Origin of the sequence: Mycobacterium colombiense CECT 3035, from assembly GCF_002105755.1 — a bacterium.
Taxonomy (GTDB): domain Bacteria; phylum Actinomycetota; class Actinomycetes; order Mycobacteriales; family Mycobacteriaceae; genus Mycobacterium; species Mycobacterium colombiense.
Window position 1 is genome coordinate 567,097 of record NZ_CP020821.1, and the last position, 56,722, is coordinate 623,818.

Annotated in this window: 52 protein-coding genes and 4 pseudogenes (2 of these 56 running past the window's edge); 35 read left to right on the forward strand and 21 right to left on the reverse strand. The window is 68.6% G+C overall.

The window, feature by feature from the left end:
* Positions 1–510: the 3' portion of a ribulose-phosphate 3-epimerase gene (gene rpe / locus B9D87_RS02935; RefSeq protein WP_007774360.1), read on the forward strand. It extends 189 nt beyond the left edge of the window; 510 of the gene's 699 nt are visible here — the last part of the coding sequence; the start codon falls outside the window, past its left edge; the stop codon is at positions 508–510.
* A complete protein-coding gene (ribD, locus tag B9D87_RS02940) occupies positions 507–1,532 on the forward strand; it encodes a bifunctional diaminohydroxyphosphoribosylaminopyrimidine deaminase/5-amino-6-(5-phosphoribosylamino)uracil reductase RibD (RefSeq protein WP_007774359.1) in 1,026 nt (341 codons plus the stop codon). Before rpe ends, ribD begins: the two co-directional genes overlap by 4 nt.
* Here the strand turns inward: ribD and B9D87_RS02945 are convergent.
* Together B9D87_RS02945 and B9D87_RS02950 are read right to left on the reverse strand one after the other, a co-directional pair.
* Entirely contained in the window at positions 1,529–3,109 is a 1,581-nt protein-coding gene (locus B9D87_RS02945; protein WP_007774358.1) for an MFS transporter, read from the reverse strand. The genes ribD and B9D87_RS02945 overlap by 4 nt on opposite strands.
* Positions 3,106–3,813 carry an LppX_LprAFG lipoprotein gene (locus B9D87_RS02950; RefSeq protein WP_007774356.1) on the reverse strand — a complete coding sequence of 236 codons (708 nt, stop codon included), beginning with the start codon at positions 3,811–3,813 and terminating at the stop codon, positions 3,106–3,108. The genes B9D87_RS02945 and B9D87_RS02950 overlap by 4 nt, the downstream gene beginning before the upstream one ends.
* Positions 3,814–3,931: 118 nt before the next feature.
* Between B9D87_RS02950 and B9D87_RS02955 the strand changes: the two genes are divergently transcribed.
* The 3 genes from B9D87_RS02955 to B9D87_RS02965 all read left to right on the forward strand — a co-directional run bounded on the left by B9D87_RS02955 (position 3,932) and on the right by B9D87_RS02965 (position 6,100).
* The gene (locus tag B9D87_RS02955; RefSeq protein WP_007774354.1) at positions 3,932–4,558 is read left to right on the forward strand and encodes a riboflavin synthase; all 627 of its coding nucleotides are present in this window, start codon (positions 3,932–3,934) and stop codon (positions 4,556–4,558) included.
* 40 nt (positions 4,559–4,598) lie between these two features.
* The gene (locus B9D87_RS02960; protein WP_007774352.1) at positions 4,599–5,507 is read left to right on the forward strand and encodes a tyrosine-type recombinase/integrase; all 909 of its coding nucleotides are present in this window, start codon (positions 4,599–4,601) and stop codon (positions 5,505–5,507) included.
* Between the two features lie 242 nt (positions 5,508–5,749).
* Entirely contained in the window at positions 5,750–6,100 is a 351-nt protein-coding gene (locus B9D87_RS02965) for a hypothetical protein (protein WP_085382793.1), read from the forward strand.
* A 94-nt stretch (positions 6,101–6,194) separates the two neighbouring features.
* On the opposite strand, the gene B9D87_RS02970 is transcribed toward B9D87_RS02965, so the two are convergent.
* On the reverse strand, positions 6,195–6,854 hold the full coding sequence (locus B9D87_RS02970; RefSeq protein WP_148664679.1) for a hypothetical protein: 660 nt from the start codon (positions 6,852–6,854) through the stop codon (positions 6,195–6,197).
* 301 nt (positions 6,855–7,155) lie between these two features.
* On the opposite strand from B9D87_RS02970, the gene B9D87_RS02975 reads away from it, so the two are divergent.
* The 8 genes and pseudogenes from B9D87_RS02975 to B9D87_RS03025 all read left to right on the forward strand — a co-directional run bounded on the left by B9D87_RS02975 (position 7,156) and on the right by B9D87_RS03025 (position 13,350).
* A complete protein-coding gene (locus B9D87_RS02975; protein WP_040631349.1) occupies positions 7,156–7,491 on the forward strand; it encodes a hypothetical protein in 336 nt (111 codons plus the stop codon).
* A 478-nt stretch (positions 7,492–7,969) separates the two neighbouring features.
* Complete coding sequence (locus B9D87_RS02985) at positions 7,970–8,308, forward strand: hypothetical protein (protein WP_007774348.1); 339 nt, start codon at positions 7,970–7,972, stop codon at positions 8,306–8,308.
* A gap of 272 nt (positions 8,309–8,580) precedes the next feature.
* Complete coding sequence (locus B9D87_RS02990) at positions 8,581–9,789, forward strand: phage major capsid protein (RefSeq protein ID WP_007774347.1); 1,209 nt, start codon at positions 8,581–8,583, stop codon at positions 9,787–9,789.
* A 1,103-nt stretch (positions 9,790–10,892) separates the two neighbouring features.
* Positions 10,893–11,342 (forward strand): hypothetical protein, encoded by a 450-nt coding sequence (locus tag B9D87_RS03000; RefSeq protein WP_007774346.1) that lies wholly within the window; start codon positions 10,893–10,895, stop codon positions 11,340–11,342.
* Between the two features lie 31 nt (positions 11,343–11,373).
* A pseudogene (locus B9D87_RS03005) lies at positions 11,374–11,733 on the forward strand (hypothetical protein); the annotation flags it as partial.
* Positions 11,734–12,305: 572 nt separating this feature from the next.
* Positions 12,306–12,731: a hypothetical protein gene (locus B9D87_RS26950; protein WP_007774343.1), complete on the forward strand. Its 426-nt coding sequence runs from the start codon at positions 12,306–12,308 to the stop codon at positions 12,729–12,731.
* On the forward strand, positions 12,728–13,027 hold the full coding sequence (locus B9D87_RS03020; RefSeq protein ID WP_007774342.1) for a hypothetical protein: 300 nt from the start codon (positions 12,728–12,730) through the stop codon (positions 13,025–13,027). Before B9D87_RS26950 ends, B9D87_RS03020 begins: the two co-directional genes overlap by 4 nt.
* Positions 13,024–13,350, forward strand: a complete 327-nt coding sequence (locus B9D87_RS03025; RefSeq protein ID WP_040631340.1) for a DUF732 domain-containing protein — start codon at positions 13,024–13,026, stop codon at positions 13,348–13,350. The genes B9D87_RS03020 and B9D87_RS03025 overlap by 4 nt, the downstream gene beginning before the upstream one ends.
* Before the next feature lie 697 nt (positions 13,351–14,047).
* Here B9D87_RS03025 and B9D87_RS03030 read toward each other — a convergent pair.
* On the reverse strand, positions 14,048–14,947 hold the full coding sequence (locus tag B9D87_RS03030) for a TIGR03619 family F420-dependent LLM class oxidoreductase (RefSeq protein WP_007774340.1): 900 nt from the start codon (positions 14,945–14,947) through the stop codon (positions 14,048–14,050).
* Between the two features lie 86 nt (positions 14,948–15,033).
* Positions 15,034–15,651 (reverse strand): NADPH-dependent F420 reductase, encoded by a 618-nt coding sequence (locus tag B9D87_RS03035; protein ID WP_007774339.1) that lies wholly within the window; start codon positions 15,649–15,651, stop codon positions 15,034–15,036.
* A 96-nt stretch (positions 15,652–15,747) separates the two neighbouring features.
* Here B9D87_RS03035 and B9D87_RS03040 point away from each other — a divergent pair, with 96 nt between their 5' ends.
* Positions 15,748–16,230, forward strand: a complete 483-nt coding sequence (locus B9D87_RS03040) for a MarR family winged helix-turn-helix transcriptional regulator (protein WP_007774335.1) — start codon at positions 15,748–15,750, stop codon at positions 16,228–16,230.
* Positions 16,231–16,354: 124 nt separating this feature from the next.
* Here B9D87_RS03040 and B9D87_RS03045 read toward each other — a convergent pair whose 3' ends face one another.
* Positions 16,355–16,732, reverse strand: coding sequence for an Mtp family mycobacterial-type pilin (locus tag B9D87_RS03045; RefSeq protein WP_007774334.1), 378 nt, complete (start codon positions 16,730–16,732; stop codon positions 16,355–16,357).
* Between the two features lie 589 nt (positions 16,733–17,321).
* On the opposite strand from B9D87_RS03045, the gene B9D87_RS03050 reads away from it, so the two are divergent.
* From B9D87_RS03050 to B9D87_RS03065, 4 genes and pseudogenes are all read left to right on the forward strand, one after another.
* Positions 17,322–18,599, forward strand: coding sequence for a bifunctional 3,4-dihydroxy-2-butanone-4-phosphate synthase/GTP cyclohydrolase II (locus B9D87_RS03050; protein WP_007774333.1), 1,278 nt, complete (start codon positions 17,322–17,324; stop codon positions 18,597–18,599).
* Between the two features lie 49 nt (positions 18,600–18,648).
* Complete coding sequence (gene ribH, locus B9D87_RS03055) at positions 18,649–19,131, forward strand: 6,7-dimethyl-8-ribityllumazine synthase (protein WP_007774332.1); 483 nt, start codon at positions 18,649–18,651, stop codon at positions 19,129–19,131.
* Complete coding sequence (locus B9D87_RS03060; protein WP_007774331.1) at positions 19,128–19,598, forward strand: PH domain-containing protein; 471 nt, start codon at positions 19,128–19,130, stop codon at positions 19,596–19,598. Before ribH ends, B9D87_RS03060 begins: the two co-directional genes overlap by 4 nt.
* An 18-nt stretch (positions 19,599–19,616) precedes the next feature.
* A pseudogene (locus B9D87_RS03065) lies at positions 19,617–20,294 on the forward strand (hypothetical protein).
* 61 nt (positions 20,295–20,355) lie between these two features.
* Here the strand turns inward: B9D87_RS03065 and B9D87_RS03070 are convergent.
* The 3 genes and pseudogenes from B9D87_RS03070 to B9D87_RS03080 all read right to left on the reverse strand — a co-directional run bounded on the left by B9D87_RS03070 (position 20,356) and on the right by B9D87_RS03080 (position 23,553).
* On the reverse strand, positions 20,356–20,694 hold the full coding sequence (locus B9D87_RS03070; RefSeq protein WP_007774328.1) for a hemophore-related protein: 339 nt from the start codon (positions 20,692–20,694) through the stop codon (positions 20,356–20,358).
* 104 nt (positions 20,695–20,798) lie between these two features.
* Positions 20,799–22,261 (reverse strand): annotated as a pseudogene (locus tag B9D87_RS03075) (PPE family protein).
* Positions 22,262–22,557: 296 nt separating this feature from the next.
* Positions 22,558–23,553, reverse strand: coding sequence for a cupin domain-containing protein (locus B9D87_RS03080; RefSeq protein ID WP_415623694.1), 996 nt, complete (start codon positions 23,551–23,553; stop codon positions 22,558–22,560).
* A 21-nt stretch (positions 23,554–23,574) separates the two neighbouring features.
* Here B9D87_RS03080 and B9D87_RS27890 point away from each other — a divergent pair, with 21 nt between their 5' ends.
* The 6 genes from B9D87_RS27890 to B9D87_RS03105 all read left to right on the forward strand — a co-directional run bounded on the left by B9D87_RS27890 (position 23,575) and on the right by B9D87_RS03105 (position 30,208).
* On the forward strand, positions 23,575–23,712 hold the full coding sequence (locus B9D87_RS27890) for a hypothetical protein (protein WP_415623695.1): 138 nt from the start codon (positions 23,575–23,577) through the stop codon (positions 23,710–23,712).
* Between the two features lie 129 nt (positions 23,713–23,841).
* Positions 23,842–25,785: an excinuclease ABC subunit UvrC gene (gene uvrC, locus B9D87_RS03085; RefSeq protein WP_007774325.1), complete on the forward strand. Its 1,944-nt coding sequence runs from the start codon at positions 23,842–23,844 to the stop codon at positions 25,783–25,785.
* A complete protein-coding gene (rapZ, locus tag B9D87_RS03090; protein WP_007774324.1) occupies positions 25,782–26,702 on the forward strand; it encodes an RNase adapter RapZ in 921 nt (306 codons plus the stop codon). Before uvrC ends, rapZ begins: the two co-directional genes overlap by 4 nt.
* Positions 26,703–26,710: 8 nt before the next feature.
* A complete protein-coding gene (gene yvcK, locus B9D87_RS03095) occupies positions 26,711–27,775 on the forward strand; it encodes a uridine diphosphate-N-acetylglucosamine-binding protein YvcK (RefSeq protein WP_007774322.1) in 1,065 nt (354 codons plus the stop codon).
* Positions 27,772–28,749 (forward strand): DNA-binding protein WhiA, encoded by a 978-nt coding sequence (gene whiA / locus B9D87_RS03100; protein ID WP_085382831.1) that lies wholly within the window; start codon positions 27,772–27,774, stop codon positions 28,747–28,749. Before yvcK ends, whiA begins: the two co-directional genes overlap by 4 nt.
* A gap of 64 nt (positions 28,750–28,813) precedes the next feature.
* Positions 28,814–30,208 (forward strand): WS/DGAT/MGAT family O-acyltransferase, encoded by a 1,395-nt coding sequence (locus tag B9D87_RS03105; protein ID WP_040631335.1) that lies wholly within the window; start codon positions 28,814–28,816, stop codon positions 30,206–30,208.
* Between the two features lie 60 nt (positions 30,209–30,268).
* On the opposite strand, the gene B9D87_RS03110 is transcribed toward B9D87_RS03105, so the two are convergent.
* The 4 genes from B9D87_RS03110 to B9D87_RS03125 all read right to left on the reverse strand — a co-directional run bounded on the left by B9D87_RS03110 (position 30,269) and on the right by B9D87_RS03125 (position 34,884).
* Positions 30,269–31,114, reverse strand: a complete 846-nt coding sequence (locus B9D87_RS03110) for a DUF559 domain-containing protein (protein WP_040631333.1) — start codon at positions 31,112–31,114, stop codon at positions 30,269–30,271.
* A gap of 123 nt (positions 31,115–31,237) precedes the next feature.
* Positions 31,238–32,509, reverse strand: coding sequence for an alpha/beta hydrolase (locus tag B9D87_RS03115; RefSeq protein ID WP_007774318.1), 1,272 nt, complete (start codon positions 32,507–32,509; stop codon positions 31,238–31,240).
* Positions 32,509–34,140: an acyl-CoA ligase FadD12 gene (gene fadD12 / locus B9D87_RS03120; RefSeq protein ID WP_007774317.1), complete on the reverse strand. Its 1,632-nt coding sequence runs from the start codon at positions 34,138–34,140 to the stop codon at positions 32,509–32,511. Before fadD12 ends, B9D87_RS03115 begins: the two co-directional genes overlap by 1 nt.
* 3 nt (positions 34,141–34,143) lie before the next feature.
* The gene (locus B9D87_RS03125; protein ID WP_238553491.1) at positions 34,144–34,884 is read right to left on the reverse strand and encodes a lysophospholipid acyltransferase family protein; all 741 of its coding nucleotides are present in this window, start codon (positions 34,882–34,884) and stop codon (positions 34,144–34,146) included.
* 249 nt (positions 34,885–35,133) lie between these two features.
* Between B9D87_RS03125 and B9D87_RS03130 the strand changes: the two genes are divergently transcribed.
* The 7 genes from B9D87_RS03130 (at position 35,134) to secG (ending at position 42,355) form a co-directional block, all read left to right on the forward strand.
* Complete coding sequence (locus tag B9D87_RS03130) at positions 35,134–35,598, forward strand: hypothetical protein (RefSeq protein ID WP_007774314.1); 465 nt, start codon at positions 35,134–35,136, stop codon at positions 35,596–35,598.
* Positions 35,599–35,717: 119 nt separating this feature from the next.
* Entirely contained in the window at positions 35,718–37,478 is a 1,761-nt protein-coding gene (locus tag B9D87_RS03135) for a DUF3556 domain-containing protein (protein WP_007774312.1), read from the forward strand.
* Positions 37,475–38,899 carry a phytoene desaturase family protein gene (locus B9D87_RS03140; RefSeq protein ID WP_007774310.1) on the forward strand — a complete coding sequence of 475 codons (1,425 nt, stop codon included), beginning with the start codon at positions 37,475–37,477 and terminating at the stop codon, positions 38,897–38,899. The genes B9D87_RS03135 and B9D87_RS03140 overlap by 4 nt, the downstream gene beginning before the upstream one ends.
* 125 nt (positions 38,900–39,024) lie before the next feature.
* Positions 39,025–40,044 (forward strand): type I glyceraldehyde-3-phosphate dehydrogenase, encoded by a 1,020-nt coding sequence (gap, locus tag B9D87_RS03145; protein WP_007774309.1) that lies wholly within the window; start codon positions 39,025–39,027, stop codon positions 40,042–40,044.
* A gap of 3 nt (positions 40,045–40,047) precedes the next feature.
* Positions 40,048–41,277, forward strand: coding sequence for a phosphoglycerate kinase (locus B9D87_RS03150; protein ID WP_007774308.1), 1,230 nt, complete (start codon positions 40,048–40,050; stop codon positions 41,275–41,277).
* 14 nt (positions 41,278–41,291) lie between these two features.
* Positions 41,292–42,077: a triose-phosphate isomerase gene (gene tpiA / locus B9D87_RS03155; RefSeq protein ID WP_007774307.1), complete on the forward strand. Its 786-nt coding sequence runs from the start codon at positions 41,292–41,294 to the stop codon at positions 42,075–42,077.
* 44 nt (positions 42,078–42,121) lie between these two features.
* On the forward strand, positions 42,122–42,355 hold the full coding sequence (gene secG, locus B9D87_RS03160; protein ID WP_007774306.1) for a preprotein translocase subunit SecG: 234 nt from the start codon (positions 42,122–42,124) through the stop codon (positions 42,353–42,355).
* Between the two features lie 22 nt (positions 42,356–42,377).
* Here secG and B9D87_RS03165 read toward each other — a convergent pair whose 3' ends face one another.
* Positions 42,378–43,295, reverse strand: a complete 918-nt coding sequence (locus B9D87_RS03165) for an LLM class F420-dependent oxidoreductase (protein ID WP_007774305.1) — start codon at positions 43,293–43,295, stop codon at positions 42,378–42,380.
* Positions 43,296–43,432: 137 nt separating this feature from the next.
* Between B9D87_RS03165 and ppc the strand changes: the two genes are divergently transcribed.
* The 3 genes from ppc to B9D87_RS03180 all read left to right on the forward strand — a co-directional run bounded on the left by ppc (position 43,433) and on the right by B9D87_RS03180 (position 48,201).
* Complete coding sequence (gene ppc / locus B9D87_RS03170; RefSeq protein ID WP_007774304.1) at positions 43,433–46,240, forward strand: phosphoenolpyruvate carboxylase; 2,808 nt, start codon at positions 43,433–43,435, stop codon at positions 46,238–46,240.
* Positions 46,241–46,315: 75 nt separating this feature from the next.
* A complete protein-coding gene (locus B9D87_RS03175) occupies positions 46,316–47,107 on the forward strand; it encodes a bestrophin-like domain (RefSeq protein ID WP_007774302.1) in 792 nt (263 codons plus the stop codon).
* 107 nt (positions 47,108–47,214) lie between these two features.
* Positions 47,215–48,201: an aldo/keto reductase gene (locus tag B9D87_RS03180; protein ID WP_007774301.1), complete on the forward strand. Its 987-nt coding sequence runs from the start codon at positions 47,215–47,217 to the stop codon at positions 48,199–48,201.
* Positions 48,202–48,205: 4 nt separating this feature from the next.
* On the opposite strand, the gene B9D87_RS03185 is transcribed toward B9D87_RS03180, so the two are convergent.
* The 7 genes and pseudogenes from B9D87_RS03185 to tkt all read right to left on the reverse strand — a co-directional run bounded on the left by B9D87_RS03185 (position 48,206) and on the right by tkt (position 56,070).
* Positions 48,206–49,135 (reverse strand): histone deacetylase family protein, encoded by a 930-nt coding sequence (locus tag B9D87_RS03185; RefSeq protein WP_007774299.1) that lies wholly within the window; start codon positions 49,133–49,135, stop codon positions 48,206–48,208.
* 20 nt (positions 49,136–49,155) lie between these two features.
* Complete coding sequence (locus B9D87_RS03190; protein WP_007774298.1) at positions 49,156–49,554, reverse strand: hypothetical protein; 399 nt, start codon at positions 49,552–49,554, stop codon at positions 49,156–49,158.
* Between the two features lie 75 nt (positions 49,555–49,629).
* Positions 49,630–50,385, reverse strand: coding sequence for a 6-phosphogluconolactonase (gene pgl, locus B9D87_RS03195; RefSeq protein WP_007774297.1), 756 nt, complete (start codon positions 50,383–50,385; stop codon positions 49,630–49,632).
* Positions 50,382–51,293: a glucose-6-phosphate dehydrogenase assembly protein OpcA gene (opcA, locus tag B9D87_RS03200; protein WP_007774296.1), complete on the reverse strand. Its 912-nt coding sequence runs from the start codon at positions 51,291–51,293 to the stop codon at positions 50,382–50,384. Before opcA ends, pgl begins: the two co-directional genes overlap by 4 nt.
* Positions 51,293–52,837, reverse strand: coding sequence for a glucose-6-phosphate dehydrogenase (zwf, locus tag B9D87_RS03205; protein WP_007774295.1), 1,545 nt, complete (start codon positions 52,835–52,837; stop codon positions 51,293–51,295). Before zwf ends, opcA begins: the two co-directional genes overlap by 1 nt.
* Positions 52,834–53,955 (reverse strand): transaldolase, encoded by a 1,122-nt coding sequence (gene tal, locus B9D87_RS03210; protein WP_007774294.1) that lies wholly within the window; start codon positions 53,953–53,955, stop codon positions 52,834–52,836. Before tal ends, zwf begins: the two co-directional genes overlap by 4 nt.
* A gap of 16 nt (positions 53,956–53,971) precedes the next feature.
* Positions 53,972–56,070, reverse strand: a pseudogene (gene tkt / locus B9D87_RS03215) (transketolase).
* A 255-nt stretch (positions 56,071–56,325) separates the two neighbouring features.
* Between tkt and B9D87_RS03220 the strand changes: the two are divergent.
* Positions 56,326–56,722: the beginning of a heme o synthase gene (locus tag B9D87_RS03220; protein WP_007774292.1), read on the forward strand. 530 nt of this gene lie beyond the right edge of the window; 397 of the gene's 927 nt are visible here — the first part of the coding sequence; its start codon is at positions 56,326–56,328; its stop codon lies off the right edge, out of view.

The following is a 56,722-nucleotide window of genomic DNA, read 5'->3' on the forward strand; positions in this document are numbered from 1 at the left end:
GCCACCACCATCCCGATGGACTGCCACCTGATGATCGAGGACCCCGACCGCTGGGCGCCGCCGTATGCCGAGGCGGGCGCCTACAACGTCACCTTCCACGCCGAGGCCACCCAGAACCCGATCGCGGTGGCCCGCGATATCCGCGCCGCCGGCGCCAAAGCGGGGATCAGCGTCAAGCCGGGGACCCCGCTGGAGCCCTACCTGGAAATCCTGCCGCAGTTCGACACCCTGCTCATCATGTCGGTGGAGCCCGGTTTCGGCGGCCAGAGCTTCATTCCCGAGGTGCTGAGCAAGGTGCGCACCGCCCGCAAGCTCATCGAGGCGGGGGAGTTGACGATCCTCGTCGAGATCGACGGCGGCATCAACGCCGACACCATCGAGCAGGCCGCCGAGGCCGGCGTCGATTGCTTCGTCGCCGGGTCGGCCGTGTACGGCACCGAGGACCCGGAGGCCGCGATCGAGGCGTTGCGGCGTCAGGCCGCCGGTGCGTCGCCGCACCTGCGTCGATGACGGTTCCGCCGGGCGACAGCCTTGACGCCGCGATGCGCTTGGCGATCGACCAGTCCAACCACGTCAAAGGGACGACGTATCCGAACCCGCCGGTGGGGGCGGTGATCCTGGACGCCGGTGGCGAGGTGGTCGGCGTCGGCGCCACCGAACCGGTCGGCGGCGATCACGCCGAGATCCTGGCGCTGCGGCGGGCCGGCGAGCTCGCCGCCGGGGGTACCGCGGTGGTCACCCTCGAGCCGTGCAACCACTACGGCAGGACGCCGCCGTGCGTGAACGCCCTGCTCGACGCGAAGGTGGCCACCGTGGTGTACGCCGTCGCCGACCCGAACCCGGAGGCCGCCGGTGGAGCGGCCCGGCTCGAAGAGGCCGGCGTGGCGGTGGAGTGCGGGGTGCTGGCCGACGAGGTGAGCGGCGGCCCGCTGCGGGAGTGGCTGCACAAGCAGCGCACCGGGCTACCGCATCTGACCTGGAAATACGCCAGCAGCGTCGATGGCCGCAGCGCGGCGGCCGACGGCTCCAGCCAGTGGATTTCCAGCGAGGCCTCGCGGCTGGATCTGCATCGCCGGCGCGCGGCCGCGGGCGCGATCGTGGTGGGCACCGGCACCGTGCTGGCCGACGACCCGGCGTTGACCGCGCGGCTGCCCGACGGCTCGCTGGCCGACCGGCAACCCCTGCGCGTCGTCATCGGGATGCGCGAAATACCGTCGGAGGCAAAGGTTCTCAACGACGATTCGCGGACCATGCTGATCCGCACGCACGATCCGCTGGAGGTGCTCAAGGCCGTGTCCGACCGCACCGACGTGCTGCTGGAGGGCGGCCCGACGCTCGCGGGTGCCTTCCTGCGGGCCGGGGTGGTCAACCGGATCCTGGCCTACGTCGCGCCGACGCTGCTGGGCGGCCCCGTCACCGCGGTCGACGACGTCGGCGTGCCCACGATCACGCGGGCGCTGCGCTGGCAGTTCGATGGCGTCGATCGGGTCGGGCCGGACCTGCTGCTCAGCCTGGTGCCGCGCAGCGGCTAGCGCTCACCCAACGAGACCGCTTGCGGCTCGGCGATTTCCGGTTCCTCGGCGTGCTCCTTGCGCCCGCCGATCAGCAGACCCAGCAGTGCTCCCAAAATGCAGATCACCACGGTGGCCGAGAAGATGTCGCCATACATCATGGCGAAGGCCTTGAGGTACATCGTGCCCTGGGCGGCGATGCGCTCCAGCAGGGAGGCGTTGGCCGGGATCGCCGCGGTCAGGCCCGCCACGATCTGGTTGAACCGGTACAGGCCCCACGCGGTGAGCGCGGCCACGCCGATCAGCATGCCGGTCATCCGGGCCACCACCACGGCCGCCGAGGCGATGCCGTGTTCGGCCGATGGAACAACCCGCAGCGCCGCGGACGTCAGCGGCCCGATCACCAGGCCCAGGCCCAGACCGGCCACCAGCAGGTCGGCATGCAAGATGGGGACGCTGAACAATCCGAAGATGTTGTGCTTCTGGCTCAGCACGTCCTGGCGCCAGAAGTGGATCAGCCAGTACCCGTAGGCCGCGATCAGCAGGCCGACGAAAGCCATGATCCGGTCACCGACCCGGGTGGCGATCCAACCGCCCAAGACCGCCCCGATCGGCAGCGCGATCAGGAACCACAACAGCAGGCCGGCGGCCTGCGTCTCGTCCATCTGCAGCACGCCCTGGCCGAACAGCTCCACGTCGACCAGCGTCACCATCAGCGCGGCACCGGCGAACAACGAGGCGCCCAGCGCGGCCAGGAACGGGCGGAAGTGCACGCCCGCCGGTTCGATCAGCCGGGTGCGCGCGAAGCGCTCCCAGATCAGGAACAGCGCCGCGACCACGACCGCGCCGATGACCAGCGGCAACCCGTAGCTCGGCAGGATCTGCTTGCCGTCGGGTTGCGGGTTGTACAGACCGATCACCGCGAGGCCCAGGGCGACCGCCAGCAGCACGCCGCCGACCAGGTCGACCTTCTCGGGCCTCTCCACCCGTTCGTGCGAGGGCAGGCTGAACTGGATCATCACCATCGCGATGAGGGTCAGCGGGACGTTGATCCAGAACACGTAGCGCCAGTCGTGGGTGAGGAAGACGATGAAGATCCCGTACAGCGGGCCCAGCACGCTGCCGAGTTCCTGCGCGGCACCGATGCCGCCCAGCACGCCGGCGCGGTTGCGCTGCGCCCACAGATCGGCGCCCAGCGCGAGGGTGACCGGCAACAGGGCGCCGCTGGCCACACCCTGGATGGTGCGGCCGCCGACCAGCAGGTGGAAATCGCCCCAGTGACCGGCCAGCGCGGTGACCACCGAGCCGACGATGAACAGCGCCAGGCTGACCTGCAGCACCAGCTTGCGGCCGAACCGGTCGGACGCGCGGCCCAGCAGCGGCATGGCGGCGATGTAGCCCAGCAGGTACATCGTGATGATCCAGGTGATGCGCTGCAGCTGGTTAATCGGGATGTGAACGTCGGTCATGATGTCGCGCATGATCGTCACGACGACATAGGCGTCCAGGGCGCCCAGCAGGACCGCCAGGCTGCCCGCGCTGATCGCTACGCGGCGCCCGGTTTGGTGCCCGGCTGGAGCGGCGGTCTCCGCGGTCACGAGCTCACCGGGGGCTTGGTGACCTGAACCTGCTCGCCCCAGTTGGACAGGGTGATCTGGGCGGAGTTGCCCGAGCTCTTCTGCAGGTTGGCCTGGACCAGCTGGTGGTCACCGGACTCCTGGACCCACACCGTGCTCGGCACCGGCTGCGTCGCGTTGAACTGCGGCACGATCTTGTTCACCGCGTCGGCCGAGACGTTGCCGGTGATGCGAATGGTGTTCTGCCCGTTGATGTTTTCGCGGCCCTCGGCCTTGGCGTTGCTGAAGTTGGCCAGCGCGTTGCCCAGCCCGTTGTCGGGGTTCAGCAGCACCGAGACGTCGTAGACGTCGGAGGCCTTGCCGAAGTCGCTCCACTTGTTCGGGGTGAGGGTGGCGTACAGGGTTCCGTCGAGCACCACGAAGTTGGCGTCGATGTCGGAACCGCCCAGGGTGATGGTGGCGTTGCCCGACGCGGCGGTGGCCGGTGCCGTGGTGAGGTCACCGGTCAGCGTCTTGATGGGCAGCCCGGGGATCTTGCCCTGGATGCTCAGCGCGATGTGCGCGCTCTGCACCTTCTTGGTGGCGTCGGCCGACTGCTTGACCAAGGTCGTGCCGTCGGGAAGCGGCGCGCCGCTCTGCTTTGAGCCGGACGAACAGCCGGCGATCAAGGCGGTGGCGAGGGTTAGGGATGCGATGACGGCCGATATACGGCGGCGGGTCTGCATACTCTGCATCGTAGAGGGTGCGGGTGACTGCGCTGGTGAACGCGGGGTGCCGGTGTCGTCCCGGCGCGGCTGTTTGCCCTGCTCATCAGCGTGAGTGGGGGCCAATTAGCCTAAGGGGATGTTTACCGGAATTGTCGAGGAACTCGGCGAGGTGACGGCCCGCGACGTCCTTTCGGACGCCGCACGGCTGACCATCCGCGGTGCCGTCGTGACCGCCGACGCGGGCCATGGCGATTCGATCGCCGTCAACGGCGTGTGCCTGACCGTCGCCGAGCTGCTGCCCGGCGGGCAGTTCACGGCCGACGTGATGGCCGAATCGCTCAACCGGTCCAACCTGGGCGAATTGCAGGTCGGCAGCCGGGTGAACCTCGAGCGCGCCGCGGCCGTCAACAGCCGGCTGGGCGGGCACATCGTGCAGGGCCACGTCGACGGGACGGGGCGCATCGTGTCTCGGACGCCGTCGGAGCACTGGGAAGTGGTGCGCATCGAGATGCCCGCCGGCGTGGCCCGCTACGTCGTGGAGAAGGGATCGATCACCGTCGACGGAATCTCGTTGACGGTGTCCGGCCTGGGCGCCGAGCCGGGGGACTGGTTCGAGGTCTCGCTGATCCCCACCACCCGCGAATTGACCACCCTGGGCCGCGCCCCGGTCGGCACTCAGGTGAACCTCGAGGTCGACGTCATCGCCAAATATGTAGAGCGGCTCATGACGCAAACGGGCCGGTTTACCAGCGGAAACGAGTAAATAGCGGGGTGCATACCGTTACAGGTCTAAGGTAACGGGCATGACGGTTACCACCTCTCCGGACCTCTCCGACCTGCTCATTTCGTGGAAACTCGCCCTCGAAGGCTCCCGCAAATCCGCCCAGACCATCGGCTCCTACACCCTCGGTGCCCGGCTGTACCTCGACTGGTGCGCGGAGAACGGGCACCCTCCGGTACTAGACCGCAAGCAGGTCCAACGCTGGGTTGTCGAGCTGATGCACAGCGGCCGGTCGCCCGCGACGGCCCGCGCCCGCCTATCCGCCCTCCGGGCCTACTCCAAGTGGCTCGCGGCCGAGGAGGAGCTGCCCTCGGACCCGCTGCTCGGGATCGCCCCGCCCCGGCTCGACTCGAAGGTCGTGGACGCCCTCTCGACGGAGGAGCTGGCCGCGCTGATCCGGGCGTGCAAGGGCAAGGAGTTCATCGACCTGCGGGACGAGGCCGTGGTCCGGCTCTTCGCGGAAACCGGGATGCGGGCGCGCGAGCTACTCGGGCTCACGGTGGAGGACGTAGACCTCGGCCGAGGACTGATAACCGTCCAGCGGGGGAAGGGCGGCAAGGGCCGGATCGTCCCGTTCGGGGGAGCGACCGGCACGGCGGTGGACCGGTACCTGCGGAGGGCGCGACGGAAGCACCGCCTCGCTCACACGTCTAACGCGCTCTGGCTCGGCGGCGGAGGGCAGAAGTTCGGATATCACGGCCTCGACACGGCGCTGAAGCGCCGGGCCGAGCTGGCCGGCCTCCGGAGCTTCCATATCCATCAGCTCCGGCACACGTTCGCCTCGCGGTGGGTCACAGCGCAGGGGAGCGAGGGCGGCCTGATGGCCGTCGCCGGGTGGAGCTCCCGGCAGATGGTGGACCGGTACACGCGGTCGGTCGCGGCGGACCGGGCAGCGGCGGAAGCCCGCCGCCTGAATCTCGGCGACATCTGAAACGCCCCGGCGGGCCTCCGGCCGTTCCGGCACGGCAGGGGCTACGGTAAGCGACGGCAACACGAGAAACCACAGGCTCTGACACCGGCCGGGGACGGCCCGGACCTCCCACGAAAAGCCGCTCCACAAAGGCGATGGAGGTCCCCCGCACGCCAAGCGGGATATGACCGGGCGCAGGGCAGCGGGCTCCCAATGGGCTCGCTGCTACGCGCCCGGTTTCGCCTTTTCCGGAGGCGAACACGGTGTCTACCGACACACCCGATAACCCGAATCCCTACCCCAACCTGCGGCCGAAGAACCGGAGCCTAAACGGCCGGGTCGCCTCGTTGCAGAGCTGGGCGAATACGAAGGACCGGCGACAGCGGCTCGCCACCGCGCACGCCAACTCGCCGGTGGACATCGCTTGGCACGCAAAGAAAATGGGCTTCGACCCGGACGCGATGACCGAGGGCGAGTACCTGCAGGCCGAGGCTGCCCGGAAGGCGTACTTCGCCCGTCTCAACCGTAAGTCGGTCCAGGTCCGGCAGGCGAAAGCCGCCGCCCGCAAGGCAGCCCGCGAAGCAGCTCGCGAAACGAACGGCGGCACTCGGTGATCCGGGAACGCCGAAGGTCCGCCTTCTACGGGGTGCACTACGCCCCTCCAGCGGACCTCCTGTGGCACGGAACTAACGAGAACCAACCATCAATTCAGTTGTCGATACCGGCCGGAACCGGCTGCACTGATCTTGCCATCGGGCACCGACTGTTTGGCCCTCGCCGCGCCGGAGGGGAGCCGTGATGGCCCGAGGTAGCTCCCTGTTCCCCGCCGAGCTGCACGGCGATGACGGATTCCGCGATCTGGAGTCGGGACCGCAGCGCCTCCTCATGTGGCTGTGGGTCCACCCCGACCTCAACACCGCCGGAGTCATAGCCGTCCAACTCGACGAGTGGGCCAGCGCCGTCAAGGGTGAAACCACAGCCGACATCGATTGCTACATAAAGGTTCTGCAGGCCGAAGGCTGGGTGGACTGCGAGGACGGCCAACTGTGGCTCCGGCCGTTCATGAAATACGACGGCGCGCTGAAAAGCCCAACCACCTACGTCAACGCTGCACGGGCCGTCAAAACCGTTCGCTCCCGCCGACTCCGCACCCAAATCTGGGACATGTTCCGGACTTTCCCGATGCCCCTCGCGCCCATACCGGACGACGAAAAGAAGGCCAGGCAGGCCGAAATCAGGAACGAATCCGTCGAGAAAGCCTGGGCCGAACTCGAACAACGCATGGCCAGAAGTGGAGTGCGGGAATCGCTTCCGGTTCCGGAGGGTGACCATCTTCATCATCATCATCATCATCTTCAGCTTCAACATCAACACACCCCATCCGATCCCCCATGCGATACCCCATCGGATACCCCATCCCATCCCCCATCGGGACAGTCCTGGAACGGTTCTCGAACCGCTCCAGAGCGGCCCTGTACGTACGGGTGTGATGCTCCGGCCGTACCGGGCGGAAGCGCCTGCGCCGCGTGCGTCCGGGCGGGCCGGTCATGAGCTCCAGGGCGGAGTTCGAGGAGATTCGGCGGCGCGCTTTGGATGCGTGCGAACGGAATCGGTTGGAGCCGAGGCTGTGTCTGCATTGCCGTAAGCGGGCTGCTGCAGGCGGGACCGCGTGGTGGAAGCACTGGTGTCGGGTCTGCCTTCGCAGCTGGGTGCCGGAGGCCGGGCCGTGAGCGTCAAACATGCTCGGCGACGGCATCTGCGGCCGGTGGTCGATCCCCGAGTGGCACTTCAAGAACGCATCGCCGTCCTGGAGCGTCGGCAGGAGGTACGTCGCGAACACGTGCGGTGGTATCTCCAGGCTTCGCAGGCGTTGATCGAGCGGGAGGACCTGCGAATCGCCAACCTGAAAGCGCAACTGGAGCAGGCCAATGCCGACAGCCTGTCAGACCGACGCCGCCGCGTCGTCGCGGAGCGCCTGGCCGAACTCGAGGCCGGGTCGTCATGAGCGGGCGGGGGTGGGATCGGCGCAAGGACGGACCGCCGCCGGAGCCGTCCGCGTGCACGCTGATCTGCTGGCGGATGGGGCTCACCGGCCGCGCCGAAGTCACCCTCGCCGCAATCGCGGAACTCACCCAATGGGCCTCTGTGGCCGAGGCTCTGGCGGCGAGCAGGGAGCTAGCGCCGTGCGATCCGGAGGGCCTATGCACCCGTGACCACGCCATCGTGGCCTACGAGCTGGACATCCGGGGCCGGGAGCGGGTCCGGGTCCGCCGTGCACCAAAACCCGCGCAGCGAAAGGAGAACCGTGGGGAAACGAGCGAACGCGAAACGAAACGCCATCTCGGAGCGGCACGCGATGGCGTGCCTGATCGTGGAGGGCCGCACCGACCTGATCGAGAAGGTGCATCGCGGAGAGTGCACGGCCGGGCAGGCACTGAATCGGGATCGGGACGCAAAACGCAAGGCACGAGGAAGGAACAACGATGAACCTGCAAGCACTGACCGATGAGGATTTGGCCGGGCTGACGAGCTGGTGCGAGCCCCTAGCCCGCATGCGCGACCCGGCCGTCTCGGCCTACGGGAACGCCGCCTGGCACGCCTGCAACAGCGAAGCGCAGCGCCGCCGGTCCGGAGGCACGACGCTCCGGTCCTGGCCGGACCCCGCCGATTTGGGCAACGAAGCCCTCGTGTTCCTCGGGCACCTCCTCTCAGGAATCCACGACGCCGGGAGCCCGCAGCTCGCCGCGTTCGTGGAAGAACTCGGGGAGCAGCTCGTGGACCTGCTGTACCTGCAGGTCGCCGACCCCGGCCTCCCCGAGTGACGTCAAAATGACGCCACGCCAACCGATTCCGGCGTGGATGCTTGCACCATGACGGTGCCCGCGTCTATCGTGACGGGCAGCGCTACGGGAACCACCTGGGGAGCGATCCCCGGCTCGGACGTGGCAGCGAGGTTGATCGGGGCCGCGATGGCGGATCGACTTCGAGATGTGGCCGGGGCCGCGACGGCGGGCCGCAACATTCAGACATGTGCTAATTGCGTTGCGTAGCAACGTGTTTCAGTTGCGCGCACCCCCCGACGAAGGACGCCATCGTGCAATCACTGCTCAACCACCTTCTGACACTCCGCGATAACGAAGCTGCCCGGCGTCTCGCTTGCGTCGATACGGCCCGCGAGCTGGGCTACTCGAAGTGGAGCGACGACAAGTCCGGCGAGCTGGGCCGCATGTACCGGACGGCCGACGCCACGGTCAAGGCGCTGGACGCCCGGATTGCGGAGCAGCGAGAAGAGATCCGTCGCTCTGGCGCTGATAACCCTCTCGTGCAAGCGGTGAAAGCAGCCGGCCACGGCGGCGGTGCGACGGAGCGAACCTCTCGCGCCGAAACAGAGTCCTGGGCTCGCCGGGTAGCGCAGCAGTTCTGCGCCCGCAACGCCGAGCACCGCGCAATCTCCACGGGAGTCTTGGACGTTCCGTCGTTGGTGCCGCCGTTCGTGTCGCTGATGCGGTGGCCTACCCGGCTGATCGATCTGCTGCTGAACCGCATCCCGATCGACCAGAACGCCGTGGAGTATTACCGGGAGACGGCCCGGACGAACAACGCGGATGTCGTCGCGGACCTCGCTACCAAGCCCACCAGCACGTTCACGCTGACGCCGATCCAGGACCGGGCACGCGTCATTGCTCATCTGTCCGAGCCGATTCCGGCCCGGTATTTGGCTGACGTGGATCAGGTCCAACCGTTCTTGGCCCGCGAGATGGCGCAGGGCATCCTCGCCGCGCTGGAGGCCGAGGTCGTGGCCGGCGACGGGACCGGTGAGCACATGACCGGGATTCTGAACACGCCCGGCACCACCCAGATCGCGTTCGACACCGACATTTTGACGACGATCCGGCACAGCTTCACGGAGCTGCAGCAGATCGGCGAGGCTCCGGACGCGATCGCGTTGAACCCGGCGGACGCCGAGACGGTAGACCTCACGAGGTGGGGCACTGCGGGTGGTCTGCTCACGAGCGGTTTCGACCATCCGAACACGGCCGGATACGGCTCGTCCTCGAACTTCTTCGGGCCGTCCGATGAGGTCAAACGAGTTATCTCACCGAGCGTTCCGCAGGGCACCGCGATCATCGGTGACTGGGGCACGGCGATCACGCTGTACCTGCGCGAGTCGATGTCGCTGATGCTGAACTACTGGAGCTCCGAGTTGTTCGAGACGAACGCTTTCGTCATGCGGTGTGAGATGCGGAGTGTGGTGGGCGTTTTGCGCCCGCAGGCGTTCGCGATCGCCACGCTGCACGCCTGATCATGGGTCGGGTGGACGAGTTCCGGGCTCCGTCGCCACGCGACGACGAGGACGGCTGGCTGCCGCCGGAGGAGGCCGCGCAGCGGATGGGCATCACCGTCCCGGAGCTGGACGACCTGGTACGCCGTGGAGCTCTCCGTGCACGCCGGGACGGTTGGGCCGTGCTCGTGCAGCCTGCCATCGTGAACGTCCGGCCGGAGAAGCCCTCGCCTAAGCGGGGTTCCGGCACCACGAAATCACGGCCCCGCACGCCTGTACGGGGCCGTAAGTGATGAGCCCTCGCCACCGCACGCGACTTAACCTCCCGCGTGCGGTGGCGAGTCGGGGCCGCGGCGCGTGACCGCTGTCGGAGGCCGTCGCGCCCGCGCCCCCTTCCACGCCCTCGTGGTGGGGCCGGTCCGATCGGTATCGAGGGACCGGGGAGTGGGACGCCGGATCGTCAAGAAGCGGCGACCGGCTCCCGCTCCGAACAGGCTTGCCCTCGTCGTCCCGTTAGTGCATCCCGGTCACGGGTTGGGCGACTTGAGGGCAACGGGTCCGCGCCGCGCCAGCAAGGAACGCTCATCGGTGCCACGGTGGGCGGGCTTGCGGCGCGGACCCACTACCAAACGCCGAGTGCCACTCGGTAACCCCAGGACCCGCCGGAGGACACCACCACCCAACCTCCAGCGGAACGGCCCGGCCCCAACGGCGCGAGGCACGGCGGTCCTCCTGCGCTGGGGGCCGGGCCACCAACAGGGACCTACCCCAAACGCCAAGTGCGGAGCGGGGACTCCGAGACCACCCCAAACCCTCGGTGCCAAGCGGTGATTCCGAGCGGCCGGCCAACCAATCCCAAACCCTCGGTGCCACTCGCGGTTCCGGGCCGGACGGGTAGGGGCGTGCAAACTCCCAGGGCGCAACTCGCGCCGACTGCATAAGGCAACTGTTGTCTCCCCCCGAAAGTCGCACGAAAACGACCGTGGCACTTGCTGATTGCGATACGCCGAAAAACCTCGTTGACCAGGCGTTTTACCGCTCGGAATCACCGCTAATACCAAGGCGTTTGACGCCACGCCGTGCGACTTTGCCCGGATCGCCAATTCTGGGGTGACACTTGGGATGTGCCACGGGTCAGTGCGGAGCAGCGGGCGCTTCGGGATGCGCGGATTCTGCGGCTGTTCCTCTCCGGCTGGACGGTCACCGATATCGCGAAGCACCGGCAGGTCCAGCTCTCCCGGAAGGCGGTGGACCAAGCGATCCGCCGCCAGCTCGCGCAGGGCGGCCCCGACCGGCAGCTCCTCTCCGAAGCGGCCCGGCATGTTCACATTGCCCGCACTGAGCTGCTGTTATCCCGGTTGATGCCAAGGGCGTTGGACCCGGCCGACCCGCAGCAGATCAAGGCGTGGGAGGGCTGCCGTCGTCTCTTGGAGCAGCAGGCCCGGTTCTTCGGGCTCCTCGGGGCCGGGGGCTTTGAGGACGACGGGGTGCCGGGCGAGCAGGCCGCGCCGGTCCTCTCCCTGGACGAGTACCGGGGCCGGTTCCGGGACGACCGCGACCCTAGGCCCCTATAGCTTGTCGGTCCCCTCGGGCACACTGACGTTCATGTTCGACGAGATGGCACTCGGAGATTACGAGGTGTTCCGGCGATGGTCAGGGAAGCCACGAGCCTGGGGGCCGCATGAGGCAGGTTGGCGGGCCTGGTTCGGCGGGCAAGTCGTAGACGGGCTCTGCGAGGTCATCGAGGAAGATCTCGCGGTAAAGCGGCGCGGAATGCCGGCCGCGATTGGTTGCGTGCCGTGGTTCACCAGTCAACCGGTCGCGCGGCGGCTGCTCGACCTCACGGCGTTCTGCGTCGTGGTCGATAAGAGAACGGTGTTCCCCGATCGGCTCCGCAACCCCGAGAAGGCGCTGCCGAACGTCTCGCTCGTCCGGCTCCGCGACATGGCTCCGTCAGACAGCGGAGGATCGGCACCGATCTTGGGGCCTTACTCCCAAATGCCGGAGCACGACGTCGGCCCCGTCAGGGTGGCCGGCTGGGACCGGGACGGCAACAAGCCTCTGTTGCACGCCAAAATCCTTGTGCTAGGCCATCTTGTGCACAACGTCTACGGTCCGGACGACACCTGTGGCGAGGAGATGCTCGACTTCGAGCCTCGCACCGTGTGGTGGGGTTCGGCGAACTGGACCACGATGACGCGGAAGCACCTAGAACTCGGGTTCGCTTGTGGCGACCCGGATTTGGTTCGTGAGGCCACCGAGTTCGTGACTGACGTGATCGCGTTCTCTGAACCGGTCGACAGAGTATGCGTCGGTCCGGAGCCCAATCTGGTCGGCGTCGAGTTCGATGACGCCGCGATGCGTGAGGCTCTAGCCGAGCAAGAGCCCCCGGACGGCGAGGAGTGGTAGCGAATCGAGCTACCGAGGTAGTTTGCTGCGGCTCGTATTACCGCAGCTCTATAACATTGTGCTGTTTGCCGCTCTAGGGTCATCTCTGCGGGACGGGAACCGCCCGACCCCAGAGAGAAGGAACCACCATGACCACAGCCGAGAAGTCCACCCACAACGTCGTGAACTTGCGCGCCGCGAAGAAGGAGCAAGCCGCCGCCCGCAAGGCGCGCCCGGCAGGCACCGCCCGGAAGCCTGCCGCGAAGAAGACCCCGGCCGCCAAGGCTCCGGCCGCGTCCGGCCGTCCGGCTCCGCAGCCCCGGCCGGAGCAGCGCCCCGGCGAGGGCGAGATCAAGGTACGGCTCGGAGCCCCGGTCCAGAAGGTCCTCCGGCAGCCGGAGAACCGGAAGGGAGCGATGGTCCCGGTCACGCGGAAGATCGAGCAGGCGCACGTCTACAAGGACGGGTCCGTCGTGATCGTCCTCGACGCGGCCGAGGCGAACACGGTGAAGTCGGTCCTCGACGGGCAGACCAGCCGGGGCGCGCAGGCCGTCCTCAAGGCCATCGGCCGATGATTACCGTCGCGCTCCTCCTGGCCGTGATCGCGGCCGTCCGGTACCGGACCTTCCGGTGGGTTGCGGCAATCCTCCTCGCCGTCGCGTTCGTCCAGGCGCACCCGGTCCTCGTGGCCGTCGCCGCAGTCGTCGCCGTAGCCCTCCGGGCAGCCTGGCACGGCCGGAAGGCCGTCCGGGCGGCGAACGAAGCCAGGCGGGCTCGCGAGGACGAGCTACGAGCCCGGTGCGAAGTCGAGAACCGGCTGTGGCTTGCCGGCGACCCGCGAGGCTTCTACGGCCTACAGTCCTACCGATGAACACCCGGCTGGTGCTGCTCCTCAGCCTCGGCGGGCTCCTCGCCGGGGCCGGGGTAGCTCACGCCGATCCCGGCCTCTCTCCGGCCGACCAGCAGTACGTCCGGGAGCTGGCCGAGCACGGCATCCGCAACCAGTACGGCGCGGCCGTCATGGTCGAGGACGGCCGGGAGGTCTGCGCCGCCCTCGACGGGTTCACCTTCCCGGAGGAGGTCGGCCGTATCCGGCTGACGACGAACCTCGACGGCCCGCACGCCGTCTACTTCGTCCAGCTGTCCCACGACACCTACTGCCCGGAGAGGAGCGCCCGCACGGACGATGTGTAATCCCCAGCTCCGGCCGGAGACGCGGTCAGCGCAGTAGCTCTTCGCGCAAGGCGACCGCTGCTGCCCGCAAGTCGGCAGCTCGTAGTCGAGTTTCGACCGAAGCAGATCGTGCCACCAGCGCGCACTGCTGCGCCTGCCGCGCACGGTTCCGTATTAGTGCAATGTGTTCCCACGTCAACGTCACGGGGTAATGGGTTGAATCCCCCATCAGTCAGTAGTACCCGCTCTGGCCAGGCCGAACCATCAGCCGGGCGCGCCCACCCACGCAGCCCGGGGCTGGCGTTCTGTCTGCCTGTCTGCGACCTCGACCGAACAAGAAACGGACGAGCTGTGACGTTTGAAGTCGGTAGGGGGGGAACTCATAGGGCCATGTCACTTGTACCGGAGGACCCGCCTGATCTCGAACGGGCTTACCAAGAGCTTCTGAGCCTGCTGTTCCGAGGCAAGGTCGAGGTGACTGCGGAGAAATCGTTCCGTCCGGTCGCCGAATTTGTCAGCGACCTGCCTCCGTGGTGAGTCGGGCAGGTCTAACATAATCCGCCCCTTACCGCACGTTGACCACCACGTTTTACCTGCTCACGCTTACCGTTAGATGGCCTCTAATCGCCAAGTACGTCGAGCGGTTGATGGCGGCTCAGGCTGAATAGCAGTCCGGCGCCCTACCGCTTGAGCCGCCGCTGATCACCGCGCCTCGCCGTCAAGCGGCCCTGCGATCACCCCATCGGGCGATCACCTGGCCGGCGAAGTCGAGCATCTGATCGAGGGTGGGGAACAGCGCGAAGGCGTCCACGATCGCCTCGTCGGCACCCGACCCGTCGAGGCGCTCGAGCTTGTCGGCGACGGAGTCAACGGACGTGCCCGGTTCGAGGTTGATCCGCATGGCCGTCTTCAGCGCGTCCGGATCGCGGCCGGCGTCCTGCGCCGCACGGCGCGCAATCGACCACAAGTGGTCGGTGACCTCATCCTGCAGCCCCTCGACCCCGAGCCAGCCGGTGCCGCTGCGGCCGACCCGGCGCATCGCGGCCTCGCTCGCACCGCCGATCCAGATGGGCGGACCGCCGGCCTGGACCGGGCGCAGGTCGGCATGCACAGGTGGCAGCGAGAAGAACTCGCTGTCCCAGGACACCGGGGTGGTCGTCCACCATTCGTGCAGGAACGCCAGCAGGTCATCGAGCATCTTCCCGCGCCGGCTCCAGTCCGCGCCGCGGGCGATGTCGTGTTCGTCCTTCATCCACCCGATTCCCACGCCAACGTCCAGGCGTCCTTCGCTGAGCACGTCGAGCGTGGTCAGCACCCGGGCCAGGTGCACCGGCTCGTAGTAGAAGGTGCTCAGCGTGCTGGCATTGAGCCGCACCCGGCTGGTCGCGGTCGCGGCGACGGTCCACAGCAGCACCGGATCGAGGTAACGGGTCATCTGCGGCGGGTACGGCTGCTCTTTGCCCGGGTAGGTGCTGTGCATGTCGACTGGCGTGACCAGGCGATCGCCGACCCACAGCGTGTCGTAGCCAAGGTCCTCGAGTCCGCGACAGAACGCGCTCAGGCCGGCGGCGCTGCTGACGGCGGGCCCGACGAAGGGAAGTGCGAAACCAAGCTTCATCGCGAGAGTCCTTTCAATGATATATCAACCATTTTCGGGGCGCATGTCGCCCCGTTGATTCACGGCGTGGACCGGGGCAGTGCGGCTCAGCCGGTGGCGCCGAGGGCGAAGTCGAAGTTCCCCACCCCGTGGCGGGCTAGACCCATCATGACCAGGCCCGTTCCTTCCAGCCAGTGCGCCATGTTCAGGCCGCCGACGTCCAGTGGGCGCAACCCGAGGCTCTCGATGAACACCGCCACGTCCGCCTTGGCGCGTGCGTCGTCGCCGGCGATGAAGACGTCGAGCGGTCGGCCCTGGGCCAGGACGACACCGAAGATGGTGTTGAACGCCTTCACCACGCTGGCGCTGGCGGGGGCGGCCTTGGCGACTTCCTGCGCGATCGAGGTGTCATCGGGGATCGCCAGCCCGTCGGCCGCGGTATTGAACGGGTTGCTGATGTCGACGACGACCTTGCCCGCGAGGGCGTCTCCGTACCGGGCGACGACCGGAACGACGTTGGCGTACAACAGGGAAACGATGACGATGTCGCCGGCCGGGACGGCGCCGAACTCTCCCGTCGTCGCGCCGCCGCCGAGGGCCTCGGCCAGGGCGGCGGCCTTGGCCTGATCGCGGCCGATGACCTCGACGGTATTGCCGCCCGCTACCGCCAGCGCGCCGATGGCGCGGGCCATGTTCCCGGTTCCGATGATGCTGATGCTGCTCATGAGGTGTCCCTTCTGGATTGCGAGCGAAAAGGTTGACGCATCCACCTTAGGCCCGTGTTTGTTGATCAGTCAACCAATCCGATAGCATGGGGGACGATGGAACCGAACTGGCTGAGCCCCCGCGAAGACCGCGCCTGGCGGGCCTTCCAGCACGCGCACCACCAGCTCGACGTGCACCTGAACCGGCGCCTGCAGGAATCGGGCCTGTCCGGGGCCGACTACGAGATCCTGGCGGTGCTCTCGGGCCACGACGGGGACCGCATGCCCGCCCATGAGCTGTGCAACACCCTGGGCTGGGAGAAGAGCCGCGTCTCCCACCAGGTGCGACGCATGCAGAAGGACGGGCTGATCTGTCGCGAACCCAACCCCGACGACGCCCGCAGCACCATGGTCTGCCTGCTGCCGGCCGGCCGCGCCGCCATCGAGAAAGCGGCACCCGGGCACGTCGAGGACGTCCGCCGGAACTTCATCGACCTGCTCACCCCGGCCGAGCTCGACATGCTCGCCGCCCTCAACGAACGAGTCTTACGCCACCTGGCCGAAGCACACGACTGTCCCGCCGAAGGCGAGCCCTCGTAGCCGCTTCGGCAGCGAGACCCTCAGGCCGGCTCGGAAGCGGCACGGGGATCACGACAGCGGGCCGCTGCCGCGGCGTCTCGCACCGCGGCAGCGGCCCGCTTCGGATCGGCTGGCTACTCGGCGATTACACCGGGCGCCAGTTGGGGCCTTCCCAGTAACCCCAATGGTTCATGCCGGGATCCCAGATGATGTGAGCCCACGGTGCCCACGGGGGCGGCGGTGGCGGCGGCCCCGCCCACGGCGGAGCCCCGTAGCCGGCCTGGTCACCCGGGCCGCCGTTGTTGTCGTCCCAGTCACGGCAGTTGTTCCAGTTCTGGTAGGGGCCCCAGCCCGGGTCCCACTGATCGCCCGGGCACCAGTGGTGGTGATACATGGGCGGCGGGGGAGGCGCCGCCGCGGCGGTACCGGCGGACAGCCCGAGCGCGGACATGGCCAGGCCGCCGGCCGCGAGCGCACCGGTGCACAACCGGACCCACGGTCGTGTTTGCGTGTTGGTATTCATTCCGCTGTATTTCCCCGCGGCAATGGCTGCGAAACCCGAGTTTGTCGTTTGCTCGTGTCAAATATTAGGCACAGTCAACACATATCTGGTGCAAAGGGTTACGGAGTATAGGGCCTTTTCATGGCCGTATTTATGGCACCTGGTGACGATATAGCCGTCGGGGCCAACGATTCTTGACGGCGACAACCTGTTTGCGGGGCGGTCCCGTATCCGTTTCGCACGGGTGCGTTTCCCGGGAAAAGCGCGACGGCCCGAAGGGCGGCGCCGGATTGCTCGCGGGCAAGCGAAAATTGTGATCCCGGCAACGCTTGCCCGACCGCCGGCGGGGGCGGCGAGGCCCCGCCCGGCGCCGCGACGCCGTGGCGACCGGCGGCGACAAGGCAACCGCGCGGCCATCGGAGGTGGTCAGGCCGCCGGCGTCGCCGACGGGCCCAGCGGCGTAACGCGATCCGCGGCCGTCCCACTGATCAAGCCGGGGCAATAACGGCGGGGCCGCCGTGGTTCATACTGAATGCAACACGTGGGCTTCTCGTGTGAGCCGTTTCGACAGTGTTCCCGCCGGACAGCGGGAACGGCGAGGTAGCAAAAGATGACGAGGTTGGACTCCGTCGAGAGGGCGGTTGCCGACATTGCGGCCGGCAAGGCCGTCATCGTCATCGACGACGAGGACCGCGAGAACGAGGGCGATCTGATCTTCGCCGCCGAGAAGGCGACGCCGGAGATGGTGGCGTTCATGGTGCGCTACACCTCGGGATACCTGTGCGTGCCGCTGGACGGCGAGATCTGCGACCGGCTGGGTCTGCTGCCGATGTACGCGGTGAACCAGGACAAGCACGGCACCGCCTACACCGTCACCGTCGATGCGAGACGGGGTGTGGGCACCGGGATTTCGGCCTCGGACCGGGCGACCACGATGCGGCTGCTGGCCGATCCCACCAGCGCCGCCGACGACTTCACCCGGCCCGGTCACGTGGTTCCGTTGCGCGCCAAGGACGGCGGCGTGTTGCGCCGTCCCGGTCACACCGAGGCCGCCGTCGACCTGGCCCGGCTGGCCGGGCTGCAACCCGCGGGCGCCATCTGCGAAATCGTCAGCCAAAAAGACGAGGGCTCGATGGCGCAGACCGACGAACTGCGGGTGTTCGCCGACGAACACGACCTCGCGATGATCACCATCGCCGACCTGATCGAGTGGCGCCGCAAGCACGAGAAGCACATCGCCCGGATCGCCGAGGCCCGCATACCGACGCGGCACGGCGAGTTTCGTGCCATCGGCTACGCCAGCATCTACGAAGAGGTCGAACACGTCGCGCTGGTGCGCGGGGACATCGCCGGGCCGAACTCCGATGGCGATGACGTCTTGGTGCGCGTGCACTCCGAGTGCCTGACCGGTGACGTATTCGGTTCGCGCCGTTGCGATTGCGGGCCGCAGCTGGACGCCGCGATGGCGATGGTCGCCCGCGAGGGACGCGGCATCGTGCTGTACATGCGCGGCCACGAGGGCCGCGGCATCGGGTTGATGCACAAGCTGCAGGCCTATCAGCTGCAGGACGCCGGTGAAGACACCGTCGACGCCAACCTCAAGCTCGGGTTACCCGCCGACGCAAGGGATTACGGCATCGGCGCGCAGATCCTGGTGGACCTCGGGGTGCGCTCGATGCGGCTGCTGACCAACAACCCGGCCAAGCGGGTCGGGCTGGACGGGTACGGCCTGCACATCATCGAGCGAGTGCCGCTGCCGGTGCGCGCCAACGCGGAGAACATCCGCTACCTGATGACCAAGCGGGACAAGATGGGCCACGACCTGGCCGGGCTGGACGACTTTCACGAATCCGTCCATCTGCCAGGTGAATTCGGCGGTGCTTTGTGAGCCCTCCCCGCGACGATGCCGGGCATTGCGATGCTGAGGAGGAGCGCAGATGAGCCCCGCCGAGGGTGTGCCCGAGGTTCCGCCGCTCGATGCATCCGGCCTGCGACTGGCCCTGGTCGCGAGTACCTGGCACAGCGAAATCTGTGACGCACTGCTGGCGGGCGCCCGCAAGGTGGCTTCGGAATCGGGTATCGACGACCCGACGGTGGTGCGCGTGATCGGCGCGATCGAGATCCCGGTCATTGCGCAGGAACTCACCCGCAACCACGACGCGGTAGTCGCTCTGGGGGTCGTAATTCGGGGTCAGACACCGCATTTCGAGTACGTGTGCGATGCAGTGACGCAGGGCCTGACGCGGGTGTCGCTGGACACTTCCACACCGGTGGCCAACGGCGTGCTGACCACCGACACCGAGCAGCAGGCCCTGGACCGGGCCGGCCTTCCGGAATCCGCCGAGGACAAAGGGGCCCAAGCCACGCTGGCGGCCCTCACCACCGCGCTCACCCTGCGTGAGTTGCGCGCTCAGTCGTGACGTCGACGCCGGACCGCGAGTCCTGGGATGCGGTGCTGCGTCCCCATCGCACACCGTTATTCGCCTATGGGGCGGCGTTTCTCATCGCCGCGGCGCACATCGCGGTGGGCCTGCTGCTCAAGGTCGGGTCCACCGGTGTGGTTTTTCAGACCTCCGATCAGGTGGCGATCGCGGTGCTGGGCCTGGTCATCGCCGGGGTCGTGTTGTTGTTCGCGCGTCCGCGGCTGCGGGTGGGGCCGTCCGGTGTTTCGGTACGAAACCTGTTGGGCGACAAGCTGATCGAGTGGCCTGATGTTGCCGGCGTGTCGTTTCCGGTGGGACACCGCTGGGCGCGCATCGACCTGCCCGATGACGAGTACATACCCGTGATGGCGATCCAGGCCGTTGACAAGGGCCGCGCGGTGGACGCCATGGACACGGTGCGGTCGCTGCTGGCGCGCTATCGGCCGGACCTGCCGACGCACTGAGCGCTGTACCATCAGCCGATGGCTCTTCAGGCGCGGGTAGCCGTGGCCGCCGTCGTCGCCGTTCTGGCACTGGGCGGGTGCGACGCCGTGGTCGGGGGACGCGCGGTCCGAGCGTCCGGCCAGTCCGGGTGATCGCCGTCGGCGCCGGTGAAGCGCCCGCCGGCCCGCGCGCAAGACCTGCTGCTGCAGAGCGGGGATGACACGCCGTTCGGCGCGCCGGCCGCGATCCCGGTGGGAGACAACTACTTCACCAGCGCTCGGCCACCGGACTGCTCGGCGGCGCAGCTGTTCAAGGCTTCGCCGCTGCGGCCGCCCGGCCCGTCGGACCACGCCGAATCCGCGTACCAGTTCAGTGGGCCGGCGATGTATGCCGAGTCGATCGACCTCTACGACAATGCGCTGGACGCCCACGACGTGGTGTGGGGTGGCTTCAGCGCGGTTTCCAAGTGCCGCGACGACGCGGTGGGCGTCTCCCCCCAAGGGGCATTTACCGCGATGCGGCTGAGTTATTTCGGTATTCCGGCCGACGGCGTCCTGGTGTGGACGATGACCGAGCCGGCCTGGACGTGCGATTACGGGTTGGCCGTGCTGCCCCACGCGGCCTTGTTGCTGTCGGCCTGTAACAACGCCCCCGGATTCCCCATGCCGGACTGGGCGGCGAAGCGACGAGCACAGGTCGACGGGCGCACCGCTTAAACGCGGTGGCCCGTCGCCTGGTGGTTCAACTGGTGGGCCGGGAAGCCCGAGTCGGGTGCGCTCAGTACCGAGTGCAGTCCGTCATCATTTGCTGGAAGATCGGCAGCGCCTGCTGCGCCCCCTGGTTGTGCTCGATCGCGTGCAGCAGGTTCACCCGCTGATCGGGCGACGACGCCAGGTACTGCTGCAAGAACTGCTGGTTCGGCGGCGATTGGTCGAGGTACTGGGCGGCCATCGGGTTCTCGGCGTGCACGGCCCGCATCGCCTGGTCGTAGCTACAGGTGGTGTGGATCATCGGACCGTAATCGGGATCAGCCGATGCGATCCCGGCCCCAGCGGTCGACGCCAATGCCAGACCGCCCACCGTGACGGCCAGTTTGGCCAACGAGCGCTTCATCATTTACGGACTCCCTCCATTGCTCTGCCCCCACTTTAACGTTGAGCTAGGAGCTTGGTAGCCGGAACGGAAGCCGTCCAAACCGTCACGACCGCGCGCGGGGCCCGTTACGGCCCTTCTACCTGCCCGGTTGTCCTTTCTTCGGTTTCCTGACTCCAGCTGCTCGGCAACAGCGGCGGGCCCGGGCTGTCGTCCAGGGAAGCGCGGGCGACTGTGGTCAAACCCACGGGAGCGGGGCCCGACCCCGGAGCGGTGCCGGCAAACCCCATCTGCCCCGCGCCCCGCTCCGACGGCGTCGCGTCGCCGGATTCCGCATCCGAACCGGCGTCCAGGTACTCGTAGCGGTGCCCGGGGTCGATCAGACAAGGCCGCGAGCGCCCGCGGCGCCGGACCTGCTCGCGCTGGGCCGCGGCGGCGGGCGCCGCGACGACGTCGGGCGCGGGCGACTTCTGTCCGGCGCGAGACCCGAGGCTCATCGCCGTGCCGGCGCCCAGGCCGGGAGGGCCGACCACATAGGGGTAGCTGAATGCCGGGACGCCGGGGGCGGGCGGCGCGGGCGCGGCGGCGGGCGCCGCCGATGCCGCGGCGGGCGCCGGGGCGGGTGCCGGTGCGGCGGCCGGGCTGGAGCGGGCGCGCCGAGACCGGGTGCCATGGCGACGGGCGTTCCCGTGTGCGAGGGAGCCGGCGCGGCCACCGCGCCCGGCAGCGTGGGGGCGGGTTGGGCCGCGCCGGCCAACCCCGCCAGCCCCGCCAGACCCGCCGCGCCGGCGACGGGGATGAAGGGCGCGATCAGGCCGACGGAGAGCTGCGCCAATTGCGGCACCTGGGTGGCAGGGAACGTGTAGAGCGCCTCGCCCGCCCAGTGCGGAACCTTGAGGAGCAGTGGGTCGGTCAGCAGCGTGTGGATGGCCGTAGACGGGTTGGATCCAGAGCTCAGGTCTGTGTGGAGTTCTTGGGCGACCATTTCCACGCGATCTACCCACCAGCTCAGCTGATCCGCCCCGCCTCCCGCGTCTTGGTTGGGCGGGTTGGTCAGCTGGATCTGCGGGGGCGGCGCGGTGGGTGGGGCCCACGTCATGGCGGTCTCCGATACCGCTTCGTAGATGGCCATCGCGGTGGCCGCCTGTAGCCACATCCGCAGATAGTCGAGCTCGTTGAGCGCGATCGGAATCGTATTCACGCCAAAGAAATTCGTCGCCTCCAGTTCGGCGTTCAGTGCTTTGTTGGCTGCTATCTCCGTCAGCGTCGGCATGGCCTCCAAGGCGGCGGTGTAGGCCGCGGCGACGGTATCCGCCTCGAGGGCCGCCGCCGAACTGTTGGCGCTGTTCTGCAGCAGCCATGCCAGATACGGCACGTGCGCGGCCACAAATTTCTCCGCGGTGGGGCCCTGCCACGTCCCGGCCTGCACCTCCGCCAGCAGGTCGCTGAGTTCGGCGGCCGCCGTAGCGTATTCGTTGCTCAGCTGCAGCCACGCCGCCTCCGAGTTCAGCAGCGATGCGGGCCCCGGGCCGGTAGAGAGCGCCGCCGAATTCACTTCCGGGGGAAAGGCGGCCCAGATCGGCATGGTCATCGTCGACCACCCGTGCGCGCCCGTGCTGCCATGTTGCGCTCCTCCCGACGAACGGGTCAGCGGTCCCCGCGTGACCGGCGGCCGCGCGGGGGATGTCCTGGCCTCTCAGTGCTTTTCAGCGTTTTCGGCGATGCGCCGTTGCGGCCTCGGCGGAGGCTGGCCACCGATACCGCGTCGCTGCGCGATACGGACAACGGCCGCGCGGACAGCGACCCGCATGTACCGAAGCTTACGCCGAAATTATCCGCAAATACGGATAGGAATCCCGGATTTCACCGGATACGCGAAGCTAATTGTCAGGTTTTGGACAGCCGGACCAAGAAGCCGTTCAGGATCAGCGTCTGGGCCAGTCCGATCTGCTGCGCCGGGGCCAACCCGGGCAGCTCGCCGACCCGAAACGGCTCGGTGCGCTCGGCGAGGAACAGCATCGCCGCTTCATGGTCGGCGCCGGCGCCCACCGACAGCTGCGCGAACCGCAGGACGACGCGGTCGTCGACGCGCGCCACCCGCGCATAGAGCGGTTCGTACTTCGCGACCAGCGTCTGGCCGTCGATCCCGACGGTGTCGCTGACCCGGCCGACCGGAGGGCATCGGCCCCGCCGGACCAGGACGTCGGCCAGCGCGTCGAGGCTTTCGGTGAAAAGCTCGGGATCCTCGAGGGCGCGCAGGCTGTCGCGCACGAGGTCGCCCAGGCCGGCGCGGGCGGCTGCGTCACGGTGGTGCCGCGGCGCTAAGCGGGCGTGCACCCGCGGATCGCGCAGGCTCAGCGCGTACAGCTCGTGCGTGAGCAGTGTGAGCACGGTGGGCGCATGGAGCCCGATCGTCAGATGGACCGACGGCTCGGCGTGCGTTTCGGCCGAATGCACTTGGCCGCGCGGCAGATACAACACGTCGCCGGGTTGCAGGCACACGTCGGTCGACGACGTGAGCCCGTCCGTCCCAACGCCCCTGCGCCGCTGGATCTCGTGCGGCGGCACCGCGGGCCCGTCGGACACATGCCACGTCTTGGATCCCTGGATCTGCAGGACCAGCACGTCGTGCGGGTCGTAGTGCGGGGCAAAGCCGGTCGACTCGGGCGGCGTGACGTAGGCGTTCACCCGGGTCGGGAAGTCCAGCTCGACCTCGATGGAATGGGACAACGATGCGATGGTGCGCAGATAGCTCTCGACCCCATTGACGACGATCGTGTAACCCTCGGCCAGGCCGTCGCGGACCCGGGCCGGGTCCAGGCCGCCGTCGCCGCCGAGGTACGCCGCGGGATCCTTGTCCTCGCCGCCCTTGACCAGCCGCACGGCCGACGGCTCTGGCCGCACATGCTCGAGGAGTTCGTCGACGGCCGACGGCCCGGGCAGCAGCCGGTCGAAGTAGCCCGGCCGGCAGCGCCGGACGTGGTGGTGCCTGCGCGCCCAGATCTCGTCGAGGAAGGCGTCGACACCGAGGGGCTGCAGTAACCAGGCTAGCGAGGACTCGACGGTAATCCCCCTCAGACATCGCGGCGACGGGTACGCACCACACTAGACCGGCACCCGCACGCGCCCGGCCATTCTCGGCGCCACACCGGCGGCTACTAGCCTGGATCTGTGCCCGATCCCGCCACCTACCGCCCCGCGCCCGGGTCCATCCCGGTCGAGCCCGGCGTCTACCGCTTCCGGGATCCGTACGGGCGAGTCATTTATGTCGGCAAGGCCAAGAGCCTGCGTAGCCGGCTGACGTCATACTTCGCCGACATCGCCAGCCTGCACCCGCGAACCCGGCAGATGGTGACCACCGCGGCCAAGGTCGAGTGGACGGTGGTCAACACCGAAGTCGAGGCGCTGCAGCTCGAATACAACTGGATCAAGGAGTTCGATCCGCGGTTCAACGTCCGCTATCGCGACGACAAGACCTACCCGGTGCTCGCGGTGACCCTCAACGAGGAATTCCCGCGGCTGATGGTCTACCGCGGCCCGCGGCGCAAAGGGGTGCGGTACTTCGGGCCCTACTCGCACGCGTGGGCCATCCGGGAAACGCTGGACCTGCTGACCCGCGTGTTTCCGGCTCGCACCTGCTCGGCGGGAGTTTTCAAGCGGCACAAGCAGATCGACCGCCCCTGCCTGCTTGGGTACATCGACAAATGCTCGGCGCCGTGCATCGGCAGGGTCAGCGCGGAGCAGCATCGCCAGATCGTGGACGATTTCTGCGACTTCCTGTCCGGCAAGACCGACCGGTTCGCCCGGGAGCTCGAACAGCAGATGAACGCCGCGGCCGAGCAGCTCGATTTCGAGCGGGCCGCGCGGCTGCGCGACGACCTGGGCGCGGTGAAGCGGGCGATGGAAAAGCAGGCCGTCGTGCTGGGCGACGGCACCGACGCCGACGTGGTGGCGTTCGCCGACGACGAACTCGAGGCCGCGGTTCAGGTGTTCCACGTCCGTGGCGGCCGGGTCCGCGGCCAGCGCGGCTGGATCGTCGAAAAGTCCGCCGACCCTGGCGATTCCGGTGAGGAGCAGCTGGTCGAGCAGTTCCTCACCCAGTTCTACGGTGAGCAGGCCGAATTAGGCGGCGCCGCAGACGAATCGGTGAACCCGGTGCCGCGCGAGGTGCTGGTGCCCTGCCTGCCGTCCAATGCCGGGGAGCTGACCAGCTGGCTGTCCGCCCTGCGCGGATCCCGGGTGGCGCTGCGGGTGCCGCAGCGCGGCGACAAACGCGCGCTGGCCGAGACCGTGCAGCGCAACGCGAAAGAGGCGCTGCAGCAACACAAGCTGAGGCGCGCCGGCGACTTCAACGCCAGATCCGCTGCGCTGCAGAACATCCAGGAAGCCCTCGGCTTGTCGGACGCGCCGCTGCGCATCGAATGCGTGGACATCAGCCATGTCCAGGGCACCGACGTGGTGGGTTCGCTGGTGGTGTTCGAGGACGGCCTGCCGCGCAAATCGGACTACCGGCACTTCAGCATCCGGGAAGCCGCGGGGCAGGGGCGCTCCGACGACGTCGCCTCCATCGCCGAGGTGACCCGGCGCCGCTTCGCGCGGCACCTGAGTGAACAAAACGACCCGAATATGCTTTCGCCGGAAGGAAAGTCTCGCCGGTTCGCCTACCCGCCGAACCTGTACGTCGTCGACGGCGGTGCGCCGCAAGTCAACGCGGCCAGCGCGGTGCTCGAGGAGCTCGGCATCACCGACGTCGCGGTGATCGGCCTGGCCAAGCGGCTCGAAGAGGTGTGGGTGCCGTCGGAGCCGGATCCCGTCATCATGCCGCGCAACAGCGAGGGACTTTATCTGCTGCAGCGCGTCCGTGACGAAGCGCATCGGTTCGCGATCACCTACCATCGCAGCAAGCGATCCAAGCGAATGACGGCATCGGTGCTGGATTCGGTGCCAGGATTGGGAGAACATCGCCGCAAGGCACTGGTAAGCCATTTCGGATCGATAGCCCGCCTCAAGGAGGCCACCGTCGACCAGATCACCGCCGTTCCCGGCATCGGGGTGGCAACCGCCACCGCCGTCCTGGAGGCGCTGCGACCGGACCGGTCCGAGGCCGCCCGGTGACGGGCGCGAATGAGTTCGCGGGCGGCCGCTCGGTGGATGCCCCGGCCGGTATCGACGTCGTTCTGGTGACCGGGTTATCCGGTGCCGGGCGGGGTACCGCAGCCAAGGTGCTCGAAGACCTCGGCTGGTATGTGGCCGACAACCTGCCCCCGCAGCTGATCACCCGGATGGTCGATTTCGGTCTGGCCGCCGGCTCGCGGATCACCCAGCTCGCGGTGGTGATGGACGTGCGGTCGCGCGGCTTCACCGGTGACCTGGACTCGGTGCGCACCGAGCTGGCCACCCGGAACATCGCCCCGCGCGTGGTGTTCATGGAAGCATCCGACGACATGTTGGTGCGCCGCTACGAACAGAACCGGCGCAGTCACCCGCTGCAGGGCGATCAGACCCTGGCCGAGGGGATCGCGGCCGAGCGCCGGATGCTGGCATCGGTTCGCGCCACCGCCGACCTGATCATCGACACCTCGACGCTGTCGGTGCGCGGCTTGCGCGAGACCATCGAGCGGGCCTTCGCCGGCGTCGCCAGCGCGACCACCAGCGTCACGGTCGAGTCCTTCGGCTTCAAGTACGGCCTGCCGATGGACGCCGACATGGTGATGGACGTGCGGTTCCTGCCGAACCCGCACTGGGTCGACGAGTTGCGTCCCCGCACCGGGCAGGACCCCGCGGTGCGGGATTACGTGTTGAGCCAGCCCGGCGCGGCCGAGTTCCTCGACGCCTACCATCGATTGCTGTCTTTGGTCGTCGACGGCTACCGCCGGGAGGGCAAGCGCTATATGACGGTCGCCATCGGCTGCACGGGGGGCAAGCATCGCAGCGTCGCGATCGCGGAGGCATTGATGCAGTTGCTGAACGCCCAGAAGGGCGAAGCACAGCTGTCGGTGCGGGTGCTGCACCGGGATCTGGGCCGCGAATGACCGAGCCGATGAACCGGGGCATCGTCGCGCTGGGCGGCGGGCACGGCCTGTACGCGACGCTGTCGGCGGCCCGCCGGCTGACTCCCCACGTCACCGCGGTGGTGACCGTGGCCGACGACGGTGGCTCGTCCGGCCGGCTGCGCAGCGAGCTGGACGTTGTCCCGCCGGGCGATCTGCGAATGGCGTTGGCCGCCTTGGCATCCGACAGCCCCCACGGGCGGCTGTGGGCGACCATCCTGCAGCACCGGTTCGGCGGCAGCGGCGCCCTGGCCGGGCATCCGATCGGCAACCTGATGCTGGCCGGCCTGTCCGAGGTGCTGGCCGATCCGGTGGCCGCCCTCGACGAGCTCGGGCGCATCCTCGGCGTCAAGGGCCGGGTGCTGCCGATGTGCCCGATCGCGCTGCAGATCGAGGCCGACGTGTCCGGTCTGGAAAGCGACCCGCGGATGTTCCGGCTGATCCGCGGCCAGGTGGCGATCGCGAGCACGCCGGGCAAGGTGCGCCGCGTGCGGCTGCTGCCGGACAACCCCCCGGCGACCCGGCAGGCCGTCGACGCCATCATGTCCGCCGATCTGGTGGTGCTTGGCCCCGGCTCGTGGTTCACCAGCGTGATCCCGCACGTGCTGGTGCCCGGCCTGGCGGCGGCGCTGCGGGCGACCACCGCGCGGCGCGCCCTGGTGCTCAACCTGGTGGCCGAGCCGGGGGAGACGGCCGGCTTCTCGGTCGAGCGTCATCTGCACGTGCTGGCCCAGCACGCACCGGAATTCAGCGTGCACGACATCATCATCGACGCCGAACGGGTGCCCAGTGAGCGCGAACGCGAACAACTGCGCCGTACCGCCACACTGCTTTCGGCCGAGGTCCACTTCGCCGACGTGGCCAGACCTGGTACACCTTTACATGATCCAGGCAAGCTCGCGGCGGCCCTGGACGGGGTCCGGGCGGCCCACAAGGCTCCGGGACCGCCTTCGGTCACGGCCACCGCGGATATTCGGGTCGACGGTGCAAGCCCGCCAGTCGGTGGGAGTGGACCGGCCGGCAGCGGACCAAGGGGTGACGACGCGTGGCGATGACGACCGAAGTCAAGGACGAACTGAGCCGCCTCATCGTGAAATCGGTCAGCGCGCGCCGGGCGGAGGTCACATCCCTGCTGAGGTTCGCCGGCGGGCTGCACATCGTCGGCGGCCGCGTCGTGGTCGAGGCCGAGGTGGACCTGGGCAACGTCGCGCGGCGGTTGCGCAAGGACATTTTCGAGCTCTACGGATACAACGCCGTCGTACATGTGTTGTCGGCCAGCGGGATTCGCAAGAGCACCCGGTACGTGCTGCGGGTGGCCAACGACGGTGAGGCGCTGGCGCGCCAGACCGGCCTGCTCGACAACCGCGGCCGCCCGGTGCGCGGACTGCCGGCCCAGGTGGTGGGCGGCAGCGTAGGCGACGCCGAGGCCGCCTGGCGGGGGGCCTTCCTGGCGCACGGGTCGCTGACCGAGCCGGGCCGCTCGTCGGCGCTGGAAGTCAGCTGCCCCGGTCCGGAGGCGGCGCTGGCGTTGGTGGGTGCCGCGCGCCGGCTCGGTGTCAGCGCGAAGGCCCGCGAGGTGCGGGGCGCCGACCGGGTGGTGGTGCGCGACGGCGAGGCGATCGGCGCGCTGCTGACCCGGATGGGCGCGCAGGACACCCGGCTGGTGTGGGAGGAGCGCCGGATGCGGCGCGAGGTCCGGGCCACGGCCAACCGGCTCGCCAACTTCGACGACGCCAACCTGCGCCGCTCGGCTCGGGCCGCGGTCGCGGCCGCCGCGCGGGTGGAGCGGGCGCTGGAGATCCTGGGCGACACCGTCCCCGACCATCTGGCCTCGGCCGGCAAGCTGCGCGTCGAGCACCGGCAGGCGTCGCTGGAGGAGCTCGGCCGGCTCGCCGACCCGCCGATGGCGAAAGATGCTGTCGCGGGGCGTATCCGGCGGCTGCTGTCGATGGCCGATCGCAAGGCGAAGGTCGAGGGCATTCCCGACACCGAGTCGGCGGTCACGCCGGATTTGCTCGAGGACGCCTGACGACGATGCGCGTCGCTTAGCGGCATTGCTGGTGGGGACGGCCTTGGGGGGCTACGGTCAGGTGATGAAGCGGCTTTCGAGTGTTGACGCGGCGTTTTGGTCGGCCGAAACTGCGGGCTGGCACATGCATGTGGGGGCGCTGGCGATTTGCGACCCGAAGGACGCGCCGGAGTACAGCTTTCAGCGACTGCGTGAGTTGATCATCGAGCGGCTGCCGGAGCTGCCGCAACTGCGCTGGCGGGTCACCGGGGCACCCCTTGGCCTGGACCGGCCGTGGTTCGTCGAAGACGAGGACCTGGACCCCGATTTCCACATCCGGCGCATCGCGGTTCCGGCGCCCGGTGGCCGGCGCGAACTCGAGGAGTTGGTGGGGCGGCTGATGTCGTACAAGCTGGACCGTGCCCGCCCGCTCTGGGAGATGTGGGTGATCGAGGGGGTCGAGGGCGGCCGGATCGCGTCGCTGACCAAGATGCACCACGCCATCGTCGACGGCGTCTCGGGCGCCGGCCTGGGTGAGATCCTTTTGGACGTCACACCGGATCCGCGGCCGCCGCAACAGGAAACGGTCGGATCGCTGGTGGGATTGCAGATTCCGGGCATCGAACGCCGTGCGGTCGGCGCGCTGATCAACGTCGGTGTCAAGACGCCGTTCCGCATCGCGCGACTGGTGGAGCAGACCGTGCGCCAGCAGATCGCCACGGTGGGCGTGCGCAGCAGGCCGCCGCGTTACTTCGAGGCGCCCAAAACCCGCTTCAACGCGCCGGTCTCGCCGCATCGGCGCATCACGGGCTGCCGCGTCGAATTGTCCCGCGCCAAAGTCATCAAAGACGCATACGGCGTCAAGCTCAACGACGTCGTGCTCGCGCTGGTCGCCGGCGCGGTCCGCGACTACCTACAGAAGCGCGGGGAGCTGCCCGCCAAACCGCTGATCGCGCAGATCCCGGTCTCCACGCGCACCGACGACGACAAGGACGACGTCGGCAACAAGGTGAGCTCGATGACCGTCTCGCTGGCCACCGACGTCGACGATCCGGGGGAGCGGCTGCGGGCCATTCACCAAAGCACCCAGAACGCCAAGCTGATGGCCAAGGCGTTGTCGGCGCATCAGATCATGGGGCTGACCGAGACCACGCCGCCGGGGTTGTTGGGGCTGGCCGCGCGGGCCTACACGGCCAGCGGGCTGTCGCGAAACCTGGCTCCCATCAACCTGGTTGTCTCCAACGTGCCGGGCCCGCCGTTCCCGCTGTACATGGCCGGCGCCAAGCTGGTTTCGCTGGTGCCGCTGGGGCCGCCGGTGATGGACGTCGCGCTCAACATCACCTGCTTCTCCTACACCGACTACCTGGACTTCGGTTTCGTGACCACCCCCGAGGTGGCCAACGACATCGACGACATGGCCGATCGGATCGAGCCTGCGTTGACCGACCTGGAGAAGGCCGCCGCGCGCGAGAGCAGCTAGGTGCCTGGTGTTCCTCTAGCGAGCGTCACGCTAGTGTGACTGACGCAAGCGAGCGGAACGCTAGTGTGACTGACGCAAGGCCAAGGCGGCTCGTACCCGGCTGACGATGTCTGCGGGGCGATCGCCCACGACCACTCGAATAACCATCCAGCCCAGACGTTCGAGCGTTTCGCGCCGTCTGATGTCCCATGTGTATTGCCAGCGGTCCCGACGATGTTGCTCACCGTCGTACTCTGCAGCGACTTTGAAATTCTCCCAACCCATGTCGAGGTAATAAGTTGATCCGCCGAACTCGTCACTCACCGGGATCTGCGTTTGTGGGCGGGGCAGCCCCGCCCGTATCAGCAACAGCCGCACCCACGTTTCCTTCGGCGACTGCGCGCCGGCATCCGCAAGATCAATTGCGTTACGTGCCGACTGAATGCCGCGTCGACCCGGATACCGTTCGGCCAGTATCTGAAACTCGGCCACCTTGGCGTCGGTTGCGCGAAGCAGGTCGTCGATCACGGCCACCGCGTCGTTTATCGGATGCCAGCATCCCAGGTCGACGGCAGTCCGCGCCGGCGTCGTCACGGGAACACCGTCGATCAGCGTGAATTCGTCCTCTTCTAGCCGGTCACTGTGAATCCGCAATCCCGGCAACGGGTTTCTATTGTTATGGAGAATCTCAAGCGGTGCCGTGGCGTCCACCCACTTAGCACCATGAACGGCGGCGGCCGACAGCCCCGCGATAATGCCTCGCCGACGCGACCACAGCCACGCTGCGCGGGCGCGAACCAGGGGAGTGAGCTCGACGTCGGGTTCGACATACACATCGCGGAACAACTTCCTATAGTGCGTCCGCAAAGCGCTCTTATCGACGTCGCCGTTCGCTACTGCCTCACTGCCGATGAATGGCTCCGCCATGGCGGCAGCGTTGCATAAACCGCGACGGACGTCAGGTCAGTTCGACCCGATTATCCACATCCAGCCACGCCAGCGTGACGCTCGCGCCCCGGAGCCACGCCAGCGTGGCGCTCGCGCGATACCTCAGTCGCGCTCGGGCGGATTGGTCGCGTACACCCACGACAGGAATCGCGCCACGGCCTCCGCGGACCGATGCGCCCGCGGAGAGCTGAAGATGTCGAAAGCGTGCTGGGCGTGCGGTAATTCGGCGTAGGCGACCGGATTCTTGGACACCGCGCGCAGTTCCTCGACGAATTCTTCGGCCTCGCCGACGGGGATCAGCGAATCGTCGTGTCCGTGCAGGACGAAGAACGGAGGTGCGTCGGCGCGCAGCCGCCGGATCGGCGACGCGTCGACGTAGACGTCGCGGTGGGTGGCGAATTTCTTTTTGACGACGAACTTTTGGAGCAGGTCCACGAATTCGCGCCGGCCCTCGCCCTCGGTGGAGAACCAGTCGTAGCGCCCGTACACCGGCACCGCGGCGACCACCGAGGTGTCCGCATCCTCGAACCCGGGCTGAAACTTCGGGTCGTTGGGCGTCAGCGCCGCCAGCGAGCACAGGTGGCCGCCGGCGGATCCGCCGGTGATGGCCACGAAGTTCGGGTCGCCGCCGTAGCGGGAGATGTTCTCCTTGACCCAGGCCAGCGCGCGCTTGACGTCGACGATGTGGTCGGGCCAGGTGTGCCGCGGCGAGACCCGGTAGCCGATCGACACGCACACCCAGCCGCGCGCGGCCAGGTGGCTCATCAGCGGATAGGCCTGGGGGCGGCGCATTCCGATCACCCAGGCGCCGCCGGGGACCTGCAGCAGCACGGGCGCCTTGCCGTCGCGGGGCAGATCGTGGCGGCGCCAGATGTCGGCGAGGTTGGCGCGGCCGTGCGGACCGTAGGACACCACGTTGGTCTTCTCGACGTAGCGGCGGCGCGCCACGGTGTTGCCCAGCGGCAGGCTGCGCCGCCCGCTGCGCGTCGGCGTGCTCTGGGGCAGCTTGCTCAGCGCCTCCTCGTAGTCGTCGCCGAGTTGGTCGCGCAGGCCCGCCTCCAGCACCGGGCCGGGGGTGGTGACGCCGCGATATTTGATCACGCCCAGGATGGCCCACGACGCCGCCGTCAGGGCCAGGGCGGCCTTGCCGCGTCGCCCCGCGAAGTCGCCGCGGCGGCCCCGCCGCAGGGCGTCGAGCAGCGAGGCGGAGAAGTAGACGCCGGGCACCTCCGAGGCGGGCCAGCCGAACCAGAAGACCAGCACGGTGGTGTAGCCCTTGCGGGCCAGTGGCCGTAATCCGTTGGCGGCGTTGGCCAATTCGAGGGCGGCCCGACCCAGCGGCCGGGGTTTTCTGAGGGTCCGGGCCAGCCGCATCAGCCGGTCACCCGCGCTTGCAGCTCGGCGCGCAGGATCTTGCCGGTGCTGCTGCGGGGAAGCTCGTCCAGCACGGTGATCTCGCGGGGGATCTTGTAGTTGGCCAGGTTCTCCCGCACGTGCTGCTTGAGCGCCTCGGGGGCGGCGCCCGCATCGAGCGCGGCGCCGGGCTCGAGCACGACGAAGGCCGCCAGCCGCTGCCCGTATTGTTCGTCGTCCACGCCGATCACAGACGCCTCCGCCACGTCGGGATGTGCCGCCAGAATCTTCTCCACCTCGATCGGGTAGACGTTCTCGCCACCGGAGACGATCATCTCGTCGTCGCGGCCGACGACGAACAGGCGGCCCGCCTCGTCCAGATAGCCCAGGTCGCCCGACGACATGAAGCCGGCGTGAAAGTCCTTGGTACTGCCGGAGGTATAGCCGTCGAACTGGGTGTTGTTGCGCACGTAGATGCTGCCGACCTCACCGGTGGGCAGCTCGTTGAAATCCGGGTCCAGGATCCGGATTTCGGTTCCCCCGGCGGGCCGGCCCGCGGTGTCCGGTGCCGCACGCAGGTCCTGCGGGGTGGCCGTCGCGATCATGCCGGCCTCGGTGGCGTTGTAGTTGTTGTAGATCACGTCGCCGAACGCGTCCATGAACGCGATGACCACGTCCGGTCGCATCCGCGAACCCGATGCCGCGGCGAATCGCAGGGACCGGCAGCTGTAGCGGCGCCGCACGTCGGGCGGCAACTCCATGATGCGGTCGAACATCACCGGCACCACGGCGAGCCCGGTCGCCCGGTGGCGGTCGATGAGGTCCAGCGTGGCCTCCGGGTCGAACTTGCGCCGGGTGATCACCGTGCAGGCCATGGACGCGGCGAAGATCAACTGGGAGAACCCCCAGGCGTGAAACATCGGCGCCACGATCACGATGTTCTCCTCGGCCCGCCACGGCGTGCGGTCCAGAATCGCCTTGAGCGTGCCGATTCCGGCATTGCCGCCGGTTTGGTTGGCGCCCTTGGGCGTTCCGGTGGTGCCGGAGGTGAGCAGGATCATCCTGCCCTTGCGGCCGGAGCGCCGCGGCTGTTGGCCGGCGTGTTCGGCGATCAGCCCCTCGACGGTGAGGTCGTGGTGGCTGTCGGTCCAGGCCACGATGCGGTCGGCGTCCGGCCTGTCGGCCAGCGCGCGCTCCACCGTGGGGGTGAATTCCTCGTCGTACACCACGGCGTCGACGCCCTCGCGGTTGACCACTTCGGCCAGCGCCGGCCCGGCGAACGACGTGTTGAGCAGCACGACGTCGGAGCCGATCCGGTTGACGGCCACCACCGCCTCGACGAAGCCGCGGTGATTGCGGCACATGATGCCCACGACCTTCGGCTGGCCCGCGGGCAGCTGTTGCAGCGCGGCGCCGAACGCGTTGATGCGCTCGTCGAGCTCGCGCCAGGTCAGCGTGCCGCGTTCGTCGATCAGCCCGGGACGATCCGGGCAGCGCTGCGCCGCACTGGCGAAGCCGACCGTCATGCCCATGCCCTCGCGGCGCATCGCCGCGGCCATCTTGAGGTAGCGGTCGGGGCGCATCGGCGCGATCATCCCGGCGCGGCTCAGCGTGGTGACCAGGCCGAGGGTCTCGCTCAACGGATTCGGCATGGCTCAGCCCAGGATCGGGAAGCGACGCTTGGCGGCCAGGTCGGTCAGCGCCTCCTGCATCACCGACCGCACGTACTCGTCGACCTCGTCGACGTCCGGGTCGTCGCCGAACTGCTTGGCGATGTCGATGGGCTCCAGCACCTGGGTCACGATCTTGGTGGGCAGCGGCAGGTTCGGCGGGATGACCGCGCTCAGGCCGAACGGGAAGCCGAACGACAACGGCAGAATCGCGCTGCGCAGCAAGCGTTTGATGCCCAGCCGCTCGGCCAGCCAGGTGCCGCGGGTCAGGTAGAGCTGGGTCTCCTGGCCGCCGACGGACACCGCCGGCACGATCGGGACGCCCGCCTCGATCGCCGTGCGCACGTAGCCCTTGCGGCCGTTGAAGTCGATGACGTTCTCCGACAGGGTGGGCCGGTAGGCGTCGTAGTCGCCGCCCGGGAACACGATCACCACGCCACCGGACCGCAACGCCTCCGCCGCGTTCTCCCGGTTGGCGCGGATGTAGCCGGTGCGCCGGAAGAACTCTCCGGTGGGACCGGTCATCAGGATGTCGTGGCTCAGCGTGTAGACCGGCCGGTCGTAGCCGAGTTTGTCGTAGAAGTGGACGCTGAAGATCGGCACGTCCATCGGGAACATGCCGCCGGAGTGGTTCCCGACCACCAATGCCCCGCCGGGCGGGAACGCCTCCAGGCCGTGCACCTCGGACCGGAAGTAGGTCTTCAGGACGGGGCGCATCACCGCCATCAGGCGCTGGGTCAAGCCGGGGTCGAATTTGCCGATGTCCCCGCCGCCGGGGTTGCCGTTGTCGGTCACGTTCCTCCCTTGACGCTCGCGCGCGCGGCGGCTCCGCCGAGTCGAGTCCCTCGATGGTAGCGACCGGAGCCGCGCTGCTGTCAGGGTGTTTCACCCTATTTCGTTCGGGCGTATGGTGCGGTCCCCGCACGGGCGCTATGGTTACGGCGCCCTAAGTAATCCTCGAGAAATGAGGACCTGATGGACGTAGCCGGTCTGTCACCTGAGCGCGGCACACGCGCGAGCGCCACCCGCAGGTCGGCCGGCACCCGGGACCGGCGCGGGCGGGCCTCCCACACCGCGGCGACCCGCCGCGAAACCACCCGCCAGGCCCAAGCCGCGTCCCGGCCCGCGCCGGCCCTCGAGCGGGCCGCTGACGCGCTCGCCTCGGCCACCGCGGACAGCGCGGATCAGCAACAGGCCGACTACTTCGTGCGCCTGCTCGCCGGCCGGCGCGGCTTCATCGACCAGCGCCTCGAGGAGTATCAGCGCAAGATCGGGACCGCGGAAGCCAAGGGCGACGTCGACGCCGTGGCTAACCTGCGCCGCCTGGTGCGCGCCGCCGAACAGGACCGGCGGACGCTGGACGGCCTGATCGACAAGCTGCGCCAACGGTTTGTGCGCCGGGCCACGCTGAATCACCTGACGTCGCAGCGGGTTTCATGACCGGAGCCCCGCCGAGGTAGCCGGCGTAACGCGCCGCCGCCAGCAAATCGGCACACCCGCGTGGCGGTGCCGATACATTCTATGGGCCAGCTGGTTTCTAGACAGGAACGAGGCCGCCCATGGGATTCATGGCTCCGGAGTTTCCCGACGTCGACCCGCAGACGTGGCTCAGCCTGCCGCGTTCGACCAGGCGTCAGATCATGACCCGGCACTGGGTCGAGCACGGCTTCGGCTCCCCGTACGCGGTCTATCTGTTCTACGTCTTCAAGATCGCCGGGTACGCCGTCGGGGCGGCGGCGGTGATCTCGCTGACGCCGGGCCTGGGCGGGCTGGGCCACCTCGCCGACTGGTGGACACAGCCGATCGTGTACCAGAAGCTGGTCGTCTTCACGCTGCTCTTCGAGATCCTGGGCCTGGGCTGCGGATCCGGGCCGCTGACCGCGCGGTTCTGGCCGCCGTTCGGCGGTTTCCTGTATTGGTTGCGGCCCAACACTATTCGGCTGCCGGCCTGGCCGGACAAGGTTCCGTTCACCCGGGGCGACCGTCGCACCGTCGTCGACGTCGGGCTGTATCTGGTGGTGCTGGCCTCCGGCGTGTGGGCGCTGCTCTCCCCGGGGCGGGGCGGTCCGGTCACCGGGGCGTGCGACGTCGGCCTGATCGATCCCATGCTGGTGGTGCCCGCCATCGTCGCGCTGGCGCTGCTGGGCCTGCGGGACAAGACGGTGTTCCTGGCCGCGCGCGGCGAGCACTACGGGCTGACCCTGCTGGTCTTCTTCTTCGGGTTCACCGACCAGATCGCCGCATTCAAGATCATCATGCTGGCGCTGTGGTGGGGCGCGGCGACCTCAAAGCTCAACCACCACTTCCCGTACGTCGTCGCGGTGATGATGAGCAACAGCCCACTGCTGCGCGGCCGCGCGTTCAACTGGTTCAAGCGCCGGCTCTACCTCGACCCGATCGACGATTTGCGGCCGTCGTGGATCCCGAAGGTGATGGCTCACGTCGGCGGGACGACCGCGGAGTTCCTTGTGCCGCTGGTTCTGGTGTTCGTCGCCGACGGCCACCGCTGGGCGTGGTTCCTGATCGCCTTCATGGTGCTGTTCCACCTCAACATCACGTCCACCATTCCGATGGGCGTCCCGCTGGAATGGAACGTCTTCTTCATCTTTTCGCTGTTCTATCTGTTCGGGCACTACGCCGGCGTCACGGCCGCCGGGCTGAGCTCGCCGCTGCTGCTGGTCATCCTGATCGTCGCGCTGGCGGTGGTGCCGATCATGGGAAACCTTTTCCCGCAACAGATTTCATTCCTACCGGCGATGCGCTACTACGCGGGGAACTGGGCCACCAGCACCTGGTGTCTGCGTCGGGGCACCGAGGACAAGATCGAGGCGAACATCACCAAGGCGTCGGCGCTGGCACCCAATCAGCTTGCCCGGCTTTACGATCCGCAGACCGCCGAGCTGATGATCGACAAGTTGATGGCGTGGCGATCCATGCACACGCACGGGCGGGCGCTGGGCGGCCTGGTGCCGCGCGCTTTGCCCGCCGGCGCCGACGAGGCCGACTACCGGTTGCGCGACGGCGAGATCATCGCCGGACCGCTGATCGGATGGAACTTCGGCGAAGGCCACCTGCACAACGAACAGCTGCTGGCCGCCGTGCAGCGGCGCTGCGACTTCGGCGACGGCGACGTGCGGGTGATCATCCTGGAGGCCCAGCCGATCCACCGCCAGACGCAGGCCTACCGCATCGTTGACGCCAAGAGCGGCCTGATCGAAGAGGGCTACGTCGACGTCGCGGCCATGCTGAGCCGCCAGCCCTGGCCCGAGCCCGGCGACGACTACCCCGTGCACGTCATTAGTGGCGGCGGCGCTTCGTGACCAGAGCGGTCGTCGTCGGCGCCGGGCCCAACGGCCTGGCCGCCGCGATCCAGCTGGCCCGCCGCGGCGTCGAGGTGCAGGTGCTGGAGGCCCGCGACACCGTCGGCGGGGGAGCGCGCTCGGCCGAGCTGACGGTGCCCGGCGTGATCCACGACGTCTGCTCGGCCACCCACCCGTTCGGCGTCGGTTCGCCGTTCTGGACGGAAATCGACCTGCCGAGCTACGGGCTGGCGTGGAAGTGGCCGGAGGTCGACTGCGCGCATCCGCTCGACGACGGCACCGCCGGCGTGCTGTACCAGTCGATCGACCGGACGACGGCGGGCATGGGGCCCGACGCCACCCGCTGGCGGCGCGCCGTCGGGGACCTCGCCGCCGGATTCGATCAGCTGGCGCAGGACCTGCTCCGGCCCGTGCTGCACGTCCCGCGCCACCCGGTGCGGCTGGCCGGTTTCGGGCCGCGCGCGCTGCTGCCGGCCACGGTGATGGCGCGTTGGTTTCGCACCGAACAGGCCCGCGCGCTGTTCGGCGGCGCCGCCGCGCACATCTATACCCGGCTGGACCGCCCGCTGACCGCTTCGATGGGGCTGCTCTTTCTGGCCAGCGGTCACCGCTACGGCTGGCCGGTCGCCGAGGGCGGCTCCGGGGCCATCACCCGCGCCCTGGCCGCCGCCGTGGAGGCGCACGGCGGCGCCATCGCCACCGGGGTGACCGTCACCGGCCGCCGCGACATCCCCGACGCCGACATCGTCATGCTCGACCTGACCCCCGCCGCGGCGCTGCGGCTCTACGGCGACGGCATGCCCGGCCGCATCAAACGTTCCTACCGGCGCTACCGCCACGGGTCCTCGGCGTTCAAGGTCGACTTCGCCGTCCAGGGCGACATCCCGTGGACCAACGCCGACTGCGGGCGCGCGGGCAGCGTGCACCTGGGCGGCGGCTTCGCCGAGATCGCCGACACCGAACGCCAACGCGCGCAAGGCACGATGGCCCGGCGGCCGTTCGTTCTCGTCGGGCAGCAGTACCTGGCCGACCCGTCGCGCTCGGCGGGCGGCGTCAACCCGATCTGGGCCTACGCGCACGTGCCGTTCGGCTACACCGGCGACGCCACCGAGGCCATCATCGACCAGATCGAGCGGTTCGCCCCGGGCTTCCGCGACCGCATCGTCGCGACGGTCAGCACAAGCACCGCCGAGCTGGCGGCCTACAACGCCAACTACGTCGGTGGCGACATCCTCGGCGGCGCCAACGACGGGCTCCAGGTCATCCTGCGGCCGCGCGTCTCGGCCAACCCGTATGCGACCGGCGTACCGGGGGTCTACCTGTGTTCGCAGTCCACGCCGCCGGGGGCCGGCATCCACGGCCTGTGCGGCTATTACGCCGCCGAGGCGGCGCTGCGCTGGGCCCGCGGGCGTCGCTCATAGTCCCGGGCCCGTGTGGCCGTCGTCACGGCCGTTGTACCAGCGCGGCAACGGCGGACGTCACTGATCTAGGCTGGCGACGAGCGCAGATCAGCGGACACAGGAAAGAAAGACGACAGGAGAGACAAGTGACGGTCCGAGTAGGTATCAACGGCTTCGGTCGAATCGGGCGGAACTTCTACCGGGCCTTGCTGGCTCAACAGGAGCAAGGCACGGCTGACATCGAGGTGGTCGCGGTCAACGACCTCACCGACAACGCCAGCCTGGCGCACCTCCTGAAGTTCGACTCCATCCTGGGCCGCCTTCCCCACGACGTCAGCCTCGAGGGTGACGACACCATCGTCGTCGGCAGCAAGAAGATCAAGGCGCTCGAGGTCAAGGAAGGCCCGGCGGCGCTGCCCTGGGGCGACCTGGGCGTCGACGTCGTCGTCGAGTCCACCGGCATCTTCACCAACGCCGGGAAGGCCAAGGGCCACCTGGACGCCGGCGCCAAGAAGGTGATCATCTCCGCGCCCGCCACCGACGAGGACATCACCATCGTGCTGGGCGTCAACGACGACAAGTACGACGGCAGCCAGAACATCATCTCCAACGCCTCGTGCACCACGAACTGCCTCGGCCCGATCGCCAAGGTGCTCAACGACGAGTTCGGCATCGTCAAGGGCCTGATGACCACCATCCACGCCTACACGCAGGACCAGAACCTGCAGGACGGGCCGCACAAGGACCTGCGCCGGGCCCGCGCCGCCGCGCTGAACATCGTGCCGACCTCCACCGGCGCCGCCAAGGCCATCGGCCTGGTGCTGCCGGAGCTCAAGGGCAAGCTGGACGGGTACGCGCTGCGGGTGCCGATCCCCACCGGCTCGGTCACCGACCTCACCGCCGAGCTGCGCAAGTCCGCCACCGCCGACGAGATCAACGCCGCGATGAAGGCCGCCGCCGAGGGGCCCATGAAGGGCATCCTGAAGTACTACGACGCGCCGATCGTGTCCAGCGACATCGTCACCGACCCGCACAGCTCGATCTTCGACTCCGGCCTGACCAAGGTGATCGACGACCAGGCCAAGGTGGTGTCCTGGTACGACAACGAATGGGGCTACTCCAACCGCCTCGTCGACCTGGTCGCGCTGGTCGGCAAGTCGCTGTAAGCCGTGGCTGTCCACAACCTGAAAGACCTTCTGGCCGAGGGCGTTTCCGGACGCGGGGTGCTGGTGCGCTCCGACCTGAACGTGCCGCTGGACGACGGGAAGATCACCGACGCCGGCCGCATCACCGCCTCGGTGCCGACGCTGAAGGCGTTGGTCGATGCGGGCGCGAAGGTGGTGGTCACCGCGCACCTGGGGCGGCCCAAGGGCGGACCCGACCCGAAGCTGTCGCTGGCGCCGGTCGCCGCGGCGCTCGGTGAGCAGCTCGGCCGGCACGTGCAGCTGGCCGGAGATGTCGTGGGCACCGACGCGCTGGCCCGCGCCGAGGGCCTGACCGACGGCGACGTCCTGCTGCTGGAGAACGTCCGCTTCGACGCCCGCGAAACCAGCAAGGACGACGGCGAGCGGCTGGCCCTGGCCAAGCAACTGGCCGAATTGGTCGGGCCGACAGGCGCTTTCGTCTCCGACGGGTTCGGCGTGGTGCACCGCAAGCAGGCCTCCGTCTACGACATCGCCACCCTGCTGCCGCACTACGCCGGCACGCTGGTGGCCGAGGAGATCGCGGTGCTCGAGCAGTTGACCGGCGCCACGAAGCGCCCCTACGCGGTGGTGCTGGGCGGGTCGAAGGTGTCCGACAAGCTCGGCGTCATCGAGTCGCTGGCCGGCAAGGCCGACAGCATCGTCATCGGCGGCGGGATGTGCTTCACTTTCCTTGCCGCGCAGGGCTTCTCGGTCGGCAAGTCGCTGCTGGAGACCGAGATGGTGGACACCTGCCGCAGGCTGCTGGACACCTACGTCGACGTGCTGCGGCTGCCGGTGGACATCGTGGTGGCCGACAAGTTCGCCGCCGACGCGACCCCGCAGACCGTCGCGGCCGACGCCATCCCGGACGACCTGATGGGCCTGGACATCGGACCGGGGTCGGTCAAGCGGTTCACCACGCTGCTGTCCAACGCCGAGACCGTGTTCTGGAACGGGCCGATGGGCGTGTTCGAGTTCCCGGCGTTCGCCGCGGGCACCAAGGGCGTCGCCGAGGCGGTCGCCGCGGCCACCCGCAAGGGCGCGTTTTCCGTGGTGGGCGGCGGGGACTCGGCTGCCGCGGTGCGCGCGCTGGGCATCCCGGAGGGCGACTTCTCGCACATCTCCACCGGCGGGGGAGCCTCGCTGGAATACCTTGAGGGCAAGACGCTTCCGGGTATCGAGGTGTTGAGCCGACCCCAGCCCGACCACAACTAGGGAGACCGACAGTCGTGAGCCGCAAACCGCTGATCGCCGGCAACTGGAAGATGAACCTCAACCACTTCGAGGCCATCGCGCTGGTGCAAAAGATCGCGTTCGCGTTGCCGGACAAGTACTACGACAAGGTGGACGTCACGGTCCTGCCGCCGTTCACGGATCTGCGCAGCGTGCAAACCCTGGTCGACGGCGACAAGCTGCGGTTGACCTACGGCGGGCAGGACCTGTCCGAGCACGATTCGGGCGCCTACACCGGCGACATCAGCGGCGCCTTCCTGGCCAAGCTGGGTTGCACGTTCGTCGTCGTCGGGCACTCCGAGCGGCGGACCTACCACCACGAGGACGACGCGGTGGTGGCCGCCAAGACCGCCGCGGCGCTCAAGCACGAGTTGACCCCGATCGTCTGCATCGGCGAGCACCTCGACATCCGCGAGGCCGGCAACCACGTCAGCCACTGCGAGGAACAGCTGCGCGGCTCGCTGGCCGGGCTGTCCGCCGAACAGATCGGCAAGGTCGTCATCGCCTACGAACCGGTCTGGGCCATCGGCACCGGGCGGGTGGCCAGCGCGGCCGACGCCCAGGAGGTGTGCGCGGCCATCCGCAAGCAACTGGCGTCCCTCGCGTCCCCGAAGATCGCCGAGGACGTGCGAGTGCTCTACGGCGGCTCGGTGAACGCGAAAAACATCGGCGAGCTGATCGCCCGCGAGGACATCGACGGCGGTCTGGTCGGCGGCGCGTCCCTGGACGGCGAGCAGTTCGCCACGCTGGCGGCGATCGCCGCCGGTGGCCCCCTTCCATAGGGTGGTGCCCCTGAGAACCACCCCGCCCCGGTAGGCTGGCCGTCATGCAGTTGGCTTTGCAGATCACCCTGGTCGTGACCAGCATCCTGGTGGTGCTGCTGGTGCTGCTGCACCGCGCCAAGGGTGGCGGCCTGTCCACGCTCTTCGGCGGCGGCGTGCAGTCCAGCCTGTCCGGCTCCACGGTGGTGGAAAAGAACCTGGACCGGCTGACGTACTTCATCACCGCCATCTGGCTGGTGTGCATCGTCGCCATGGCGCTGCTGATCAAATACCACTGACGGCACGGGTTCTTCCGCGCTGTCAGAGTGCGGCGGTAAGTCTCCATAGCGCTTCGCGGTCGACCGACTCGGAGCGGTCCAGCGGGCTGAGCACGATGTCGGTAGCTCCGGCGTCGCGGTACCGGCGCAACTGGCGTACGACAGATTCCTCGGGCCCGATCGCGGCGAGGTCGACGACGCTCGCGAGACCTTCCCGGGCGATCACGTTGCGATACGACGGGATGGCTTCATAAAAGCTGAGCTGCTGCGCGGCTGCGCCGCGAGCGCCCTCGACATCGTCGGACAACAGCACGGGGACCGCGGCGATGACGCGCGGCGCCGGCCGACCCGCCTCGGCCGCCGCCTTGGTGATTTCGGGCACGATGAATTCTCCGATGGTGCGGGGCCCGGCCAGATAAGGCAGTGTCCCGTCGGCCAGTTCGCCGGTCACCCGCAGCGCCTTGGGGCCCATCGCCGCGACATACACCGGGATGGGTGTGCCGCCCGGCACCCGCACCGGCCAGCTGGGGCTGGCGCTGAGTTCGCTGCCGTGAAAGTCGACGCCGCCGCTGTTGAACACCGAGCCCAGGATCGTCAGGTGCTCGCGCAGCCGGGTGATGGTGTGGGACCAGTCGGTGCCGAAGGCCGGGCGTTCCACTTGGCGGGCGCCCAGTCCCAGCCCCAGGCTGAAGTTGCCGTGCGCGGCGGCCTGTGCCGTTTGCGCCAATGAGGCGACGATCAGCGGGTGACGGGGGTTGATCGGCACCACCGATGTGCCTACGCCCAGCCCGGGCACGGCGGCTCCGACGACCGCGGCGAGCGCGATGGCGTCGTAATTCTGCTGCTGGGGCAGCCACACTTGCGCGACCCCGAGCTCGTGGGCGCGGTTGGCCTGGGCGATCACATCATCGACCAGGTTGGCAGCGTCAGGACGGGCCATCAGAATGATTCCGGCGGACATGCCGCAACCAACGCGCTCAATCGGCCTGCCATTCCGGCCAAATCACGGTGATCTGAACCGGTGTGCGTCACGGTGATTCGCGGCTGCGGGTGACCCTCGACGGGCGGACGCCGACATCCGCATCGATACTGGGTCCCATGGTTGAGGCATCCGAGGGCGCGCTGGAACCGATCGGCGCCGTGCAGCGCACCCTGGTCGGTCGTGAGGCGACCGAACCGATGCGGGCCGACATCAGGTTGTTGGGCGCCATCCTGGGCGACACGGTGCGCGAGCAGAACGGGCACGAGGTGTTCGAGCTCGTCGAGCGCGCCCGGGTGGAATCGTTCCGGGTGCGCCGCTCCGAGATCGACCGCGCCGAGCTGGCGGGGATGTTCGACGGCATCGACATTCGCCAGGCGATCCCGGTCATCCGCGCGTTCAGCCACTTCGCCCTGCTCGCCAACGTCGCCGAAGACATCCACCGGGCACGCCGCCGGGCGATTCACGTCGCCGCGGGGGAGCCGCCGCAGGACAGCAGCCTGGCCGCGACCTACGCCAAACTCGATCGAGCGCAGCTGGATTCGGCCACCGTCGCCGACGCGCTGAAGGGCGCGGTGGTGGCCCCGGTGATCACCGCGCACCCCACCGAGACCCGACGGCGCACCGTCTTCGTCACCCAGCACCGGATCACCGAGCTGATGCGGCTGCATGCCGAGGGGCACACGGAGACCGACGAGGGCCGCAACATCGAACTCGAGCTGCGCCGCCAGGTCCTGACGCTGTGGCAGACCGCGCTGATCCGGTTGTCGCGGCTGCAGATCACCGACGAGATCGAGGTGGGGTTGCGTTACTACGCCGCCGCGTTCTTCCGGGTGGTCCCGCAGGTCAACGCCGACGTGCGCGACGCGCTGCGGACCCGCTGGCCCGACGCCGACCTGTTGAACCAGCCGATCCTGCAGCCGGGGTCCTGGATCGGCGGTGACCGCGACGGCAACCCGAACGTGACGGCCGACGTGGTGCGCCAGGCCACCGGCAACGCCGCCTTCACAGCGCTGGCGCACTACCTGTCCGAGCTGACCGCCCTGGAACAGGAGCTGTCGATGTCGGCGCGCCTGGTCGCGGTCACCCCGGAGCTGACCGAGCTGGCCGAGGGATGCGGGGAGAAGGCCCGCGCCGACGAGCCGTACCGGCGCGCGCTGCGCGTAATCCGCGCCCGGCTCACCGCGACGGGCGCCGAGATCCTGGACCGGCGACCGCAGCACGAGCTGGACCTGGGGCTGACGCCGTACGCCGCCCCGGCCGAGCTGCAGGCCGACCTGGACACCATCGACGCGTCGCTGCGCCAGCACGGCAGCGCACTGCTGGCCGACGACCGCCTGGCGCTGCTGCGAGAAGGCGTGCGCGTCTTCGGCTTTCATCTGTGCGGCCTGGACATGCGGCAGAACTCCGACGTGCACGAGGAAGTGATCGCCGAGCTGCTGGCGTGGGCGGGGGTGCATCCGGATTACGGTTCGCTGCCCGAAGACGAGCGGGTCGAGCTGTTGGCCGCCGAGCTGGCCACCCGCCGGCCGCTGGTCGGCGACCGCGCGGAACTGTCCGAGCTGGCGCGCAAAGAGCTGGACGTGGTGCGCGCGGCCGCGCAGGCCATCGAGCGCTACGGACCCTCCGCCGTGCCGAATTACGTGATCTCCATGTGCCGTTCGGTCTCCGACGTCCTGGAGGCCGCGATCCTGCTCAAGGAGGCGGGCCTGATCGACGCGTCCGGGGACGCGCCGTACTGCCCGGTGGGTATCTCGCCGCTGTTCGAGACCATCGACGATCTGCACAACGGTGCGACGATCCTGCACGCGATGCTCGAACTCCCGATCTACCGCGCGCTGGTGGCCGCGCGCGACGACGGCCAGGAGGTGATGCTGGGCTATTCCGACTCCAACAAGGACGGCGGATACCTGGCCTCCAGCTGGGCGGTGTACCGGGCCGAGCTGGCCCTGGTCGAGGTGGCGCGCAAGACCGGAATCCGGTTGCGGCTCTTCCACGGTCGCGGCGGCACCGTGGGCCGCGGCGGCGGCCCGAGCTACGAAGCCATCCTGGCGCAGCCGCCCGGCGCGGTGAACGGCTCGCTGCGGCTCACCGAGCAGGGCGAGGTGATCGCCGCGAAATACGCCGAACCGCAAGCGGCCCAACGCAACCTGGAGAGCCTGCTGGCCGCCACGCTGGAATCCACGCTGCTGGATGTGGAGGGATTGGGCGACGCCGCGGAGCCGGCGTATGCGGTGCTCGACGAGGTGGCCCAGCTGGCGCAGCGTGCCTACGCCGAATTGGTGCACGACACACCGGGTTTCGTCGACTACTTCATGGCCTCCACGCCGGTCAGCGAGATCGGTTCGCTGAACATCGGCAGCCGGCCCACCTCGCGCAAACCCACCCAGTCCATCGCTGACCTGCGCGCGATTCCCTGGGTGCTGGCGTGGAGCCAGTCGCGGGTGATGCTGCCCGGCTGGTACGGCACCGGGTCGGCATTCGAGCAGTGGATCGCGGAGGGCCCGGAAGGCGAAGGCGAGCGGGTGGACATCCTGCACGACTTGTACCAGCGCTGGCCGTTTTTCCGCAGCGTGCTGTCGAACCTGGCCCAGGTGCTGGCCAAGAGCGACCTCGGCCTGGCGGCGCGCTACGCCGAGCTGGTGGACGACGAGGAGCTGCGGCGCCGGGTCTTCGACAAGATCGTCGACGAGCACCGGCGCACCATCGCCATGCACAAGCTCATCACCGGTCAGGACAACCTGCTGGCCGACAATCCGGCGCTCGCGCGTTCGGTGTTCAACCGCTTCCCGTACCTCGAGCCGCTGAATCACCTGCAGGTGGAGTTGCTCCGCCGCTACCGGTCCGGCGATGACGACGAGTTGGTGCAGCGCGGCATTTTGCTGACGATGAACGGGCTGGCCAGCGCGCTGCGAAACAGCGGCTGACAACCGGCGAATCCGTCACCGGCGCGGCCCGCCCGCGCATAACCTGAATCGACGCGACGTCGACCGAGGAGAGCAGTGAGCGGATCCGGACTACCCCTGTGGCTCCTTCTGGTTTCCGTCATCGCCGTGGCGATCGCGATCGCGGTGGGCTGTGTCTGGTTGGGAAACCGCGTCCTGCCGATGCGGCGGTACGGCAAGGAACCCAACCCCGCGATCGCCTCCTTCCTGACCGTCGTCGGGTTCATCTACGGCGCATTGCTGGGCTTCACCGTCGTGGCCACCTGGGAACACTTCTCGTCCACCCAGGTCGTCGTGTCCGGCGAGGCGTCGGCACTGACGACGATGTATCGGCAGACCGTCGCGATGCCCGAACCGGAGCGCACCGAAGTTCAGCAGCTGTTGCGCAAGTATGCGAGCGCGGTGGCGGGCCCGGAGTGGAACAAGCAGCACAACGACGGCGCGCGCGCCGCGATCACCCGGATGTATCGCACGGTCGGGCGCCAGCAGCCCAATGTCGCGGCCAAGCCGATCAATCAGCAGTTCCTCAACCAGTTGAGCGAACTGGCGTCCGACCGTAACGAGCGGATCGTGGGCACCAAGCCGCGGATACCCGCGCTGATGTGGGCGGGCCTGATCTTCGGTGCGGTTGTGCTGGTTGCGTTTACGGGGTTCCTGCGGATGGGTAACACGGTCGGCCACGTCATCGTGTCCGGCACGGTCGCGGTTCTGCTGGGTCTGCTGCTGTGCGTGGTGTTCCAGCTCGACCACTCGTATGCCGCCGATCAGCGCATCACGTCCGGGCCGTTCCAGCACGCGCTGGACATCTTCGATTCGGTCGACAACGACAGCCGTTACTTCCCGCGCTGAGCATTGACGTTGCGGGCCGCGGTGCGGGCCTGGTTATGGTTGAGCTCGGGGGCTCGGCCGCACCGGCCGCATACGCACTGACGTCTATGCACACGGGGAGGTTGGCATTGAAGACCATCACATTCGGCAAGACGGGGCTCGAGGTGTCCCGGTTGGCGTTCGGTACCTGGGAGTTCTGCAGCGACTGGGGGCACGCCGACGAGGAGGCCGCGATCGCGATGATCCGCAGCGCCCGCGAGCTCGGCATCAACTTCTTCGACACCGCGCAGCAATACGGGTTCGGCGCGTCCGAGCGCCTGCTGGGCAAGGCCCTTCGCGACGACCTCAAGAAGTCCCGGGACGAGGTGGTGATCGCCACCAAGGGTGGCCTGCGTGCCACCGACAACGGCCTGGTTCGCGACGGCAGCCGGACATGGTTGCGAGAAGGCGTGGAGTCCAGCCTCAGGGCGCTGGGCATCGACCACATCGACGTCTACCTGGTGCACTGGCCCGACCCCGGCACCCCGGCCGCCGACACCGCCGGGGCGCTCGCGGAACTGGTGTCCGAAGGCAAGATTCGCCACGTGGGTGTGTCGAACTATGACACCGCGCAGGTGCGCGAGTTTTCCGAGACGCTGCCGGTGGAAGTGGTGCAGCCGCCCTACCACCTGTTTCGTCGCGACATCGAGGACGAGCTGCTGCCGTATGCGCGCGAGCACGACATCGCGGTGATGGTGTACGGGCCGCTGGCGCACGGCCTGCTGACCGGCACGATGAAGGCCGACACCAGATTCGCCGCCCAGGACTGGCGCGGCAAGAGCGACATCTTCAGCGGCGACGGCTACCTGCGCAACCTGGAAGTCGTTGCGCGCCTTGAGGGTCTGGCCGCCGGCCTGGGCGTGACGGTCAGTCAGCTGGCCATCGCGCGGGTCCTCGCGCAGCCGGGTGTGCACGTCGCCATCGTCGGGGCCCAGCACCTGCAATACCTGCAGGAGAGCTCCCGCGCGGCCGACGTCACGCTGTCCGAAGGTGACGTGGTGGCCATCGACGAAATCCTGGGGGCGGCTACGCCGGTCGGCGGCCCCTATCCCGAGATGCACCAGAAGGCGAGTTAGTAGCTCAGCCCTTCAGCAATTCGCCGACGTGCGCGGTGACCGAATCGGTGAGTCCCTGCAGGTCGTAACCGCCTTCGAGCACCGCCACCAACCGGCCGTCGCACAGCTTTTCGGCTGCCGCCATCAATTCCCTGGTGACCCAGGCGAAGTCGGCGGCCGTCATGGTCAGCGAGCCGAGCGGATCGCGCTCGTGGGCGTCGAAACCCGCGGACACGATGATGAGCTCGGGCGAAAAGGCTTGCAGCGCGGGCACAATCCGGTCCTGAAAGGCGGCGCGCAGTTCGGCGCCGCCGTCGCCGGGTGCCAGCGGCGCATTGAAGATGTTGCCGACCCCGGTTTCTCGCACCGCACCCGTGCCGGGGAACAGCGGCATCTGATGCGTGGATGCATAGAGCACGCTCGGGTCGGTGTAGAAGATCTGCTGGGTGCCGTTGCCGTGGTGCACATCGAAATCGACGATGGCCACCCGCATCAGCCCGTGCTTGCGCTGTGCGTGACGCGCACCGATGCTGATGTTGTTGAACAGGCAGAAGCCCATCGCCCGCTCGGTCTCGGCGTGATGGCCCGGCGGGCGGCACGCGACGAACGCGTTCTGCGCGTCGCCGGCCAGCACCCGGTCCACGGCCTGCAGGGTGGCGCCCACCCCGCGCAGCGCCGCCTCCCAGGTCGACGGCTCCATCATGGTGTCGCCGCCGTCGAGGTAGACGTAACCGTCGTCGGGCCGCGCGGCTTCCAGCGCGTCCACGTAGCGATTGGAGTGCACGTAGCGCGTGGCGGCGAGGTCGGCCGGCTCGGCCTCCTCGCGCACCAGGGCGTCGAACTGCGGCCGGCTCAGCGCCGCCTCCACAGCGCGGTAGCGGTCCGGTCGCTCCGGATGGCCCGGGGCCGTCCGGTGGGCGGCGAAGGCGGAGTGGTGCAGCAGCAACGTGGCCATCGGGGGTCCTGCCGGCGCGCCTAGTGGACGGTCCGGTTGCGCAGCCTGTCGACGAAGCCGCGCACCGCGTGCTCGGTGATCGCCAGCGGAGAGATCATGGTCTCACCCACTTTCACCATCTCGTCGACCCGCGCGACGATCGCTTCCACCGGCTCGACCAGCACGATCAGCCGCTTGGCCAGGTCGTCCAGGCTGGTCATGGTGCCGTCCAGGTGATCGAGGCCGGCCTCGAGGCGCTCGACCGTGGCGTTCAGCGCGGAGAGGGAACTGCTGAGCTCCTTCATCGTGTTGCTCAAACCGTCGAGGACGTCTTCGACCTGCTCCACCGTCTTGTCGGCGTTCAGCGCGGCCTGGGTGAGCGTCTTGATCCGGCTTCGCTCTTGTCCGCCGCGCACGGTTCTGTCTGCCATGTCCGTCATTATGACGCGGCCGGCGCGTGCGGGAGCCCGAAGGGATGCACGACGAGCGATGCGCTATCGCTTTTCAGAACCGGGTCACGCTACGCCGGACGGGTTCGACGGCAACTTGGCCGCGGCGTCCTCGTCGAGCAGCCACAGCGTGGTGTCGCGCCCGACGGCCCCGGCGGCCGGCACCGAGACGGGCGCGGCGCCCCCGATGGCGGCGGCGACCGCGTCGGCCTTGCCGCCGCCGCTCACCAGCAGCCACACCTCGCGCGACCGCGCAATGGCGGGCAGCGTCAACGTGATTCGCTGCGGCGGCGGCTTGGGGGAGTCGTCGACCGCCACCACCATGCGGGTGGTCTCCAGCACCGCGGGGGTGTCGGGGAACAGCGAGTTGATGTGGCCCTCGGGTCCCATGCCCAGCAGGTGCACGTCGAAATTCGGAACCGGCTCGCCGGGTGCGGCATTGGCGGCCAGCAGCTGCTCGTAGGCCAGCGCCGCCGCCGCGAGGTCGCTGCCGAACTCGCCGTCGCTGGCCGGCATCGGGTGCACCTGGCTGGACGGGATGTCGACGTGCGAGAGCAGCGCGGCCCGGGCCTGCTTGTCGTTGCGCTCGTCGTCGTCCTCCGGGACGTAGCGTTCGTCGCCCCAGAACAGATGCACCTTCGACCAGTCGATGTCGCGTCCCACCAACGACTGCAACAGCCCGATGCCGTTGCCGCCGCCGGTCAGCACGATGAGCGCTTTGCCCCGCGCCGCCACGGCGTTCGCGATGGCGTCGGTCAGCCGCGTCGCGGCGGCGTCGACCATGGTCTGGCTATCCGGGAAAACTTCGATGCTGGTGCTCACACGTATTGCACTTTCTCAATGCCTTCGAGCGCTGATTGGTATATCTCGTCGGGATCCAGTCGCCGCAGGTCTTCGGCGAGACACTCACCGGTTTCCCTGCGCGCCAAGGGGAGTAGGGCGTCCGGTCGGGACGTCCGGCTCAACGTGGCCGTCCTTCCTTCCTGCGGGCGGCTCAAGACGATGGTCTCGCTCTTGCGCACCATCTCGATCTTGAGCTCGCCGACCGCCCGGCGCACCGGGCCGTCGATCCGGCTGGCCAGCCACCCCGCCAGGACGTCCAGCGCGGGCTCGGTCGCCAGACCGGACACCAGCGCCGACTCGATCGGTTCGTGCGGAGTCAGGTCGACCGCGGAGGTCAGTAGCGCGCGCCAGTAGGTGATGCGCGCCCAGGCGAGGTCGGTGTCACCCGCGGTGTAGCCGGGCAGCCGGCTCTTGATCGCCGCCAACGGGTCCACCCCGTTCGTCGCGTCGGTGATGCGCCGAATCGCCAAGCGGCCCAACGGATCTTGCGCGGGGACCGCCGGCGCGACGTCGGGCCACCAGGCCACCACCGGGATGTCGGGCAGCAGGAAGGGGGTGACCACACTGGCCGCGTGGCCGGACAGCGCCCCGGACAGCCGCAGCACCACCACTTCGCTGGCGCCGGTGTCCCCGCCGGCGCGCAGCTGCGCGTCCAGGCGCGGTTTGTCCGCGTACGGGTTGCCCCGCATCGTCACGATGATCCGGCTGGGATGCTCATGGCTGGCGTCGTTGGCCGCCTCCAGCGACTCCTCGAGGATCTCCTCGCTGTCCGGCGCGATGATCAGGGTCAGCACCCGGCCCATCGCGACGGCGCCCACTCTTTCGCGCAGTTCGTCGAGCTTCTTGTTGACCGCCGTGGTGGTGGCGTCCGGCATATCAATGATCATCAGGGCCGCCGCCATTCCCGGCCGGTGCGGTGCAGCATCTGGAAGGCGGAGTCCGGGCCCCAGGTGCCCGCCTCGTAGGGCTCGGGTTTACCGCCGGCCGCCCAGTTGTTGAGCACGGGATCGAGTATGTCCCAAGCCAATTCGACCTCGGCATTGACCGGGAACAGGGACGGCTCGCCGAGCAGCACGTCGAGGATCAGCTGCTCGTAGGCCTCCGGGGATTCCTCGGCGAACGCCGAGCCGTAGGAGAAGTCCATGTTGACGTCGCGTACCTCCATCGCGGTGCCGGGCACCTTGGAGCCGAACCGCAGCGTGACGCCTTCGTCGGGCTGCACCCGGATCACCATGGCGTTGGTGCCCAGCTCGTCGGTCATGGTCGCGTCGAACGGCAGGTGCGGCGCCCGCTTGAAGACCAAGGCGATCTCGGTCACCCTGCGGCCCAAGCGTTTTCCGGTTCGCAGGTAGAAGGGCACACCCGCCCAGCGGCGGGTGTCCACCTCGAGCGTGATGGCCGCGAACGTCTCGGTGGTCGAGTCCTTGGCGAACCCTTCCTCGTCGAGCAGCCCGACGACCTTCTCGCCGCCCTGCCAGCCCGCGGTGTACTGGCCGCGGCTGGTGGTCTCGTCGAGCGGCTCGGCGAGCTGGGTGGCCGAGAGCACCTTGATCTTCTCGGCCTGCAGGGCCAACGGGCTGAAGCTGACCGGCTCTTCCATCGCGGTCAGCGCCAGCAGCTGCATCAGGTGGTTCTGGATGACGTCGCGGGCGGCGCCGATGCCGTCGTAGTAGCCGGCGCGGCCACCAAGGCCGATGTCCTCGGCCATGGTGATCTGCACGTGATCCACGTAGTGCGCGTTCCAGATCGGGTCGAACAACTGGTTGGCGAACCGCAGCGCCAGGATGTTGCGGACCGTCTCCTTGCCCAGATAGTGGTCGATCCGGAACACCGCCTCCTCCGGAAAGACCGTGTTGACGGCCTTGTTCAGGGCCTGCGCGCTCTCCAGGTCGTGGCCGAACGGCTTCTCGATGACCACCCGGCTCCAGCGCTCGCCCTGCGGGCGCGCCAGACCGGACTTGTGCAACTGCTCGCACACCACCGGGAAGGACTTGGGCGGGATGGCCAGATAGAAGGCGTGGTTGCCGCCGGTGCCGCGCTCGGCGTCCAGCTTGTCCAGGGTCTCGGCCAGCCTGCTGAACGCCTCATCGTCGTCGAAAGCGCCTGGCACGAAACGGAATCCCTCGGCCAGTCGATCCCAGTTCTCCTGCCGGAACGGGGTGCGGCAGTGCTCCTTGACGGCCTCGTGCACCACCTCGCCGAAATCTTGCGTGCTCCAATCCCGGCGGGCGAAACCCACCAGGGAGAAGCTCGGCGGCAGCAACCCGCGATTGGCCAGGTCGTAGATCGCCGGCATGACCTTCTTGCGGGCCAGGTCGCCGGTGACCCCGAAGATCACCATTCCGCACGGGCCCGCGATCCGCGGCAGCCGCTTATCGCGCTTGTCCCGTAACGGGTTATGCCATTGTTGCGCGGAGCGGGCTGGGCTCATTTGGAGGCGGAACCCAGCTGCTTCTGCGTTTCCTCCAGCAGCTCGGTCCACGAGTCCACGAACTTCTCCACGCCCTCGTTCTCCAGCACCACGAACACGTCCCGCAGGTCGATCCCGACCGCCGAGAGCTTGTCGAACACCTGCTGGGCGTCGCCTGCGGTGCCGGTGACCGTGTCGCCCTTGATCTCGCCGTGATCGGCGACGGCGTCAATGGTCTTCTCCGGCATGGTGTTCACCGTGTTGGGCGCCACCAGTTCGGTGACGTAGAGGGTGTCGGAGTAGTCGGGGTTCTTGACGCCGGTGGACGCCCACAGCGGGCGCTGCACGCGGCCGCCGTCGGCCTTGAGCGACTTGTAGCGCTCGCCACCCTCGAACACCTCCTGGTAGGCCGCGTAGGCCAGCCGGGCGTTGGCCACACCGGCCTGCCCGCGAAGCGCGAGCGCGTCCTCGCTGCCGATCTTCTCCAGCCGCTTGTCGACCTCGGTGTCCACCCGGGACACGAAGAACGACGCCACCGAGTGGATCTTGGACAGGTCGTGTCCGGCCTCGCGGGCCTTCTCCAGTCCGGCCAGGTAGGCGTCCATCACGGCCCGGTGCCGTTCGACGGAGAAGATCAGGGTGACGTTGACCGAAATCCCTTCGGCCAGAACCGCGGTGATGGCCGGGATGCCGGCCTTGGTGGCCGGGATCTTGATGAACAGGTTCGGCCGGTCGACGATCTTCCACAGCTCGACGGCCTGCGCGACGGTCTTGTCGGTCTCGGCCGCCAGGCGCGGGTCCACCTCGATGGACACCCGGCCGTCCACACCGTCGGAGGCGTCCCACTCGCGCTTGAGCACGTCGCACGCGTTGCGGACGTCGTCGGTGGTGACGGTGCGGATGGTGGCGTCGACGTCGGCGCCGCGCTCGGCCAGCTCGGCGATCTGGGCGTCGTAGGAATCGCCCTCCGCCAACGCTTTCTGGAAGATCGACGGGTTGGTGGTCACGCCGACGACGCTCTTGGTGTCGATCAGCTCCTGCAGGTTGCCCGACTCCAGCCGCTGACGCGACAGGTCGTCAAGCCAGACGGATACGCCGGCGGCGGACAGCGCCGCCAGATTCGGGTTCTGAGCGGTCATGTGAATTACCCTTTCGTCAGTTATCCACTACTTCTTCCGCGGCGGCCGCGACGGCTTCGGCGGTGAAGCCGAATTCACGGAATAAGGTTTTGTAGTCGGCGGATTCGCCGTAGTGCTCGATCGAGACGATCTTGCCGGTGTCACCGACCAGCTTGTGCCAGCTCTGCGCGACGCCGGCCTCGACGGCCACCCGCGCCGACACGGTCGGCGGCAGCACGCTGTCGCGGTAGTCGGCGGGCTGCGACTCGAACCACTCGACGCACGGCATGGAAACCACCCGCGCCACAATGTCCTTGTCCGCCAACAACTTCTGCGCCTCGACCGCCAGCTGGACCTCCGAGCCGGTGGCGATCAGCACCACGTCGGGGTCTTGGCCGGCTTCCTCGCCGTCCGAGCCCAGGATGTAGCCGCCCCGGGCGACGCCGTCGGCGCTGGTGCCCTCGAGCACCGGCACGCCCTGGCGGGTCAGGATCAGCCCGACCGGTCCGCTGCCGTTGCCGCGGGCCAGGATCGTCCGCCAGGCGTGGGCGGTCTCGTTGGCGTCGGCCGGGCGCACGACCGAGAGCTTCGGGATGGCCCGCAGCGCAGCGAGGTGCTCGATCGGCTGGTGCGTCGGCCCGTCCTCACCGAGCCCGACGGAATCGTGCGTCCACACGTAGATGGTGTCGATGTCCATCAGCGAGGCCAGCCGGACCGCCGGGCGCATGTAGTCGGAGAACTGCAGGAAGGTGCCGCCGTAGGCCCGGGTGGGGCCGTGCAGCACGATGCCGGACAGGATGGCGCCCATCGCGTGTTCGCGCACACCGAAGTGCAGGGTGCGCCCGTACCAGTCCGCCGTGTAGTCCTTGGTCGAAATCGACGGCGGCCCAAAGGATTTGACGTTGTCCATGGTGGTGTTGTTGCTGCCCGCCAGGTCGGCCGAACCGCCCCACAGCTCGGGCAGCTTCGGCCCGACCGCGTTGAGCACCTTGCCGGACGCGGCGCGGGTGGCCAGGTCCTTGTCGCCCGGCTTCCAGACCGGGATGTCGGCGTCCCAGCCGTCCGGCAGCTCCTCGGCGGTCAACCGGTCCAGCAGCGCCTTGCGTTCGGGCTGGCCCTGCGCCCAGGCGTCGAAATCCGCCTGCCACTTCTCGTGGGCCTCCTTGCCGCGGTCCACCAGCTTGCGGGTGTGGGCGATCACGTCGTCGCGCACCTCGAACTTCTTGTCCGGGTCGAAGCCGAGGATCTCCTTGACGGCGGCGACTTCCTCGTCGCCCAGGGCCGCGCCGTGGGCCTTACCGGTGTTCATCAGCTTGGGTGCCGGATAGCCGATGATGGTGCGCAGCGAGATGAACGACGGCCGGTCGGTGGCCGCCTTGGCGTTGGCGATGGCCTCCTCGATCGCGACGACGTTCTCGCCGCCCTCGATCTCCTGCACGTGCCAGCCGTAGGCGCGGTAGCGCGCGGCGGTGTCCTCGCACAGCGCGATGTCGGTGTCGTCCTCGATGGAGATCTCGTTGTGGTCGTAGAAGACGATGAGGTTGCCCAACTGCTGCACGCCCGCCAGCGACGAGGCCTCCGAGGTGACGCCCTCCTCGATGTCGCCGTCGGAGGCGATCACGTAGATGAAGTGGTCGAACGGGCTGGTGCCCGGGGCCGCATCGGGATCGAACAGGCCGCGCTCGTAGCGGGCGGCCATCGCCATGCCCACCGCCGAGGCCAGGCCCTGCCCCAGCGGGCCGGTGGTGATCTCAACGCCCTTGGTGTGCCGGAACTCCGGGTGCCCGGGGTCTTGGAGCCCCAGGTGCGCAGGGACTCGATGTCGGAGAGCTCCAGGCCGAAACCGCCCAGGTACAGCTGCAGGTACAGCGTCAGGCTGCTGTGCCCGCAGGACAGGACGAACCGGTCGCGGCCCAACCAGTGGGTGTCGCTGGGGTCGTGGCGCATCGTGCGCTGAAACAAGGTGTACGCCAGGGGCGCCAGGCTCATCGCGGTCCCGGGGTGGCCGTTGCCCACCTTCTGCACCGCGTCCGCGGCCAGCACCCGGATGGTGTCGACGGCGGCCGAGTCGAGTTCGGTCCAGTCGTCGGGGAGGTGCGGTTGGGTCAGCGTAGAGATCTCTTCGAGTGTCGTCACAGACGTTGTCCTTGGGTCATCGAGCTGATCAATCCCACCCTAGTGCGGGAGGGCCGGCTCTTGCAGCGCAGGATTTCGGGTACCCACGGCCGGCAGGAGTGAAAATTACGCGCCCGTCGAAAGCGCTTAACATTCAGTTCGGAAATCTGGGAAAAGTCTGCGGGAACGGACCCGCGGGCAGGCCAACACCACAACGCGGTCTACCATCGTCTGTAGTAGATGCTGCGCGCCGCTGCGACCCCAAGGAGTTATTGCGTGAGCGTTCGCGGGCGCGTCGCGCCGAGCCAAATGCCAAGCCGAATACAAGGCACGGTGCTGGCTTATCTGGCGCTGACCAAGCCGCGGGTCATCGAGCTGCTGCTCGTCACCGCCATCCCGGCGATGCTGCTGGCCCAGCGCGGCACCGTGAACCCGCTGCTGATCGTCAACACCCTGATCGGCGGGATGCTGGCCGCCGGCGGCGCGAACACCCTCAACTGCGTGGCCGACGCGGACATCGACAAGGTGATGAAGCGCACTGCGCGGCGGCCGCTGGCCCGGGCGGCGGTGCCCACGCGCAACGCCCTGGTGCTCGGCCTGGTGCTGACGGTGTCGTCGTTCGTCTGGCTCTGGTGGACGACGAACCTGCTGTCCGGGCTGCTGGCCCTGGCGA

Bases quoted from the DNA above. Each gene is read 5' to 3' on its own strand.
- secG (WP_007774306.1), top strand. From the start codon at position 42,122: ATGCAGTTGGCTTTGCAGATCACCCTGGTCGTGACCAGCATCCTGGTG.
- B9D87_RS03190 (WP_007774298.1), bottom strand. From the start codon at position 49,554: ATGACGGACATGGCAGACAGAACCGTGCGCGGCGGACAAGAGCGAAGC.
- ribD (WP_007774359.1), top strand. From the start codon at position 507: ATGACGGTTCCGCCGGGCGACAGCCTTGACGCCGCGATGCGCTTGGCG.
- fadD12 (WP_007774317.1), bottom strand. From the start codon at position 34,140: ATGCCGAATCCGTTGAGCGAGACCCTCGGCCTGGTCACCACGCTGAGC.
- B9D87_RS03115 (WP_007774318.1), bottom strand. From the start codon at position 32,509: ATGCGGCTGGCCCGGACCCTCAGAAAACCCCGGCCGCTGGGTCGGGCC.
- B9D87_RS03125 (WP_238553491.1), bottom strand. From the start codon at position 34,884: ATGGCGGTGATGCGCCCCGTCCTGAAGACCTACTTCCGGTCCGAGGTG.
- B9D87_RS03025 (WP_040631340.1), top strand. From the start codon at position 13,024: ATGAACACCCGGCTGGTGCTGCTCCTCAGCCTCGGCGGGCTCCTCGCC.
- B9D87_RS03105 (WP_040631335.1), top strand. From the start codon at position 28,814: ATGAAGCGGCTTTCGAGTGTTGACGCGGCGTTTTGGTCGGCCGAAACT.
- B9D87_RS03040 (WP_007774335.1), top strand. From the start codon at position 15,748: ATGGAACCGAACTGGCTGAGCCCCCGCGAAGACCGCGCCTGGCGGGCC.
- B9D87_RS03030 (WP_007774340.1), bottom strand. From the start codon at position 14,947: ATGAAGCTTGGTTTCGCACTTCCCTTCGTCGGGCCCGCCGTCAGCAGC.
- ppc (WP_007774304.1), top strand. From the start codon at position 43,433: ATGGTTGAGGCATCCGAGGGCGCGCTGGAACCGATCGGCGCCGTGCAG.
- B9D87_RS03130 (WP_007774314.1), top strand. From the start codon at position 35,134: ATGGACGTAGCCGGTCTGTCACCTGAGCGCGGCACACGCGCGAGCGCC.
- B9D87_RS03045 (WP_007774334.1), bottom strand. From the start codon at position 16,732: ATGAATACCAACACGCAAACACGACCGTGGGTCCGGTTGTGCACCGGT.
- B9D87_RS03035 (WP_007774339.1), bottom strand. From the start codon at position 15,651: ATGAGCAGCATCAGCATCATCGGAACCGGGAACATGGCCCGCGCCATC.
- B9D87_RS03110 (WP_040631333.1), bottom strand. From the start codon at position 31,114: ATGGCGGAGCCATTCATCGGCAGTGAGGCAGTAGCGAACGGCGACGTC.
- B9D87_RS03185 (WP_007774299.1), bottom strand. From the start codon at position 49,135: ATGGCCACGTTGCTGCTGCACCACTCCGCCTTCGCCGCCCACCGGACG.
- B9D87_RS02985 (WP_007774348.1), top strand. From the start codon at position 7,970: ATGAACCTGCAAGCACTGACCGATGAGGATTTGGCCGGGCTGACGAGC.
- B9D87_RS03070 (WP_007774328.1), bottom strand. From the start codon at position 20,694: ATGATGAAGCGCTCGTTGGCCAAACTGGCCGTCACGGTGGGCGGTCTG.
- B9D87_RS03135 (WP_007774312.1), top strand. From the start codon at position 35,718: ATGGGATTCATGGCTCCGGAGTTTCCCGACGTCGACCCGCAGACGTGG.
- B9D87_RS27890 (WP_415623695.1), top strand. From the start codon at position 23,575: ATGCTCGAGGAGTTCGTCGACGGCCGACGGCCCGGGCAGCAGCCGGTC.
- B9D87_RS02950 (WP_007774356.1), bottom strand. From the start codon at position 3,813: ATGCAGACCCGCCGCCGTATATCGGCCGTCATCGCATCCCTAACCCTC.
- B9D87_RS03020 (WP_007774342.1), top strand. From the start codon at position 12,728: ATGATTACCGTCGCGCTCCTCCTGGCCGTGATCGCGGCCGTCCGGTAC.
- B9D87_RS26950 (WP_007774343.1), top strand. From the start codon at position 12,306: ATGACCACAGCCGAGAAGTCCACCCACAACGTCGTGAACTTGCGCGCC.
- yvcK (WP_007774322.1), top strand. From the start codon at position 26,711: ATGAACCGGGGCATCGTCGCGCTGGGCGGCGGGCACGGCCTGTACGCG.
- B9D87_RS03050 (WP_007774333.1), top strand. From the start codon at position 17,322: ATGACGAGGTTGGACTCCGTCGAGAGGGCGGTTGCCGACATTGCGGCC.
- B9D87_RS03165 (WP_007774305.1), bottom strand. From the start codon at position 43,295: ATGTCCGCCGGAATCATTCTGATGGCCCGTCCTGACGCTGCCAACCTG.
- B9D87_RS02970 (WP_148664679.1), bottom strand. From the start codon at position 6,854: ATGTTGAAGCTGAAGATGATGATGATGATGATGAAGATGGTCACCCTC.
- opcA (WP_007774296.1), bottom strand. From the start codon at position 51,293: ATGATCATTGATATGCCGGACGCCACCACCACGGCGGTCAACAAGAAG.
- tal (WP_007774294.1), bottom strand. From the start codon at position 53,955: ATGACCGCTCAGAACCCGAATCTGGCGGCGCTGTCCGCCGCCGGCGTA.
- ribH (WP_007774332.1), top strand. From the start codon at position 18,649: ATGAGCCCCGCCGAGGGTGTGCCCGAGGTTCCGCCGCTCGATGCATCC.
- zwf (WP_007774295.1), bottom strand. From the start codon at position 52,837: ATGAGCCCAGCCCGCTCCGCGCAACAATGGCATAACCCGTTACGGGAC.
- B9D87_RS02960 (WP_007774352.1), top strand. From the start codon at position 4,599: ATGACGGTTACCACCTCTCCGGACCTCTCCGACCTGCTCATTTCGTGG.
- whiA (WP_085382831.1), top strand. From the start codon at position 27,772: ATGACGACCGAAGTCAAGGACGAACTGAGCCGCCTCATCGTGAAATCG.
- B9D87_RS02955 (WP_007774354.1), top strand. From the start codon at position 3,932: ATGTTTACCGGAATTGTCGAGGAACTCGGCGAGGTGACGGCCCGCGAC.